A 52161-nucleotide genomic window follows, 5' to 3' on the forward strand; every position below is an offset into this window, starting at 1 on the left:
AACGTCAATAGTGTCAGCGAACTGGTAGCTATCAGACCTATTATTGAGCAAGCGGTCGGGTTGCTAGTGCCTATTGCCGACCATCAGCAGATTGAGTTAAGCGTTGAGCTACAGACAGAAGGTCAAGTGCATGCCGATGCGACCTCGTTATTGTTATTAATTAAAAACCTGCTGCAAAATGCAATCGTCTATACTCCGGCAGGCGGGCAGGTGGCGGTGAAGCTTTGGCGATTAGCAGAAGGTCAGCGTGTGCATGACGCCGCGTTTGGTACTCAGGTTATTGCTACCCATCAAAGCCGTCAGCAAAGCCATCAGCAACGGCTAGCCGCTCCGAGCCGTTTGGTTTTACAAGTGATGGATTCCGGTCCAGGGATTGACCCTGCAGATTATGAGCGGGTCTTTGAGCCGTTTGTGCGGCTTAGTCAACGGTCGCAAGCCACGGATACACCTATGACTGGCACGACCATCACCGCACGTTCTGACAGTGCGGCCAAAACCATAGCTATAGACGGCACCGGATTGGGGTTATCTATAGTTAAGTCTATTTGTGAGCAGGCGGGTATCGCGGTGTTTTTATCGCGGTCGCCGTTGGTTAACGAGACTTCTATTATTGAGCCTGCTATTAACGACCCCTCTATTAATCAAACGGGTCACAGCGCTCAGCAAGGTCTATGTGTAACGCTAGTATTTTAGTAATGAAAATAACCCAAAAAAAAGGCCACTTTTATTAATTAGCAGTGGCCTTTTTTATATGAACGATTTTTGGTTAATAAGTTTTTGGTTAATTAATATTTGGGTAATGATTTTTTATTTAAGAAAAGGAAGCTACTTTTTCTCTGCCAGCATCCTATCAACCGAAGACATAGTATATTCCTCACCAAAAGCATCAGCAGGCTCTTGTAGCCAGACATAGCAGACCAACCAAGCGATAAAGGCACCGGCAGCAATGACATAAAAGAACTGGTTGGGCTCGACGAAGGTGAATAGGAACAGATAAAAAACTGCGCCCACGTTGCCATAAGCGCCAGTCATGCCTGAGATTTGCCCCGTTAAGCGGCGTTTAATCGAAGGGATTACCCCAAACGTAGCGCCTTCCGCACCCTGAACAAACACCGAGCAGATAATGGTGATACAAACGGCGAAGAATAGCGGCCACGACTCGTTTAGCATGCCCATCGCTACAAAGCCCAAGCCAATGCCAAACATATACACCAGCATGACTTTACGACGACTGCCGACCCGGTCAGAGATATAGCCGCCGAGCGGGCGTGCCCATAGATTCACAAAGGCAAAGGTAGAGGCAATCAGACCGGCTGAGGTGGCGTCTAACTTCCAGGTTCCTTGGAAGAACATCGGCAGCATGGAAACCACTGCCAACTCTGCGCCAAAGTTGGCAAAGTAGGAGACGTTAAGGGCAGCTACCGAGCTAAAAGAATATTTATCATCCTCGGGAATGCCGGCTTTGATAATAGGAATATTCACGCTAAGGGCTTTATAAATTTGATAAATCACCATCACGGCGATAGCGCCATAACAGCCCCAAGCGCCGGTCTCGCTTAAAAACCCCATACTTTGTGTGCGATACACCAACACCGAGAGGATGCCGTATAACGGAATGATAAACAGGCAATATAACCACAAGTCGCGCCATGTGGAGACTTCTAGCGCACCCGATTTGCGCGATTTTTTATGGGTATCAGCCGTCGGACCATCGGTCACTAAAAACCAATACGCCACCCCGTAAATCGCCATAATTAACCCTGACGCAGCAATAGCCCAACGCCAACCATCATCGCCACCAAAGAATTGTAGCGCCACCGTCGGAATAGTAATGGCAGCTGCGGCGGAACCAAAGTTACCCCAACCGGCATAAAACCCTTCGGCAAAGCCAATATCTTTGGGCTTAAACCACAAGGTCGTCATATGAATCCCGACCACAAAACCCGCGCCGACAATAGACATAAACAGTCGTGAGACAAACAATTGGGTAGCGGAGTTGCCAAAGGCAAAGAACCAAGTGGGGATAGCCATGACAACCATCAATACGGAAAACACGCGGCGGGGACCAAAACGGTCTAGTGCCATGCCGACGACCACCCGCCCCGGAATCGTCAAAGCGACGTTGGCAATCAAAAATAGCTTGATGTGTTCAGGGGTAAGATAGCTCTCCGCCGCCAACATGGACGAGGCGAGCGGCGCCATATTAAACCAAACGTAAAAGGTCAGAAAAAAAGCAATCCACGTATAGTGCAGCGCTCTAATCTCACGACGTTCCATCTCTAGCAGCTCTTTGGCGTGCATAATTTACCTTCTCTTCAAGCGACATTAGCGTCGCAATAACTGGCTAAGATATAAGCGTTAGCCAGAGACAGTTCACCAGATACCACTAGCAATAAATACTGTCTTGATAATGAAAGTAAAATAGCAATTAAGGGGTGGGTCGCCTATTGCGCCAAAGCTGTATAAAAGTGGGTTTTGCTACTCCTAATGAGGCAGAGAGTAATAGTCTGAAGGCGGTGGTTAAGCGTGCTATAGAGGTATTGTTAGACAACTTTTTTAAGGAAGGGTTTTTAGGTAAGTGGTTTTAGGTAGGTTTTTAGGCAGTTATTTAAGTAGATATTTTTTATTCACCCATAAAAAAGCGGCAAGGTAAGTTACCCTGCCGCCGGTTTAGTTTGGACTGTATGCCACTTTAAAAGATTAGCTTAACGGCCTAAATGCAGATACTGCATATGACGCTCATACTGATTGAGGATATCGACCAGCACTTGCTCTTTGGTATAGCCCACTAAATCATACTCTTGTGAGCCATCACGTAAGAATACTTCAGCGCGGTAGTAGTAATCCGAATCTTTGATAGTGGTTTTGAGCGTGAAGTTCGGACGCGGTGCTTTGACCAAATACACATCATAGATAAAGTCATCTTCGCTACCATGCCCCACGTGTAGGCTTAAACCTTCGAGCTGATCAGCACTGGCTTCATGCGCGATAACGGTTGCGGTTAGACCACCAGCGGTCAGTTCAGCCGTGACATCTTGCATAGCCGGCAACACAGAAGCTTGCATAAAGCGGCGCACTTGCTTGCCATCGGGGAAGCTGACGATACGTTGCAAGCGAGCTTTCCAGTTTTTACCACTGTTCAACACGTTGGCGGTATCGACGGTGCTGGCTTTGCGGTATTGCCCTTCTTCTTTGAGCGACTTCCACATAGACACCATGTAGAGTACTAAGATGATGGAGAAAGGCAGACCGGCGATGACCGAGACCGACTGTAGCGAGCTAAAGCCACCGGCAAATAATAGGCCTAAGGTGATAAGACCGGTAGCGGCTGCCCAAAATAAACGCAACCAAACGGGTGCATCGGCATCGTTCGATAGACCACGGCTGCTCAGGTTAGCCAGTACTAAAGCGCCTGAATCCGCAGAGGTGATAAAGAAGACAAGTCCAATTACCACGCCTGCGAGCGATAAAATGTCGCTATACGGGTAGTATTCGAATAAGGCAAACATGCCCATCGCCGCGTCATTGACCGCGACTTCACCTAAAGCCGTCGCACCATTGGCGACTAGGTCAATAGCCGAGTTACCAAAGATAGAGAACCAAGCAAAGATAAAGCCGAGCGGGATAAACATCACGCCGAAGACGAACTCACGGAGGGTACGGCCACGGCTAATCCGGGCAATAAATAGACCCACAAACGGTGCCCAAGCTACCCACCATGCCCAGAAGAATACGGTCCACCAAGATTTCCATTCAGCGCCAGACTCGCCGTCATAAGCGTAAACATCAAAAGTTTTGGCGACTAACGTATCAAAATAAACCCCGATATTCTGGGTAAAAGTATTCAGCAAATAGACAGTATTGCCCATCACTAAAATAGCTACCAGCAATAAAATCGCGGATAGCATGTTGAATTCGGAGAGACGACGGACGCCTTTTTCTACCCCGGTCATTGCCGATATGGCCGCAGCAACGACGACAAACACGATGATTAAGGTTTGTACCATCTTGCTCGATTCGATGCCAAACACATGGGTCAGACCAGCGTTGGCTTGCAGTACGCCAATACCCAGACTGGTGGCAATCCCCATCAGCGTACAGACGACGCCAAAGGTATCGACGCTATCACCCAGCCAGCCTTTAATCAGCCGCTCACCAAAGATAGGCGTCAAGGCGGAGCGTAAAGCTAGAGGCATATTTTTGCGGTAAGCGAAGTAGGCGAGCGCCATACCGATAAGGGCGTAAATACCCCAACCATGTAAGCCCCAATGTAAAAAGGCTTGCGGGACGGCAGCACGCATGGCTTCAGCGCTGGCAGGATCTAGCCCCGAATGTGGGGTCAGGTAGTGCATTAGCGGCTCGGACGCGCCAAAGAACAACAAGTCAATACCGATACCGGCAGAGAACAGCATTGCGGCCCAGGCTAAAAAGGGGAACTGGGCTTTTTCGTGGTCTTGCCCCAGTTTGATATCGCCATAGCGGGAGAAACCCACAAATAAAGAAAAAATGCTGTAGGCGGCGATCACCAGCATGTAATACCAGCCAAAATTATCAGAGACCCAACGCATTGCGGTACCCAATAAGGTCTCGCTATAGGTGGGGAAGGCTATGGTCCAAATAATCAAAAGTATCGAAATTATGGCCGCGCCGGCAAACACTGTTTTATTTAACGTCAGTGGTTGGACAGCGGGGCCAGAGCTCGGGCTTTGCATGTAGTATCCTCGAGATAGCATTCCAGTAATGGAAGAAATAGTTATGGTCAATAATTGCGATAAGAAACTCAAAAGCTAGCTTAGGATTAATTTGACCCGGCTAGCTCCAAGCGTCTAGGTTGAGTGTAGCCATCACGGCTAGGGGTGGATTAAGGGTGAGGGTGAGTGAGGGTTGAGCTTGCTATTAAACTAAGCCGTAGCTATTAAACTAAGCCTTATAAAGTCGCATAGGCTCACCGCGGAGTGGCATACCATTAGCAACAAAATAGTCCGCCGTCGAGCGAGGCAATTGTCTACCGCGCATCTTATCAACGATTTTTTCTGCCAACATAATGGTAGTGGCATTCAAGTTACCGCTGATGATATTTGGCATGATAGAAGCGTCGACTACCCGCAAGCCATCAATACCGTGCACCAAACCTTCGCCGTTGACGACCGCCTCGTTGTGCTCGCCCATCGCACAAGTACACGAAGGGTGGTAAGCGGTCTCGCCATGTTCGCGTACGTATTCATCGAGCTGAGCGTCCGTGACCAAGTCTTCGGTCGGTGACAACGCGCGACCACGATAAGGGTCTAGCGCCGGCTGATGGATAATCTCACGGGTGATGCGTATGGCAGCGCGGAATTCTTGCCAGTCTTGCTCATGCGACATATAGTTAAATAAGATGCTGGGATGGGCGTTCGGATCGCGCGAGGTCAGTTTTACACGACCACGGCTCGGTGAGCGTAATGAGCCCACGTGAGCTTGGAAGCTGTGCGCATCGCTAGCATTACGACCGTCATAACGTACCGCTAATGGCAAGAAGTGATACTGGATATTAGGGTGGGTAAACTTCTCATCGGTACGGATAAAGCCACCAGCTTCAAAATGGTTGGTCGCGCCCAAACCTGTACCTCTAAACAGCCACTCGGCACCGATAGGTGGCTTATTCCACCATTTGTTCGCAGGGGCAATAGAGACCGGCTGGAGACACTCGTACTGCATATATAACTCAAGATGGTCTTGCAGATTATTACCGACCCCTGGCAGGTCCAGCACTTCCGTAATGCCCAAATCTTTGAGCCATTGACCGGGGCCAATCCCTGAGCGCTGCAACAACTGCGGTGAGGCAATCGCACCCGAAGAGACTATGACTTCACGCGAGGCATGGAAGTGTTTGGTCTGACCTTCATGCTCGACTTTCACGCCAACCGCTCGTTTCCCATCAAACAGAATCACGTCCGTCAGCGCACCCGTCAAAATGGTGATATTGCTACGTGGCTTAGCGCGATCAAGATAACCGCGAGCCGTAGAGGCGCGGCGCCCATTCGGCGTAACAAAGCGATCCATTGGACCAAAGCCTTCTTGCTGATAGCCGTTAAGATCGTCAGTACGCGGATAACCGGCTTGCACGCCCGCTTCAATCATGGCTTCAAATAATGGATTGACCCCAGGTTTGGAAGTGGTCATTTCGACCGGACCGCCGACCCCGTGGTAATCGTTTTCACCGGCATCGCAGTTTTCTGACTTTCTAAAGTAGGGCAGGCAATCCAAATAGGTCCAGTCCTGCAAGCCATCAAGCTTTGCCCAATCGTCAAAGTCCAAGGCGTTACCCCGGATATAGCACATGCCATTAATCAGAGAGGAGCCGCCCAAGCCTTTACCACGGCCACAGTCGAGGACGCGATTGTTCATATAAGGTTCGGGATCGGTTTTATACCCCCAATTATAGGTGGTACCTTGCAGTGGCATGGCAAGCGCTGCCGGCATCTGCGTGCGGAAATCGAGACGATGATCGGGGCGCCCGGCCTCGAGCAGTAATACTTTGATACTGGCATCTTCGGTCAGACGGGTAGCGAGCACGTTGCCTGCAGAGCCTGCTCCGACGATGATATAGTCAAACTCTTTGGTCGTCGTTGACATAAAATTCCTTAATTTCTAATTTATTCGTATTCTCTTTATTGCATTCGTTCATTGGGAAGGCTCAGGCTTAAAAAGTTAAGCAACAGCCCACCAAGCCTGTCTAGTTGGCTAACCCATAAGCTGATTTAAAATACTGATTCAAACTTTCCCAATTCCACTTGGATAGATTTAGTTTGGGTATAGTGCTTTAGGGTCTGCATGCCATTTTCGCGGCCTACACCCGAGTGCTTATAGCCACCAACAGGCATTTGCGCTGCCGACTCACCCCAAGTGTTTAACCAGCAGATACCGGCTTCAATTTGGGCGATGACACGATGCGCACGGGTCAAGTCAGCGGTTACTACCCCGGCCGCCAAACCATATTCAGTAGCATTAGCGCGCTCAATCACTTCTTCTTCGCTTTCGTAGGTCAAGATAGACATGACCGGGCCAAAGATTTCTTCGCGGACGATGGTCATCTCATCGCTACAATCGGTAAACACGGTTGGCGCGACATAAGCACCATCGGCCAATTCGCCTGTAGTTACGCGCTCGCCACCGCACAATAAGCGTGCACCGCCGGCCTTACCTTGCTCGATATAATCGAGGACACGTTGCATATGTGGGAAGCTCACTAACGGTCCCATCGTGACGCTCTCATCCATCGGGTCACCTAATTTGATACGAGCTACCCGCGCAACAATGGCTTGTTCAAAGTCTGCTTGCATGGCTTTAGGAATGAACACGCGCGTGCCATTGGTACAGACCTGACCGCTGCTATAAAAGTTTGCCATCATAGCGATATCCGCAGCGGTATCGATATTGGCGTCTTCAAAAATAATCAGCGGAGACTTACCGCCCAACTCCATCGTGACGTCCTTCAGTGAAGAGGTCGCTGCCCCTGACATAACCTTTTTGCCCGTAGGTACGCCGCCCGTAAAGGATACTTTGGCAATATCCGGATGCTGCGTTAGTGCTGAGCCCACTTCATGGTTTCCTTGCACGACGTTAAAGACGCCATCGGGTAGACCGGCTTCGCTAAAGATTTCAGCGAGTTTCAATGCGGTCAACGGTGTGACCTCAGAAGGTTTAAAAATCATAGCGTTACCAGCAGCTAGCGCAGGAGCAGCCTTCCACATGGCAATCTGAATCGGATAATTCCAAGCCCCAATGCCGGCGACCACACCCAAGGGCTCTTCACGCGTATAGACGAAGCTGGTCTCGCGTAGAGGAATCTGGCGACCTTCAATCGTGGTGGCCAGTCCCGCGTAATATTCAATGACGTCAGCACCGGTCACGATATCCACATATTTAGTCTCAGAGACGCCTTTACCGGTATCCTGCGTCTCGAGTAGCGCCAACTCATCGTTGCGCTCGCGCAGTATCTCAACTGCCTTGAGTAGGATACGGCTACGCTCAACGGGCGTCATCGCTGCCCAAATCTTCTGACCTTGTTGTGCCACTTTTACCGTAGTATCAATCTGCTCACTAGTGGTTTGTTGAATCGTAGCGAGTACTTGCCCGGTAGCTGGATTGACGGTCTCAAACGTGGTCAATGCTGGGTCAACAGGTAAATAGCTGCCGTTAATATAAGCGGTCTGGGTCTGCGTGAAATCTGGCATAGTCGTAGGGTTGGTAATAGTAGACGTGGTCATAAAGATTCCTCGTGGCAATTATTGAAGTAGCCGTTATTAAAGTGGCAATTAGCAAAGAGATAGATCATAAAACTATAGGAAATAAAAAAGTAAGTGTGTGTGGCTCTAACGATGCCGCGACTATGATGCGAAGAACCCACTCTGCACTAAAAAACCCAAATTCATAAAAACCGATACGCATCACGCTATAAACCCTCAGGACGCACTTCAGCGTCAAAGGCCTATCCATGGCTTCTGTAGTAGGGCAATTACCCAATATATAAAAAGGTCGAGTTAGTGTGATGCCGTCAGGCAAGAGGGGGTTTAATCGGAGGCGCTAAAAAGGGTCAGAGCCTAAGCGCAAATAGAGGTAGAGCGGCTGGACAAAGCGAGGCGGCTAAGCTACTGGCTGTACTCGACCCTGCACTGATAGCAAGTCGAGAGTATGATGGAGACGCGATAAGGTCTGTCATAAGTAAGCCGTTAATCATAGGATATAAAGTAGATACCAAGTTCGTCATAATCGTTGGTCAACAAACTGTCCAATCGATAGAGAATAAAATCAAGACCTTATACTATCACTTTTGCCTAATTTAGTAAAATTAGCTGATTTTGATGTTACTATTTAAAATTCTCAACCTAGTGTGTTTACGGCCTCTAGCAAGGCTTGAAACTTACACTAATCCCTTCTGGATAAAGAAAAATTAAAGTTTTTGCAAAAAGGTCTTGCATAACGCCAAAAAGTTGATAGAATACTCGACCTCAATAGGCGTATAGCTCAGTTGGTTAGAGCGCCACCTTGACATGGTGGAGGTCGCTAGTTCGAATCTAGTTACGCCTACCAAAATTTGAAAATCCTCATTCATTAGAATGGGGATTTTTTTTGCTTAAAATTCAGTGAGATAACGATAATCTTGCCGTGTAATGCTCGCCATTCAAAGCGCTTAACTGCTATTCTTACTATAAAATACGGGCTGATATTATGCCCGTCTTTGATAATTCCCGATTTATTTTGTCCGCTATTTACGCCGGAATTACGCCAAATTACTTCAGGCCTTCTAGGTCATACAAATACTAACTCTCTTAGAACTCTCGTAAGTTGAGTGAAGTGTATAACTAAAAAAATAAGATATTCAAAATGAGAATATATGAAATTTATGGGACTTTGCTTGATTTAACCAGTTGTAAAGAAGAATTAGAGTTGCTGTGTTCTTTAAAGTTTGAGGAACGTGAGAGCTCTTACCATAGGTTGTATTATATTTGCAGAGAAAAATATAATGGTGACAACTATCAGATTTTTGAAAATATTGATTTGCTCGATAATGAGGCATTAGAAGAAAGTGATTACCCTGTGGTGTCATATATTAATAATATAAAGTCCGATAAGAATAAAATTGTTGCAAAGTCAAAATATTTTTTCTTAATTTCCAGGGAAATGCTATTGTAAATAGGAAAGATAAAATGAACACTTCTATTCTTATAGAAAAGATGACAGAATTACTTCGGGACTTTAGGTGATTGTCTCATCGTAGCTTGCTAATTCTACAAGGAAAGCTACAACCTTTTTGGCAACAACAAATCCAAAAAAATAAAAAGCAGATTAATCTAAAAATTAATTTAACATTTAGAGTGGTACGGTAGAATGGCTTATTATTTCACATTACCAAGATATACTGACCTATCTCCTGAGCAGCAATTTGCTATAGGTCAAATTGAGCCATTAGCTTTGTCTGGTGGTCCAGGAACAGGCAAAAGTGTTGTTTGCATTTGGAGACATCTTAGAAACTATGATACTAATTCGAAAAAAAGCTTATTGCTTACGTATACCAAAACATTAGAGTACTACTTAGAGTACTCTGCTGGGGAAAGTAACCCAGAAGCAAAAAGTAGAGTTGATAGGGTCTATTGGTGGTCATCAGGTAATTCTGAGAAAAATGCTCTACAAGAGTATGATGAAATAATTATCGATGAAGCTCAGGATATTCCGGCGGATACTCTTCGTAAGATACTTGGATATGCAAAAACTTTGTCTTATGGTGCAGATAAAAGACAGAGCTTGTATTTAGATGATGAGGAGCTTAATGAGCTATATACAGAGCTTGAGAGTAATCCTAAAACTGCGAATAATCATGTAGTGAATTTAACAAAGAATTATAGGAACTCGCGAGAATTATTGGAATTTATAAGGTCAGCCTTTCGTGAAGTTTTAATTCCTAGAAATGTATTAGAAGATGCTAAAGTAACAGGTCGTAAACCTATCGTACATACGAAGTTAGCGGCAGAAGCTAGAAGTGTAACCGACAGGACTAAAATGCAAATTGACGATATTGCTAAGATAATAAAATACTTTCATAGTCCTACGCATAATATTGCTATATTTGTACCCTATGCCAATCAAATTGATAAGTATTATTATGGAATAAAGGAAGTGCTAACAGATGATATAGGAGTTTCTAGATACTATAATACCTTAAAAGATATTGAAGGTATGGACGATGTTCATATAACGACCTATAAGTCATCAAAGGGTACGGAGTTTGATACAGTAATTATCCCAGAGTTTGATTATGTATGTACTACAAATACGCCGAGGTCTGACTATTATGTTGCATTTACCCGTGCTAAGTTAAATCTTTTTTTATTATGTAATGGTGACTTCCCACCTTACTTTGATGTTAATACCGTTTTAATAGAAGAGTAATAACCTAATGAATACTCAAAAATTTTATATTCCAATTAGCAGAAACAAGTTAGCTCATTTTTTCGGCAGGGGAGTCATCGTACCAAGTAAATATCTAGAGAACTGTCAGAAAGATATTCAAAATAGGTTCGATGATTATATTCTTTTTTCTAAATCTAAATTCACCACAGAAACAGACTGTTGCATCGAAGTTGTGTTAGATGCAGAAGAGTTAAAAAAAGTAGAATCTATATCTGAAAGTTTTTCAATTTTTGATAGACCGTTAGCAATATCGAGAGTGACCGCTATATATTTCCGCAATGAAGAGGAGCGTGATAATACTATCTATAGTGTTACTAAAAACAATGGAGATGCTTTTATACCAACAAGGCTACAGCATATAGCGAATGAAGAGCGTTTAGATACAGCAGAGCTAGACGGGGGTAAATGTGAACCTAACTCTAAGGATTGGTCTGAGGATTTAAACAGATTTGATCAACTTATGGGTGGGCTCTCTCTATTAAAGCTTTGCTCCAAAGAGGATGGTGTATATCCGTCTGGATACTATGCAACTTTAGCAAACTTGAATAAACTATTTTTGCCAGAGTCAGAAGATTATAAATTTAATGGAATATTTAAAGAAAAGGAAATAGATCCTAATTATTTGAAACTATTTAGAGAGCTTGTATATTCAGAGCTTGACAAGAATAAAGTCAAAGAATTTGCTGAAAAAGAAGTAGGGGTTGAAGTTAAAGAGCAATATGGAGATATAGTTCTAGAAAATATAAATAATAAGTCTTTGCGTATATTAGTAATTATAGCTACTTATGGTGCATTTGGCTCAACTAAAAAAGTTGATGAGTTTATCTATAGCTTTTATCAAAGCACACTGAATGTGAAGTCATTAGAGCAGGAGGTAGCTCTTTGCTTTGGAATTAATAAAGGTTACTCAACTTTCAATAACCAATATAGTATTTCAGATTTACATATAAGGATTAAGTTCAAGCTAGAGAATGAGTCGGATTACCATATTATAGAAAGCATCTATCAAAATGTTTTCTATGATAAAGAAGAGTTTGATTCTTCAAGTATTGTTGAGCATCAGAAAAGTATATTAGATGAATATTATGATCCTGTGACTGGAGATATCATAGGTTATGACTTAATGGTTAAGAAAAAATCCAGAATTGGCTTCTTCGAATTATCAAAGATATCTTCTCAAAAATATTCAATGGATGAGAGTAATACTAAACTCAATAAAAATATTGTTAAGGTAGCTTCATTTGTAACTAATCTGTTAAAAGTGAGTGTAAATAGTATTAACTATAAAATTATTGAGCTTAAGGAGAATTACGAACAACTAGGTAGCCAGTTCTCTAAATTGAAAGAAAAAATAGAGTCAAATTACTTATCTAAGTCGGAAATTCAAAATGAATATGTTTCTAAAGCTGAAACGGCTAACTTAGAGCAGTTCATAAACCAGAAGGTTGTCAGTTTAGAGGGTCGATTCAATCAAGATATCGAACGTACTGATAAAGAGTTGGCTAAGTCTGAAGAAAGTTTAGCAGAACTACGGTCAGATCTACAAAGTGAATATGCTTCTAAAACTGAAACGGCTAACCTGGAAAAATTTATAAACCAAAAGGTGGTCAGTTTAGAGGGGCAATTAAATCAAAATATCGAACGTGCTGATAAAGAATTAGCTAGGTCTGAGGAAGTTTTAACAGGACTACAGTTAGAGCTACAAAGTAAATATGCTTCTAAAGCTGAAACGGCTGACTTGGAAAAGTTTATAAACCAAAAAGTGGTCAGTTTAGAGGGTCAATTAAATCAAAATATCGAACGTACTGATAAAGAATTAGCTAAGTCTGAAGAAAGTTTAGCTAGCTTAAAATCAGAAGTTCAAAATAACTACGTATCTAAAGAAGATCTGAAGCAAATCATAGAATCTAGCTATCTACATAGAGATGAGGTGGATAACTTGATAAAGCTGAGGACAGAAGAGATTTCAAAATCAGTAGGTGATTTAAAAGCGCAGTTAGAGGTGTCAATAGAGCTTAATGATAAGCAAGAAAAAACTAATAATGCTCTAAATACTAAAATCGATGATTTAGAGGAAAGACTTAATAGCTTAGAGCAAAAGTTAGTTCAGCCTATAATGTCTAAAACATCTAATGTTCAGTTAAAGAACAAGATTAGCGGGAGGTCCGAAAGCGAGACAGGCGATCTTTTTGATGATGATGCTGAGCCATTAAATGAAGAAAGAGTTACAGAACTGACTAAGCTAAAACGAGATGAACTGAATGAAATAGCTGAAACTTATGGGTTGTTACATACTACTTATCGGACCAAGTCTGATATAGCTGCTGCTATTGCTTATTGGGAAGCCAGCAACGACCATGATAATTAATAGATTAAATAATAACTCAGGTAATGAGTATGAGCTTCAGGCATTTATTGAACAGAACTCGATCGAAATCTATGACAGTCTCATCGTTGAGTCTCACGAAAGGTTGGTTAACGAACGTCAAGCATTTGAAAGATTTATATTATCAAAATATAGAGTCTTTCAGCTGCTTGACTATACTAACCAAAAAAATAAGAGCTTTTTATATGCCCTTTTGAGTGTTTCTGAAAGACTAGGTATGCACTCTCAGTTTGAACAGCTGTATTTTTTGGCAAAAAGAAAGAATGTTGAGCTAACAGATAGGTTAGAGGCAGCATCAGTATTTTTGATGAATGTTATTGAGGTCAATGACTATTCAAATCGTATAGACAGGGTTTTATCATTACTAGTTAGTAGTTATGAAGAGCAAGACGACAGTCTAAATGAAGTATTAGCCACACTGCTACATTTTTATCTAGAGGTTTATAGGAATTTTGCTGATTATAACTATCAGGCTGTGCATAACTTCTCAAATCTATTACTGAGCAGATTAAATCAAGAAAATTACAAAGTTCTTGACACTTCTGAAATTCAGAGTTTATTAGGCGCTAGCTTTCTAGATTATAATTCAGGCTATAGTCGAATAGTAAGTGCTTTAGACACTTATCTAGACGTAACATTCTCTTCCGAAGATTTTAATCATTCTAACTTCTTAATTGAAACTGGAACAAATTATGCTAAAGCGTTAGAAAATACTGATACAAATTTTTCAAGCTTATACGACTTAGTTTATGAGCTTTATAGTGCTATAAAAGACGACGATATATTTAGGTCATTAGAAAGAGGGGTTAAGGTTCTTACATACGAAGAACAGCTTTTAGCCTATATCTATAGTTACGGAAGAATGCATTTTGCTAAATTACAGGCGGCTTTACAGTGCATTGATAAGTTCGATTCTAGTAATATCGAGGTGATAGATTGGGGGTGTGGCCAAGCGCTTGCAACAATTAGTCTGCTTGAAGATATTAGAGACAGAACTCAGTATCTAATTGTAAATTCAGTGATCCTTATAGAGCCTTCAGAAATAGCTCTTAAAAGAGCGGCGTTGCATACTAGAAAGTTTGATGCAAGGACAAGAATTAGAACGGTTAATAAGGATTTAGACTCTGTTAGAGGAGAAGATTTATTTAATGAAACGAAGAGCTTAAAGGTTCACCTTTTCTCTAATATTTTAGATGTAGACTTATTTTCGATGTCAAAACTTATAGATAATATTAAATCAGTGTTCAAAGGGGATAGCATTTTTATATGTGTCAGCCCATATATAAATGAATACAAAACTCAGAGACTTGATGATTTTGTTGAGGCTTTCAAAGAATATCCCTCATTCCAGCTTATTGAAAAACAAAATCAAAAAGCTGGTGAATGGGAGAGTAAATGGACTAGAGTGGTTCGAGTGTTTAGTGTAACGATTAATTAATTAATTAAGTAATTGTAAGGTGAGTAAAGTTTTTAATGGGATTTATACATTAATTTTATAACTTATGTATAGTTAAATAATAGAGCTGTATATGCAATAAATATAGTGATTAAAATCATATCAGATCTATAGCTGCTTATCTTCTTGTTTATTATGTCAAATCTGCTTTCCGAATCTGTAAAGTTATTGCTTGTACTAGATGTTAGGTCCTCTTTATTCGCTATAAGTCTAAAACGTCTAAAATTAATAAAAATTAGCCAGACTAAGAAAACACCCATCAAATAGCCTCTGTAAGCTGTTAGCTCTTCTATAAAGTTAGGTTTCATTTTTATTATGAACGCTAGTACTAAAGGAATAAGTAGGCCTGAGTAGATTAAGCCAAATGCTATATCTATAAATAAGTTTTTTATATCAGGTCTATCTTGAAGGGAATGTCCTAACATATGCAGTATTAATGGGCCTAAAAGCAGGGTTGATACAATTAATGCCATGACCGTAATGGTTATTAAAAAAACATGGTTTAGATAAAAATCTATCATAGGTATGCATCTTATAATATTCGACTATATTAGCAATGTTTAATCAATATTAAACTGGAATGAGAAAAGGATAAATATTTTTAGCTAAAGACTCTAGTATTTAAGTTAAAAAGAAGCCCGTTACTTATTTAACGAGCTTCAAGGCTAGAGCTTTATAATAAGTTGAAGTTTACTACCAATCACCATCGTTAACTTGATTTTCTTTTATCTTGATGGTTTTTGTTGTTGAAAGGGATTGGTTGTCGTTCATTTCCTCTCCATTTTTATCTAACCATTTTGAAGCTACCCCTTTAAGTGATGATAAAATATTACCCGCTTTTAGCGTTGGTGATTCACTATAGTAGTTAAACCAAGGTAATCCTGCTTCTTCGTAGTCTTGGGCAGTAAAGGGTTCTGTAGGTGGCTTGTTATTAGTGATGTTTTGCCACTGTTCAGAGTTAACCAATTGAACGAAGCAGCGGCTAAAAGCCTCTGTGTCATAATCCCTTATATTGTGTGAGTCGTTATATATTTCCTGTTCAATACGACCTCCGGGAGATATGCCCATACTTAATGTGTCATGATAAAAATCATACATCAAGCTAGGTGCTTGTGAGAATGATATGCTTGATAGTGGATTGTTTTTCTCTTCTAAAATCTTTTCATAGCTATCAATTTTCATCGGATAGACAATAATTTGTATTCCACCAAATTCAGCCTGACCTGTTATTTGTTCTTCAGCACTAAATCCTTGTCCCAGAGGCATTGCAACAAACTGTCTAACTATATTGTCAGATGTATGAAATCCATCTAACCAAGGTTGCTTAGGTATGGCCAAGTAATCCTGAGGGTTTGTCCCTAATGAGTTATTCCACTGTTTACCAGTAACAGCATTGATCTTACCTGCTGCTACTTTAATAGCAAAAGGATATTTTTTAGGACTTTCAAAATATAGCCACATAGCCTCTGATTGATACATCGGCATCATAACCCCACCGTATTTTTGCCATGCTTGTGGTGTGTTATGTAAATAATCTTCAGTGTGAACGAGAGGGAACTTACCTAACCCAGGGGGAAGAGGGTACACCTTATTGTCATCGGGAAGACGTAATGTTCGTCTAAAGTCGATTTCGCAAATAGCATCTGGGTGGACTTCTGGGAATGAAAAAATAAGCTTATTACCATCAAGAGTTAACATATTCCTCTCCTGTTTTATTTATTAATAAATTACCAATCGCCATCTTTTACTTCACGAACAATTTTTAAAATTGCGTGATCTGGCTGTTCAGCCAATTCTCTTAATAAGGCAGCAAAAAGCTCTGGTCGTTTTTGAATAATCGCTTGTAAATCACTTGAGAGCTTGCCTGCCATTGCTAGCAAAACATCAGGATTTTGATTGAGTTCTTGAGCCAGCTTTATAATTACCTTTTCTGAAGGTGGGGCAAAGTCACCTCTTTCTATTTTTGAAAGGTAAGCGGGCTCAACTCCAATACGCTGTGCAACTTTGCGCAGAGAGTAGTTTTTATTAGTTTGCTGTAAAGCCAAACGTTTTTGTCTGATGTATGTGCCAAATTTCATATGTGTAGTATATACTACACACTACATAATTCAAGTATTTTTATCAGCGTGGACAGACATTTAGAAAATTTGCCAGAAGTAAATATTAGATGTGCTTAAGTAATACAGGTATTGAACTAGGGACAGATAGCGCCAGTTACATTGATAAGTTATTTGGCCATATTTTAGGGGGTTAAAAGTGCTATGATCTTGAGAATATGAAGCTTCAAATGCTGATGTTATCTATTATAAACTCTGTAAAAAGTACTTTAATTAAGAGAACGTGTTGAATTCAGTACTTAACATACTCGATATGAGTGAATCGTATTTCAAAGTATATTGATTCATTTATGGATAAAATTTGATATTACACTATTAGAAATCAAACAGAGCTTGTTTGTTTATGCTTAGGAAGCTACTGTCAGTAAATGGTTATATATGCGATGCATAAATATAGTTTATAGGCTTTTAAAGCTAGGGGAATTCCAATGGACTTATTTGATGGTTTAGCACAAGAGCAGGCAGGTTTGTCTGAAGGAGAGTCTGCTAGCAGAAATGCAGTGAGATCTTTAATTACTAATGGGCGTTTTATGGGAACTGAGTATGAAGCCCATGAGCATGACGATGGAAAAGGAGTAGTTATTAATGTTCCAGACGGCCGACTATATTATGCTCCCCATTATTTCAGTACTGCTACTAGTAATGACTATCTAGATTATTTGCTAGCATGTAATGATGTAGATTACAAAACGCATGACTGGCGTGCTGATGAGGACGTTAACAAGAGAGCATTTAAGAACATTCTTTGGCAGCAAGACACTGTTCAGATGTTTGGTAAAGTTCATCAATTGCCTCGTTTATCTGCTTGGTATGGCGATAGCGACAGTCCTTATACTTATTCGGGCATCACTTTATACCCAAAAGGGTGGACGGATAAGTTAAATAGCATCAGAGACGCTCTTGAAGATGTGTGTAAACGTCGTTTCAATAGTGTGCTGCTAAATTGGTATAGAGATGGTAATGATCATATCAGTTGGCATACCGATGCTGAGCCTGAGTTAGGCGTTAACCCAATGATTGCCTCAGTGAACTTTGGTGAAAGTCGCCGTTTTTTGTTACGCCGAAAAGAGGATCATAAATGTAAGCTAGAAATCCCGCTTCATCATGGTAGTGTTTTGGTTATGGCAGGAGCTCTACAACATCATTGGCAGCACAGTGTCCCTAAGCAAAAACGCGTTAAAAAAAATCGAGTGAATCTAACTTTTAGGACTATCTACAAATAAAAAACTTCAGTGGTAGGCGTGATTTTGGAAAATAATATCGAGTCTGGTCTGAGATAGTAAACGAATTATCGCTATTATTATTTTTTAATTGTTCTAAGTTTAACTTTTCATTACTTTTCTTTGAATGGAATGCTAAAAGAAACTCTGATAGATATTCGATAGGTGTTTGATCAGCTAGAAAACGTCGGCCATAGACCTTAATAGCTATATTAGATTTATTGCTTTCTTTAAAATTTACTTTTGGGAATTGGATAGCATCAATGTCGGTCATTTTTAGCCTTCTGTCTTTAGTATCTTTTTATTGTCGACTACGTCGAAATATATTTCTGATTTAATCAAATCGCCATTTGATTGCATTCTAATTAATGTAATTTCTTCATTATCAATTTCTTGATAGTAATCTATAAGTCTGAGCTTAAAACGCTCAAGCTGAGTCTTGTAAATAGGATTTAATGATTCAGTTACGTCGCCGACCACAATATTTTCTATATAATCGAGTAAAGGCAGACTCAAATCTAATCGAATTGTATTGGCATCTTTTAAATATAAGAAGGGTAGTTTTTTCTGCTGATCGTAGTCTATGCGGAAATAACTCTTAGGGATACTACAAATCATTAACTGTGCAATCTGTAAAACTGCAGAGTCTGAGCGCTTTAAGGTAATGTTTATGTTATTTTTATCATCAGAACCTGAATAAAATAGGTTTAACGCCTTTTCACAGGATTTTTTAATTTTTCGTGCTTCATCTTTAAAGCTTGATGGATTTAATTGCCAAGTATTGAACTTGTAAACATTAGAAGATCCTAAGAACAAAGATTTAGCATTTTCATAGCCATTACCACTAATACCGTACATAAATAATATTCTACGTAATACTGACCTGCCTTTATAAAGCTTGCTTTCATCATTCAGAGCAATGTATTTTTTTGCAATTGATTTTAAAGGCTCTAGAGTAAGGTCAAAACTATCTTTTTTCGTGATTAAGTTCTCAATTTCTAAGCTAGTATAACCGCCCGCATTCATTCGCGAGACTAAGTCCATTCCTCTAGTATCCTTTGCCTTATGCCAAACTTCAGAACCAATATAACTAAAAAAAGTATCACTAAATAATAGGGGTACTCTTGTATCAGAATTATTAAATACGTCATTTTTTTGAGATTCTTCTAGGCTGTCTGATAAGTGCATACCTGCTGTTATAGCAGCACTAAGATGAGCTAGCATTTGCCGCAAAGTCATTCTTTTTTCATAATTAAGCAGGTATAAGTAGGTCAATCTAATGCCTTCTTCTACTTCTATATAATTATTTTTAATGGTTAAGTAATTGATAACTATAGGATGTTCTGGATAATGTTGAATAATTTCCTGCCATTCTGGATGGTCAATAATTTTTTCAAAAATCTTGATGGCAATATCAATATTATTTAATTTAGCAATATTAACGATATATAGATTTTTCCCTTCTATATTAGGCAGCATTAAGTTATCTAAACCATAATCATATGTAATGTCTTCATCTAAAAGTCTTAAAATTTCCGACTCTATTTCGTAGTCCTTAAGAGCTGCCCCCCAATCAGTAGCTTTTAAAGACTTAGCAATCGATGTCAATAATGGTCCAGTGTTACTAACAATTAGCCAGTTTCCAGGTAAGCTAAATGCATTGTTTAGCCATCTTTTTCTATCCTCTAATCCTTGCTCACTCATGTCTTTTAGAACATGTAAATTATACTTTTCAAGATACTCATATTCTTTAAATTGATAGCCTTGAGAGTATTTTTCAGATCCTAATTCACGTAGCAAGTCAAAAGCTATGGTCGACTTTCCATCGCCTGCATGTCCAGTCAAAATAATAATTGTATTTTCTTGAGTGGTAATAATATTTTTTAAAGTATTTACAATAGGAAAGGGATAGTAGATATCTTTGAAATATGGAGAGTTTATCTGTGACTCTGCTAGGGTATTAGTACCTGAAGCATTAATATTATGTAGTGAGTTGATATAATTAATAAGTTCCATGTCAATCGCTTTATCAGTGTTTTAAATTAAAATAATTTTTACAACTATTATTAGTTTGTATGAAAAAATACTGAGTCTTAGTATTTCTTATTTCTTAAAAGATTTTTAAATCAATAGGTTGTGAGTTTAGCTTTGTACCCCAGCTAATAGAGATCAAAATTTTTTTGATAGGACTTTATAGAGCTTAGTTATCTGAAAAACCTGATACTAAATCAAAGCCGTTTTTAGACTTTTAGATGTAGATTAGTATCACTCCAAGTATAAAAATCGACCCAACAATATGCATATTGAAGTATTATTTTGGTATTTATCGAAGAGCTTGATTTTTCTAAAATATTTGACAGCTACCATAAAAATCAATACTAACATTAGGGGTTATTTCTTAGCAACTTAAAAAAATTTAAATTATCAATCAATCAATCAGTTACTATCAAAAATGCACTTCAGTTATGAATTTTACAAGGGGGCTATTTCCGTAATGGTATAGACACTTTAATTACACATAGGTTACAATCCGATTTAATCTATTGATTTTTAAGCATTATTTATAAAATTATAGACAATGAAGCTAGCAGCTTTTTAAGCTTAGCCCTAAACCTAGCCCTGAAAATAGGCATCCTGCATTTAACGCCCCCTTCTTTTATAAGGATCTTTGATGAAGTCAGTAAATACAATAAAAACCGCTATTTTGGCTGCCACTATGACAACTTTAGTGGGCTGTAGCACTATGGCCGATGTCGCAGGATATAACACCGCTACGTTAAATAGTAATGCGGCTAAAAGCTACAGTGATGTGGTCAGCAAGGCCAGTAGACAAGGGACGGTAGAGAAGGGGTCGGCTACAGCTAACCGTGTTAATAGAGTATTTAATCGCCTCAAGCCTTATGCTGACCGCGCCAATACCACAGGCGTGCCTTTCAATTGGCAAATGACAGTCATCCGCTCTCCTGACTTAAATGCTTGGGCAATGCCCGGTGGCAAAATGGCCGTTTATACTGGTATTGTAGAAAAGTTGAATTTAACGGAAGCAGAAATCGCGGCCATCGTTGGGCATGAAATGACTCATGCTTTAGAGGAACACAGTAAAAAAGATGCGGGTCAAAAGATTCTGACGGGTTTGGCAGTACAATTTGGCGGGGCAGCGTTACAGGCTAAGACCGGACTAGATTCGCAGACTTTAGGTTTGATTAGCGATTTGGGTATCGACAAGCCTTTTTCTCGCAGTCAAGAGTCCGAAGCGGATGCTGGCGGCTTACGTCTAATGGCGCAAGCGGGCTATAACCCAGAAGCGGCTATTTCTGTTTGGCAAAAAATGGAAGCGGCAAACGGTCGTAGCAACACAGTAGTGACCCTGATGTCTACTCACCCAAACTCGCAACAACGCATTGCTAAAATTCGCGCCTTGCTGCCTGAGATGATGCCAATTTACCAAGCGGCGGCTAAAGCCCCTAATGGTAAATAGTCCATAGCAAAAAATATGCTGATTAATAAACAGCCTTATAATAAAAAATCTCAATGCCAATTAACTCTAGTACTCAATAAAGGGTTATGAAGCATTGAGATTTCAACTATATCGACTGGCTTAGCGGCTATCAATTACTTGTCACTTTTGCCTCGTTACATACCGTCTTTATATTAGCCTAAGTCTGTTAAGTCATTTGAACTATGACAAGAATTATCCGCCAAAGTATTTAAAATGCCACAAGATTTAGCGGTGGCCTCCTGACTACATTTCTGACGTAGGGCTATAAGATGTAACTTCAATTGCTCTAATTCTTCCATACGTATGGCCACAGCGCGAATATGCTCATCCAATAAATTATTCACATTGCCGCATGCCTTATCCGGCCCATCCCAATACTCCAATAACGTTCTAACCTCATCTAAAGTCATATCCAATGTCCGGCAATGTAAGATAAATTGTAGCCGTTCTAGATGCTCCTCGCGATATAGACGATAGTTGCCGGCACTACGCGAAGGCTCTGGTAATAGCCCCTCCTTTTCATAATAGCGAATGGTCTCTACTGTGGCGCCTGTACGTTGAGCAAGCGCACCAATTTTGATGAGCATCATGACCTCTTTTTTTTAAATATGAACAAATTAAAAGCTGGAGACGGTAAGAATAAATATCCTGGTAGCCTCTATATAGTGTTGACTCTAAAGCCACTAGAGGGTTGATAATAGCACTATTCAAAGGAGATACGCCTATGCAATATCGTATAGAAGGGATGGATTGTGCCAGTTGTGTGGGCAAGATTGAGACGGCGCTTGCCCGTATGCCTGGGGTTTCTGATATTCAGCTAAACTTCGCTACAGAAAAATTAGAGTTAACCTTAGCGGATGATGCAGCGACTCAGCCCAGTGATATCGAAAAGACTATCAAGAGCTTAGGGTTTGGGATAGCCAGTAGCGACCCTATAAAAGACACGACAGTTGTGGCAGCGACTAGCGATAAGGTAGCACCTGCCCAACACTGGTGGCAAACTCGCAAGGGCAAGCAGATCGTAGGGCTTGGCCTATTAATGAGTGTGGCGTATATCATCGCGTTACTGGTACCTGAATACGGTACATGGGTATTTGCGGTGGCCGTCTTAGTGGGTGTGTTCCCCTTTGTACGGCAAGCTTGGGCGCTGGCTAGGTCGGGCTCAATTTTTTCTATTGAAATGCTCATGTCGGTAGCGGCGATAGGCGCACTAATCATTGGTGAGGCTGAAGAAGCTGCAGCGGTAGTGTTCTTATTCTCAGTCGGTGAGCTGTTTGAAAGTGTCGCTGCGGATCGGGCGCGTGCCGGAATTAGAGCTTTGGCCGCTTTGGTGCCCAAGACCGCTATCTTATTAGATGCTCAAGGTAAGCAGATCATAGTGGCGGCGAGTGCGCTGCAAGTCGATGATTTGGTGTTAGTCCGTCCCGGCGATAGCGTGTCTGCTGACGGGGTCATTATAGATGGTGCCTCTAGCCTTGACGATTCGCCTGTGACTGGAGAATCAGTGCCCGTGGCTAAAGCGCTTGGCGATCAGGTGTTTGCAGGATCGATCAATATCGATGGGGCGCTACAAGTACGCGTGGAGAAAACTGCCGCTGACAACACCATTGCCCGTATTATCGAGCTGGTAGAGCAAGCGCAAGCTTCCAAAGCACCTACTGCCAGGTTTATTGAAAAGTTTAGTCGCTACTATACCCCTGCTGTGATGGCCATTGCTGCCTTGATTATTATCGTGCCGCCATTGTTGCTGGGGGGCGAGTGGGCGACTTGGTTGTATCGGGGTCTGGCGTTGTTATTGATTGCCTGTCCTTGCGCCTTAGTATTATCAACCCCTGCGGCTATTGCCTCTGGTCTGGCAGTGGGTGCGCGCCGTGGACTATTGATTAAAGGGGGCAGCGCTCTAGAAACCATCGGGCGAGTAGAAACGGTAGCTTTTGATAAGACCGGTACTCTAACGCAAGGTGAGCCGCGCGTGACTGACATAGTTGCTTTTGCGCAAACCGATTTAAGCATGCAAGATGATGGTTTACAGGGAAAAAGTGGGCAAGGTGAAAGTGAGCAGCATCAGGACACGAGTTCTCAGAATGCTCTATTAGCGCTGTTTGCCAGTGTGGAAGCCAGCTCTAGTCATCCTTTGGCTAAAGCAATCCTCCAGCATGCTGAAGCAGCCAATGTAACTGTGCCGACTGCCACTAATGCCTCTGCGACGGCAGGTAAGGCGGTGCAAGCGACGGTAGCAGGGCGTTCGCTAGTTATCGGCTCACCGGTCTATGCCGCACAACAGGCGAATATTTCATCAGCACAACAGGCAAAAATTCAAGCGCTACAGAATGAAGGTAAGACGGTCTCTATCTTGTTTGATGAGCAAACCCGTGAGGCTTTAGGGTTAGTAGCTCTGCGTGATGAGTTACGCGATGATGCGCAAGCGGGGGTCGCCAAGCTAAAAGCTATGGGGGTACGCTCCGTTATGCTGACCGGGGACAACCGCCTGACGGCACAAGCACTGGCTAATAACTTAGACGTGGACTGGGAAGCGGAGCTATTACCGGAAGATAAGCTGCGCCTACTCAATGAGATGAAAGCCAACGGTAAAGTGGCGATGGTGGGTGACGGGATTAATGATGCCCCAGCGCTGGCCACGGCTGATGTCGGAATAGCTATGGGCGGTGGTACCGATGTGGCGATAGAAACTGCAGATATTGCCTTACTAAAAAGCCAAGTGACCGATGTGGCGCATCTTATTGCCTTGTCGCGTGCCACTATGAGCAATATCCATCAAAACGTTATTTTTGCATTAGGGCTAAAAGGGATATTTTTAATCACTACGATATTTGGGGTGACTGGCTTATGGATTGCGGTCATGGCGGATGCTGGCGCGACCGTGTTGGTGACTTTGAATGCTTTACGGTTGTTGCGTTTTAAATAGGGTTACTTAGCTTAAGCTTAAGGCACATCAGCTTTGTTAAAAGATTAATGATGCTAAAAGATGAGCAGAGTCAAAACTTTGCTACGAGATAAATATTAATTTTACTTAACTTCAATTTAAAATAGATTCGCAAAATCCAAACCAACCCCAATCATCTGACTGGGGTTTTTTTTATCTAAATTTAGTGGGTTATATTCGAATTATTCATATTCAAGCTATTTAGAGAGAGGATAGCAATATCGAAATTCGCCAGCTAGCAATAGTCTGCTTGCCACCTCAATAGTACTCCATAACCTTACTAGGTTTATGAGTTCATATGTTTATGAATTTATAGTGCTTCCTAAGCTTGCCTTAAGGTTCATCTGTTGTAATACGCTCAGAAGACAGTCGCAGTTGCTGTCCCGCAATACAGCAGTCAGAGCATTAACGCTACTTTATAAAAGCCGCTTTATACAACAGTAAGCTAAAGGAGAGTACTATTATGAGTCAGAAAGCCACCAAGACAGAATTAGAGAATATTTCCGTCCCTAAATTGTCTAACTCTACTGTCCGTCAGGTCAAAGTATGGGATATTCTAGTTAGAGTTACCCATTGGACAGTAGCTGCCGGTGTTATTGCTAATCTAGCCTTTACAGAAGATGGCAGCGAGCTACATGAGTATGTCGGTTATACCGTAGTGGCCTTAGTCGTCATCCGTTTGCTTTGGGGATTGGTAGGGAGTAAATACGCTCGTTTTAGCGATTTTTTCCCCACATCCAAACGCATAAAACGTCATTTGAGTGACATGACCGCGCGGCGTATGGACAGTCAGCATTTAGGTCATAACCCGTTAGGCGCACTGATGATGCTTGCCCTGTGGGGTGCTATTATTGGCCTAGGTCTGACAGGTTATCTAATGGAGTCACAACTATTAGGTAACGAAGACTTATTTGAGGAGACTCATGAGCTGCTAGCCAATAGTCTATATTTCTTGGTGCCGCTGCATATCCTATCAGCCATTGCTATGAGCTATCTACAAAAGCAGAACCTTATCAAATCAATGGTTACTGGCAATAAGACGGTTAATGATACGCGCAATAACTAAGTTAATAAGCCTAAGTTAATAAGCCTGAGCCCATATCTATCGTGAAAGATAATGACGATAACTGAAACAACCGCTAAAACAATCGCTAAAATAACTAAGAACACCATCAGCAGGGATTGAGGACGACTATGTCTCGAGTATTATTAATAGAGGATGACCGCACTATTGCGGAAGGCTTAATCCTAGGTCTCAAAAGCCACGGCATGATGGTGGATTGGTTCAGTGATGCCAAACTTGGTGAATTGGCCCTGCAAGACGCTATGTTCGATGCTGTATTGTTGGATTTGACCCTGCCAAACGGTGATGGCATGTCGGTGCTAAAGAGCTGGCGGGATAAGAAGATTGATACGCCTGTATTGATTATTACTGCCCGCGATGCTATTGCCAATAGAGTCGCTGGCCTCAACGCGGGAGCAGACGATTATCTGGTCAAGCCCTTTGCATTAGATGAAGTTATCGCTCGGCTACAAGCGTTAATGCGGCGCAGCCAAGGTCGAAGCTATCCTGAAATCCGCTTTGGTGAGCTGGTCTACCATCCTCACAGTCAGCTAGTGACTTATCAAGGCAAGTCGGTCGAATTAACCACAAAAGAGGTAGCGATATTAGAGCAAATGATGACTCAGCCACAAAAAATCCATAACCGAGCCAGCTTAGAGGACAAACTCTATGGCTGGCAACAAGATATCGAGAGTAACGCCATTGAGGTGCATATCCATCATTTGCGTAAAAAGTTGGCCAATGATTTTATATTAACCAAACGCGGTATCGGCTATTATTTAAACCCTGCCTATCAACACCTTAAGGAGCAGTGATTTAGCCACTAGTCCTTTACGGATAGTCTTTTATTAATAATCCTGTACTGATAGCCCTTTACTAATAACCCCTTACTAATAGTTGACGGCGGATGCCCCAATCGCTAGCCCTGAACTTATAATATGAAAAGTATTCAACAAAGACTTTTAACCTCGTTATTAATTGGTTTGCCGCTCCTGTGGTTATTGACCTCGAGCTTTATTGCTTGGCGATTTTGGCACGAAATCAATGAGATGAACGACACGCAAATTATTCAGGTAGCCAAGTATTTGGTGAGCGTATCAAGCGATGAAGACCTTGAGGGCGACTATGAGAAAAAAAGGATAGAGAATAAAAAATACCCGTCAAAAAGTCACGACGATGATAGAGAAGACAAAGAAGGTAGAGAGGGGAAAAAGCACAGAGACGATAAAGATGATAAGGATGATCACCATCACAATGCCAAGATTTATAGCCTAAAGAGTAGCGAGCTTTTAGGCGATTTAGGTAGCCTGGGCGACGCAAAAGATGACTATATGGGGTTTGCGATTTGGGATAAAAAAGGTCGCTTACTCATGGCTGATGAGAATGGTCAGTCCTTTGCTTTCTTAGCCAATCCGCAGGGGTTTTTGGAAGAAGAGAATCAGGCCTATCAGCGCTTAAACCCTTTTAGTCGGCAGTGGCGATTATTTTATATTCATGATGATAAGACTTATCAAAATGACGATGACCGTAAACATGATGGCCGCGTGATTGCAGTGGGACAAAATCTTAAGGTCCGTCGCGAGATGATTGCTAGTACCTTAATGGTGCAGATTTTACCGATGTTGCTCGGTCTGCTCGCCTTTATAGCCTTAGTCATTTGGTCAGTGCGGCGAGGCTTTGCGCCTTTAACCCAGCTTAGTGAGACCCTTAGCGCTCGACTACCGCAAGATGACAGTGCCATCATGGCCGAAGTGCCTAGTGAGATTCAGCCGTTAGTGACCGCTTTGAATGCACTGTTTATCAAAGTCGCGGATACCTTGGAGCGCGAGCAACGCTTTACGGCAGACGCCTCACATGAGCTGCGAAGTCCATTAACTGCGCTAAAGCTACAGGTGGATTTATTGCAACAAAAGCTCATGCAGCAGCAGATATCATCAGTGAATACGGATGCTGTAGATGATGACCTTCTGTATCATACTGAGCGTATCAGCGAAGGCATTGATAGGGCCAGTCACCTAGTAGAGCAGCTGCTAATATTAGCCAAGCTTGCCCCGCAACAGCAATTGCCTCAATCAGAGCTACAACCCATCGACTGGTTAAGCTTGACCGATGAGGTCTTGGCCAATAGCAACCGCCAAGCGCGCGAGAAGAGCATTCAACTCAAGCGGTCGATTCAGGGCGACAATGCAGCTGATGTCCTACCTATCGACGGCAATCCTACCTTGTTCAAATTGCTGCTCCGCAATCTAATAGACAATGCGATTCGCTATAGTCCTACAGGGAGCATCATTGAGCTGCAGTTAAGTTCAGACGCTATTACCGTCTTAGATAATGGGCCTGGTGCGCCTGCCGATCAGCTGCCTAGATTGAGCGAACGTTTCTATCGTCCTGCGGGACAAAATCAGCTTGGTAGCGGCTTAGGGCTGTCTATTGTGCATCAGGTTGCAGAGCTGCACGGCCTAGAGCTGGCCTTTAGCAATCGTGCGCTACCAGAGACAGGGTTAATCGTTAGTGTCAGGCTACCTAATACAAAAGCCGCCTAGTCAAACATAGCAGCAAGCGCTCAGCTTGGTTGTTGATTAATCTTATCCCCTCTTAAGTTTCAGTTAATGTTCATAGAATAAGATATCTCCAGTCAACAACGATTCGGAGTATCGGCCATGAGCACCCCCATATTAAAACCTCTACTAAAGCCCCTATTAATCTTGCTGGGCACTACCTCGATGATATTCTTTGGCGGGGTCATTGCGCTAACCATGCCGACCTCTGACTTGGATGGCAAAAACACGCCAGACAATCTTACTACTACCGCTGATACGCCTTCATCCTCGTCTTCGCCCCTTGTCGTTGAGACCCTTTTTACGCCTCAATCTATGACCTCTGAGACAGAGGCTATGGCAGTACCCAACGCTACTATCAGTGCAGAGCAGGCGATGTCGGTAGCAACCCAATACCTGCCCAATGCTAGCTTGCAAGCGCCGGTTGAACTGGTTAATTACAACGGCTCGGTAGCTTACGAGGTATCGCTAACTAGCGGACTTGTCTATGTCGATGCGACTTCTGCTGAGCTACTAAATCCGCCCCCCTCTGCCATAAATACGACTGAAGACTATAAAACCAATCAGCATGATGACGAAGAAGATTATGAAGACAAGCACCATGAAGATAAGCACCATAATCGCAAAAAGTATCGGGATAAAGATGAGGCAAGCGCACGCTTGATAGTGGCGGATTATCGTCATCATCAAAAGTCAGATCGTGATAGTAAGCACCATGATGAGGAGGCCTATGATGACTAATTTACCTCGGCATCCCAAAACTATCGCTAAGCCATCCGCAAAAAGACCGACAAAGAAAGCTGAATCTTACCTTGAGTTAAAGTCAGCCGTTTTGATGTTATCTATCATCGGTACGATGGCAGGCTGGCTAGTATTACTTAATCATAATGTCAGAGCTTCTGAAACGGCGGCGCAAGTTTCTGCTCAGCAGCCGACTTTACCACTGACTCAATCGCCAGATTTTCAGCCAATGGTAGCGAATGCTGATTTGGCAGAATGGGAAGCGCAAAACCCTCAACCAGTAAGAGTAAACGCAGCTGCAGGCCTCAATGCCAGTGAGGGTGAGGGTAGTGACGTCACCAAGCAAAGTGTTGATATAAGTCAGTTACGTCAAGTCAATGAGCTGCCCTCTGTGGACTCTATGCTTACTGAGCCGGTGCGCGTAGTGGCAAGGACTCAATCCTCTCGTTAATTGCCCCTACTGAACAATGGCTATGTGCTATGGCGTATGTGCTATGAGCTATGAACACACAATAGGCTCACTGATTAAAAATCGCTTATTAACAAACAATCCGCCTCTATTAAGGCAGCAGGTCTAACCAATGACTCAGCCCCCATTATTGATTGAGACCATGGCTTTAAAAGCCATGGGGTGTCATATCCAAGTGCATGTAGATATGACCGCTGCCCAGCAGGGTTACTCAGAATTGCAGATTGGCCAGGAGTTACTACAACTCAGGCAAGATGTTGAGCAAGCGTTAGCAGGTTGGGAGAAAATATTTAGTCGCTTTGAGGACACTAGTGAGCTGATGCGATTGAATCGACGCAGTAGTGCTATTAGCAATCTGAATTCAAAATCTTATGCGACCGATTTGCTATCCAAGCCGCTAGCTGGGCCCGGGCTACTATCCGATAATCAATGGTTTACTGTGAGCGCTGACTTATATGAGGTGTTGCAACTAGCGGTAATTTTTGCCTCTAAAACTCAAGGGTTGGTCACGCCAACTTTATTAGAGACGTTGGGTAATTTGGGATATAACCGGTCATTTGAAACTTTGGTGACCGCCTTACCGTTCAAAGGTATAGCCGTTGATGAAGTCGTCGATACAATAATCAATGGAGATGCTCAGCAGGGTATTGAGACCACTAAAATGGGTCAGCAAGCCGCTGAAAATATTCAATTTCGCACCTTAGCCAATGGGGCATATCAAGTAAGGCTACCTGCTGGTATGACCTTAGATTTAAATGGTTATGTCAAAGGCTGGTGTGCCGACCAATTAGCTCAGAAGATTAGCCATCAACATCCTTGGCGATTGCCTTGTTTGGTAGATTTGGGAGGGGATATCGCAGTGGGTGTACCCAGTAGCGACGACACTATAAGCCCTGCCGGCATGCCGCCCAATTGGGGAGTCGCAATCGCTAAGCCAACTGCCTTAGAGCCTGTAGACAAAGCGCTCACGCACCATCATAAATCAGATGATGTGGCTATTGTGCAAATAAGTAGTGGGGGCATCGCTACCTCTGGTCAGGACTACCGGCGTTGGTGGCACCAAGGTAAGTGGCACCATCACCTGATTGATCCTCGTACTCACAGCTCAGCCCGTAGTGAGGTGCTAAGCGCCACCATCATCGCTGATACGACCCTCGAGGCAGAAATCTGGGCTAAATATTGTGTGCTAATCAGCAAGGCGGCAGCACTATCGTGGTTAAACCATAATAATGTGGCGGGCTTAATTGTAGATACCCATGATCAGGTGGCTGTCTCTCATAAGATGACAGCCTTTATAAAATTGCCTCTCTCATAAAATCATATCTTTCATAAAATAGCCTCTCATAAAATAGTCTCTTATAAAATGAGATTGGGTTGAGGCACTGAGCAATAAGATTTGCACTTTTATTATTAATTGGAGGGTCAGAATGATGAATGAATCGAAGCTACTGTCTCATCGCCATCTCAGCCTACAAGACAAGCTAGCCAATCGGTTGCTGGCTGTTGGCAGTACCTGTTTCAAAGCTATTGGCTGGCTATTAATGCTAATCCTGATAGTGACAGTAGGGGTCGGCCTTGGCACTTGGGCATTAACAAGTTGGGGGGCGATGGTGGCAGACTTGCTAACGCAAACCGATAAAAATTTTTGGTATCTCTCCCGTGCCAGTGGCATCGTAGCCTACGCGCTATTTTGGTTGGCGATGGTATTTGGATTACTACTAGGCACGCGACTAAGCGCTCAATTGGGCCGCTTTCTGCCGGCAGGTCGACTCTTTGCCTTGCATCAATTTATTAGTCTGCTAGCGATTGGTTTTGCAGGTTTCCATGCGCTGATCCTCTTAGGAGATAGCTATCTAAACTTAAGCGTTTGGCAGATAATACTGCCGTTCGGGTTGCCAACAGATAGGGTAGGGGTCGCCTTAGGTCAGGTGGGTTTTTGGTTATTGTTCGTCTGTGGTATGAGTTATTACATTAAATCCTACATTGGTCAAACTATCTGGCGATGGCTGCATTTTTTGACTTTCATGGCCTATATGTTAGTCAGTGTCCATTTATTTGTCGTGGGCTCAGACAATCAGGCGTTGCCCCTGTTATTGTTCTATGGTTTAAGTCAGACTTTAGTATTCGTATTGATTGGTTATCGACTTTGGCGACTTAATGTTAGAGAATTAGCCTAGCCGACCCCACCTTACTGATTGATAAATTTACTTATTTATCAGATATTTATTCACTTATTTTTTTAGAGCGTGTTTTATGCCCCATTCTATCCACCATGAGCCGCATTTGAGCAATCGTACTAGTTGGCTACGAGCCGCCGTCTTAGGCGCGAATGACGGTCTTATTTCGACCGCAAGTTTATTGGTTGGGATGGCCGCCGCCAACACCAGCAGTCAGGCTTTGCTATTAACAGGTTTTGCCGCACTTACTGCTGGGGCATTGTCTATGGCAGCCGGAGAGTATATTTCGGTCTCATCACAGGCAGATACTGAAAAAGCGGACCTAATCAAAGAGCAGTATGAGCTCACTCACAATGCGGATAAAGAACTGATAGAGCTGACGAGAATCTATGAAAATAGAGGGCTTGAGCATGAGTTAGCTCATGAAGTAGCGGTGGCTTTAACTGAGCATAACGCATTAGAAGCGCACGCCCGAGACGAGATTGGGCTGACCGAAATGAGCCAAGCCAAACCTTTACAAGCGGCTGTTGCCTCCGCTATAGCCTTTACGGTAGGAGCTATCTTACCTATCATTGGCATTTTGGTATTTCCAGCGCACGCCATGGTATGGTCGTTGGCTGCATTGACCTTGTTGGGCTTGGCTATTCTTGGGGTAGTATCAGCGAGACTAGGCGGCGCTCCTGTCATCCCTGCCACTTCTCGAGTAGTGATTTGGGGCGTCTTAGCGATGATAGCGACTGCTATGATTGGGCGGTTGTTTAGGGTGAGTGTTTAATACTGAGCTGAAAGGCGTAATTCACTTTGCAACTGGGCCTGTACTAATCGGGCCTTTCACGTTCGTCACTGTTATTAAATATTGTCAAAGTCGCTATTTTCTATTTGTTTCTATTTTCAAAGTCACTATTTTCAAAGGTCTATAATTATCAGGCTAGCATAGCCTTGTTGCCTAAATAGGTTCGTTGCTTAAATAGCCTCGTCAACTAAACCCTCCTTAAGGATTAACTCAACCTCTTTATTTTTATATAAAACCTAACCTATATAAACTAATAGCTTGGTATATATTGCTTGACTATTGCGGTTTAATTTCATTATAGTCATTAGTGTAAGTCTATGTTTCTTAAAAGTTAATTAAAGCTCAGTTGCGATGCTGTGCTCGCTATAAAGTCGATGTCTAAAGGATGGATATCATCACTTAGAGCTTAGTACTGTTAAGGCTAGTAATGAAACTCTTCAACGGAAGGGTTTTACGCGTAATAGTTTGGGGAGCCACTGACTACAGGTAGGGGTTATCACAAGCTAAAAAAGGCCTATCTCTAGCCAGAGCGTCAACCAAGAGGTATGGCTATGGTGGAATAGTATTAATGATTAAAACTAAGCTGCCAAAATTATGTTTCTTCTATTTATATTTCACAGATCTATGTTTCGCAGATTTATGTTTCTTAGATAAAGGTAAAAAGGAATTTACACTTTTAATTCAAGGAGAGATAAGATGAAATATTCTAAAATGGCCTTACTAGCCGTCACCACCGCCTTCCTTTTGCAAGGATGTAACGAAGACTCAAACTCCAATAAAACCACCATTCCACCGCCCGATCCCAAAGCCGAAGTCGTAGGGGTCTGGACCAGCGATGACACGGACAGTGATCTATTAGGTCTCGTCTTTTTGGATGATGGGACTTATGTCCATGTACAGGTCGATGAAGCACCAACCGTCCTCGCAAGGCAAACCTACGCCGTATCAGCCTTTAATAACCAAGCAGCCGTCGTCGATAAGCAAACGTATGCCGTACAGTCTGCAGCCAGTGCAGGCGATGGTATGGAATGGGGTGACTATAGTATTGATGCCAAAACTGGGTTATTAACCACCACGCAAAAATTTGATAATAATGGGGGTAATGGTCTGTCTGACACGCTGACTCGCTATATTAAAGTCGCTGATGACAAGCTGACGATGGAGATTGATCTCAATAAAGATGGCGCCATAGGGAGCGATGAGACCTTTAGTTTCTCGAAAACCAAGTCTGAAAATCATTTAGGATTTTGGAGAAGTGGCGACGCCGGCGAAGGTCTGTCGGGAGTGGCTTTCTTGGATGATGGTAGATATATCCAAGTAGAAGTCGATGCTGAGCGCTCGATAGATAACCCTGAAAATGGTATGGAGTGGGGAGATTACAGCATAGATGAGGCTACCGGACAGTTAACCACCAGTCAGATTTTCGATGACAATGGAACGGCTGGGCTATCAGAGCCGCTGACTCGCTACGTCAAAACCTCTACTGGCGCGCTTACGCTTGAGGTGGACGCCAATAAAAACGGTATTATAGACGATGATGAATCTTTTGATTTCTCTAGAACTAAGCCTGTCACGCCTCCTAAAGAAGATCCTGAAGAAGAGCCTGACTCTAAAAGTCTGGTAGGGCTTTGGGAAAATAAAGATACTGCTAATGACTTGTTGGCGCTAGCTTTCTTCGATGACGGGACTTATGTGCATGTCGAAGTGGATGAAATGGCACCTATCGCTAATGAGGATGAAGAATCTGGGATGGAGTGGGGTAAATACACTCTTAATAATAAAACAGATAAGTTAACCGTCAGCCAAATTTTTGATAATAATGGGGACACGGGATTATCAGACGATCTTCTTCGCTATGCGCGCGTCTCTGGTGACACTCTGACGCTTGAAGTAGATGAGAATGACAATGGTGTGATAGATAAAGATGAGTCTTTCACTTTCACCAGAGCTAAGTCGGAGAATATACTAGGGCTTTGGAGAAATACTCAGACCAGCAATGAGTTGTTAGCCTTTATGTTCTTCGACGATGGCACTTATGTGCACTTAGAAGTGGATGAAGCGCCGCCTAAGACAGACTCTACCAGCGATGAAATATCGGGTATGGAATGGGGTAACTACTCTGTCAATGCTATGACTAACTTATTAATAGTGGATCAGATATTTGATAATAATGGTGGTACTGGCTTATCAGACCCTGCTACTCGCTATGCAAAAGTCTCTGGTAATGTGCTCACGCTTGAAATAGATGGTGACTCCATCGACTTCCAACGTCAGTAATCGTCTAAACTGATAGTCTAAAAACAGCAGTTTAAAAAATAATAGTCGAAAACAGCAGTTTAAAAATAGCAGTTTAGCAACAGAATCAGCCGGCAAATCTTTTGCCGGCTGACTTATTTTTAGCTTACTAAAACACGCTTATCAAGTCGCCAGTCAATTAGCGCAGCTCATCCACAACTGCCAGCATCGCCACTAATGAAGCTTCCCCTAACTTAATAGAGCGCTCTGGCGACCAGCCTGTATCAGCATCGGGGAGATTGTAGTTGTCTATAAAAGGCATCTCTAAAGTATTGGCGAGGCAATCAAAACGCTCGGCAACCCAATGCGTGGCCAGGGTCATATTAGCAGTGCCCGGCGCATCGATAGGATAGCCTTCTTCCGTCTGAAAGTCGGCACTGGCCAGCTTTAACACTTCTGCAAATTTATCACGTAGGTGGGCAAGGCGGTCATTGTAGCTTGGCGTGCCTTGTGAGCCAGCTAAGAACACATAAGGGATTTCTTCATCACCATGCACATCATAAAATAGGTCGACTCCGGTAGCCTCCATTTTTTTAATGACGTAATAGACTTCCGGGCTGGTTTCTAAGCTAGGCTCAGCCCAGGCACGGTTAAGGTTAGTACCGACCGCATTGGTACGCAAGTGCCCGCGCACGCTACCATCTGGGTTCATATTTGGCACAATATAGAAGTTCGCTTTATTCAATAATGCTCGACCCGTGGCATTGTCGCTGTCTAATAAGCTGTGCAGCAAGCCTTCGACCAACCACTCCGCCATCGTTTCACCAGGATGCTGGCGTGCCGTGATCCAAATGTTGGGTTTATTCGCCTGCGCGTTGTTCTCAGGATGGTCGCTAGCATCGCTGCTGATTTTAACCAAAGTTAAATCGCGCTTATCCAAAGTCTCGCCTAAATGCTCTAGGGTCACTAGCGGATGCGTCTGTACTGAAGCCAATAAGTCTTGATGACGCTCATAGCTGTAAGGGGCAAAAAAAGCGATTTGCAGCGTTTGGCACTCCATTTCGGCTACTTTTATAGTGAGTTTACCGTCTGCATAAGCAGTGGGTAAGCGGAACCAATAGTCGCGATCATAAGAAGCTGCCGCTTGGTAATTATGCCACCCTGCTGGGAAGGCCGCGTCTCCGGCATTGAGAATATTGAGCACATACTGCTCGCCAATCTCACCGGTGATACGAAAGTTAAACCACTGAAAAAACTCACCACCGACGTCCGGACGGATCGCCAATTGAACGTTGTTATTATCTTCTAAACTAATGACTTCGATATTACCGGCATCAAAATTTGCACTGATATGCATGCGCTTTCCTTAATTCATGGCTATCAAGCTTAAGTGAGGGCTAAAGCTAAGGTTAAAAAAATAAAGTCCCCAACTGGAGAAAGGGGACGTATGCTATTAAATTACCTTAAATATCAATAAAAAACCACCTTAATGAGCGGCTTATTCAGCTATTTTTTAGATGATTGAGGACACGCCTTAATCCTGAAAACAAAAAATCCAAGGTTAGAAGTAGTATTTTACTTCCGACCTCGGATTCATAGGCTGTCGAGCTAGCTTTAGTGGCTAAATCACAGACTACTTTTTAGACTTTTTCTTACTTTGCTTTTTGTCGTCTTTCTTATCTTGCTTCTTTTGTTTCTTATCCTCTTTTTTGTCCTGTTTCTTTTGCTTCTTGTCATCTTTCTTGACTTGCTTTTTCTGTTTCTTATCGTCTTTCTTATCCTGCTTCTTCTGTTTTTTGTCGTCTTTTTTATCTTGCTTTTTGTCGTCTTTGGACTTTTTCTTGTCCTCGTCCTTTTTAGACTCTACGCTATCGTTGGTATAGAAACTGGCGATATCGCTCTGCAACTCACTGTCATGGGCTTGCTTAAACATAATATTAGTCCTTTTTTTAATTGTGTTTAGCCTATCTTGATACTCAATAGTAATCTGAGCTAATCCCTTAGTCAAGATAGGGATACAAATACATACTCTAAGATTTTGTTTATTATAAAAAATATGTTCAGCGATACTGGCAGAAAAAGCAACTGGATTAGATAATAAGAGAGATAATAATAACGTCATTTTTGTAGAAGTTTTTACAAATGAGCGGGTGGGAGAGACTAAGTTTTGATGAGAGCAGAATTTAAGACTAAATACAGCCGCACATTTATTCTCAAAGCTGTTAGTGGTATATTGTCAGCCCGCAAAAAGCTAATACAAAAGAGAGCTTTACGTCCTATTTATTGGTCTCATTTCTTTTTATTGTTTCGCTTTACTCCTCGCATACCACGCTTATATCCCCTCATTAGGAGGCTGACATGATCGTCCGGCAACGCCCCAATGCCCTAAAGCTCATTTTTACCCTGCGTGGCTCAGTCATTCCCAAGATTTTTCCGCAAATCCTGCTGATTACTTTACTCAGCACACTGATATCAACCATCCAGCATGCGCAGCCTGGTTCCTTCACCTCATATGGTACGGCGCCTTTTACCTTATTAGGGATTGCGCTGTCGTTATTTCTAGGCTTTCGTAATAATGCCAGTTATCAACGTTGGTGGGAGGCGAGGCAATTGTGGGGGCAGCTGGTGGTGGATACACGTGGTCTGGCGCGGCAAGTGGTCTCGTTTATGGATGACAGCACGGCCAGTGGGCGGGAGAGTCAGCGGCGTATCATCGAGCTGAGTATCGCTTTTGCCCATGCCACCCGGCATCGACTGCGGGACACTGTGCCTTGGGAAGATATAGAGCGTTTTGTACCGGTAGAGTATCACCAAGATCTGCATCAGGCGACCAATGTCCCCGAGTATATATTGCGACTGTTAGGCAAAGAATTGGGCCACAGCCGCCGTCAGAATTTGATGTCGGAGCAGATGCTACAGAATATGGATGAGCGCGTTACTTCGATGACTTTAGTGCTATCGGCCTGCGAGCGTATTCAATATACGCCTCTGCCATTTGCCTATACGCTATTGGTGCATCGCACGACTTATCTGTATTGCTTTATGTTGCCCTTTGGCTTGGCCTCTTCTTTGGGCTGGGTGACACCTTTAATTAGTGCGGTAATCGCTTATACTTTCTTTGGTCTCGATGCCTTGAGTGAAGAGTTGGAAGACCCGTTTGGCGTGGCACCGAATCATTTACCGTTAACCACGATATCGCGAACTATTGAGATTAACCTGTTAGAAGCTTTGGGCGAGACTGACTTACCTCCGCCAATTACTCCTGATGGCAACTGCCTACAGTAGATTGTTTGCGCTCAGATTTAGCTATTTATTCACTATAAATAAGCCTTAAACGGCAAAAAGCCACCCTATAAAAGGATGGCTTTTTTTATTAACAAGCTATTATTTTTATTAATAAGCTACTAAGTGACTATCACTTAACTATAAAGCGACATGATACTTCACTATTAAAAATAGCATTAAAAGTGGATGACGCTACGAATACTTTCGCCTTTATGCATCAAATCAAACGCTTCGTTAATATCTTCTAAAGGCATGGTATGGGTGATAAAGTCTTGTAGTGGGATTTCACCCGCTAAGTAACGCTCTACGTAGCCTGGTAACTCTGAACGACCTTTGACGCCACCAAAGGCAGACCCGCGCCAGACACGACCGGTGACTAATTGGAAGGGACGGGTAGAAATCTCTTGCCCAGCTCCCGCAACGCCGATGATGACCGACTCGCCCCAACCTTTATGGCAGCACTCAAGCGCTGAACGCATAACGTCGACATTACCGATACACTCAAAAGAGAAATCCACACCGCCATCGGTCAACTCAACGATGACTTCTTGAATCGGCTTATCATAATCTTTTGGATTGATGCAATCAGTCGCGCCTAGCTTCTTCGCCAATTCAAACTTACTTTCGTTGATATCGATAGCAATGATACGGCTGGCTTTGGCCATGGCAGAGCCAATCACGGCAGACAGGCCAATGCCGCCTAGACCGAAGATAGCTACCGTGTCGCCTTCCTGCACTTTGGCAGTGTTCATAACCGCACCCATACCGGTAGTCACGCCGCAGCCCAATAGGCAAACTTCTTCTAATGGTGCCGCTTTATTGACCTTGGCCAAAGAAATTTCTGGCAGTACGGTATATTCAGAGAAGGTTGAGCAGCCCATGTAATGATAGATTGGCTCACCGTCTTTGTAGAACCGGGTGGTACCGTCTGGCATCAAGCCTTTACCTTGGGTCTCACGCACGGCAGAGCACAGGTTAGTTTTGCCTGAGGTACAGAATTTACATTTGCCACATTCTGCGGTGTAGAGGGGAATCACGTGGTCACCGACTTGCACGCTGGTTACGCCTTCGCCGATTTGCTCTACGATACCGCCGCCTTCATGGCCTAAGATAGCTGGGAATACACCTTCTGGGTCTTCACCCGATAAGGTAAAGGCATCGGTATGGCAAACGCCGCTGGCCACAATCTTGACCAAAACTTCGCCTTTGCGCGGCAGCATAACATCGACTTCTTCGATAGAGAGTGGCTCATTCGGGCCCCAAGCAATAGCGGCTTTAGATTTAATAAATTTATCAGACATTATTTTTTCCTTTTTAGAGTTAGCGTGTTAGGTCGTCTTTTGCATAATAAGACATTATAGGCAGATTGGGATGTGATAATTTAACAGTCAGTATAGAGTATTCCAATACCTATGATAATACACGCTATTAGCAAATATCTTTTACGAGACAGTAATAATCGTAGCTATAATGTTAGGTAGCGTAGGTATAAAACCATTAGATGAGGCGGTGAGTATGAAGTGGGAGGGTATTAGCGAGTTTGTCGCCGTGGCAGAGAGCGAGAGCTTTACGCAGGCAGGCAAGCAGTTGGGCATATCGACCGCCCAAGTGAGCCGGCAAGTCAGTGCGTTAGAACAGCGCCTGAATGTCAAATTACTCTACCGCACCACACGCAAAGTCTCTCTGACGGGAGAGGGGCAAATATTTTATCAGCACTGCCGAGGGGTACTCGATGGTTTGGCCGCCGCAGAGCAGTCCGTCAGCACGCTTCAGTCTAAGCCACAAGGTAGGATCAAACTCACAGCACCGGTCACCTATGGCGAGCAGCAATTATTACCCTTGGTGAATGATTTTATGCAGCTTTATAGCGATATTGAAGTCACCGCCTTTTTGAGCAACCAAAAAATAGACTTGGTCGAGGGCGGTTATGATTTAGCCGTACGTGTGGGCAGATTAAGCGACTCAACTTTGATGGCTAGAAAACTGAGCCATCGCACCAATTATGTTTGTGCCGCCCCCGGCTACCTGGATAAATACAGTATGCCCAGTACCTTGCACGAGCTTAAAAATCACAATTGCTTACTCGGCACCTTGGACTATTGGCACTTTAAAGAGGCCGGCAAAGAGCGCAATATTCGCGTGTCGGGCAGGGTGCGCTATAACAGTGGCTATAGTTTGGTGGATGCCGCGCTTAAAGGCTTGGGTATTGTGCAATTACCGGATTACTATGTGCAAAAATATTTGGCATCGGGCGAGTTAGTGAGCCTATTGGACGACTTTAGAGAGCCTGAAGAAGCGATTTGGGCGGTCTATCCGCATAATAGACAGCTGGCGCCCAAAATTCGTGTGCTGGTGGATTATTTAGTGGAGCGTTTGGGATAGGCTGCAATTCTGCCAAGCCGTAAAAGATAGGTTTACCTAAGCAAACTCACTCAACATCTGAGTAATACGAGCATCTTTCTGCTGCCAAATGTCCTCTAACCAATCAAACATCATCGCTTTAGTGGCTTCATCGCGGTCATAACCGCCATCCATAATGGCAGCGTATAACTCATCGGGTACTTTTATCCGTGTTACATCTACGCCCAAACGGCGAATATTGCCTTTCCATAAATCATCATAGTCAGGCGTACCGTCGGGATAGACGATAGTGATGTCTAAAATAGAGTCTAACTGCTCACCTAATGCATTAATGGCTAATGATAAGCCGCCTGCACGAGGCTTTAATAAATGCTGATAGGGCGACTTCTGTTGGTCATGCTTCTCTTGGGTAAAGCGCGTGCCTTCTAAATAGTTGAGTAGGGCAAAGGGCTTGTCTTTTAATTGGCGACAGGCGCGTTTGGCCTCGATTAGGTTTTGTTTTTTTAGCTCCGGATTCTTTTCCATAGCTTTAGCAGAGAAGCGTTTCATCATCGGAAAGTCTAAAAAGTAGAAAGCTTGGCCGACTACCGGGATATAAATCAAATCAAACTTAGTAAAAAACCGCGTTAATGGCAAGGTGCCTTGGCTAATATACTGCACGATACTGGTATCGACCCAAGACTGATGGTTGCTCACCAGCAAGTACTGTTTATCTTCGCTCAAGTCATCGGGCATAGTGATGCGCCAGTCTTTGTGCGGTAGCGCATGGTCGATGACGGCGTTATTACTATTAATCCAGTATTTGGTAATCTCAATAAGACCCTTGTCCGCACGTTTTGATCCGGTCAGTACTTTGGCAGCGCCTAAAGTCCAGATAGGCAGTCCCACCCCAATACTATTGGCCGTGAGCACGCCAGCACCGGTCATAAAGGAGGCAGCTTTGCCCACAGACGGTAGCTTGTCATGGAGCTTTTCATAAAGTGAGTCGATCTTTTTCAAAGAGGGCATAGCAGATATCCATATTGATGAGTACAGCCCCACCGTTACTAATGTTGTAGGGTAGGAGACGCACGAGTGCCAGCAATGAGCGGCCACTTCGTCCATGATTTAGGGTTATGGGCAGGCAATAGTGCGCAGCAGCAATAATAATAGCTACGCAGCAGCTAATCGCCAGTTATAGCATAACCCAATGTTATGCTATAAAAAATTAACAAAACGTTAAAGCGTTGCGCAAAAAAGGCCAACTGAGCAATGAAGGGTCTGATAATGCCTGATAACTTAACAAAAGACGACAAAAAAATGGGACTAGAGGGTAGTGACTGTTAAAAAGTAAACTCTACGGCATCATCGGTCGCACGGCGGCGCGCCTCATCTTTGAGCTCAATCAACTCACCGTCTTTCATCATGAGTAAACGGTCGGCATGCTCAAAGTAAGCATCGTCATGGCTGATAATAAAGAGAGTCTTGCCCAAGGCTTTCAGCGCAGGAATCAGCTGCTGATAAAAAGTGCGGCGGAATACAGGGTCTTGATCGGCGGCCCATTCATCGAGCAATAAGATGTCTTTTTGCTCAGCCACAGCCAGCAGCATGGCCACGCGTTTGCGCTGACCTTGCGACAGTTTAACCGTAGAGAGGCGCCCCTCGTTGAGCTCTATTTTTTCGTGTAAGGCCAGTCTCTGTAGCCAAGCGCTCACTAAGTCAGCATCCGGCGTTTGACCTTGCGCGCCAATCAATTGGCTAAACAAGTGGTTATCGCTGTATATCGCCGAAAATAACTGATTAAACGCCAAGCGATTTTGCTCATCAATCAGCTGATTATCTAAGGTCATGCTGCCTTGGGTAGGCGCTACTAGTCCAGTGAGTACTTTGGCTAAGGTGGATTTACCACTGCCATTCGCGCCAATCAAAAAGACCACTTCACCGCGCGTTAATTCAAAATTGATATTTTTTAAAATATTGGCTGGCGTGTTTTCTAGCGCAGCAGTAGTAATATTATTATTAGTCTGGCTAAGGGCAGTCTCTCCATCTTGGCCCTGTGGCTGACTATGGCCATAATGATAGCTGACATTATGCAGCCGTAAGCTTTGCCACGGAGCAGCGTTGCTCTGTAGGGCAGTAGCCTCGATTAAAAAACCCTTTTTGTAGGATGCCAGTTGTAAGGATTGAATCTTACTGAGTGCGACTTGCGCTGTCTGGAGATTAGGGTAGGCGCCCACCGCTTTGAGCAGGGGAGACTGCATAAATAATACCGTCAACGAAAAAGTCGTTGCCACGGCCATCGAAATATTGAACTGCTGCGCGACCGCAAATATCACCCCAATTAACGCAAACATCATAATATTCGACCAGCTTAACGCCGAAAGATGGTAGGTGTCTGCTTTGATAATCTTGCCCTTATAAGCCTGAGCATGGGGGATAAATTCTTGTGAGAATAGCTGCTCGGCGCGATGACGGTTGAGCGTGAGCTCTTTGCGGCCCTCAATAATTGCTTGATAGTCTTCGTATAATAGGTCATTAATTTCTCGAATTTCAGTCAGGTTGACATAGACATGACGCACTAAAACCAGACTGATCCAGATGTTCAGTCCAATCCCTACCAGCACGATTAATAGTAAGGGCAACGATAGCCAACCTAGGTATAAGGCGACTGCTACCGATAGAATCACTCCTTGTACCAGCTCTGGCATGCGCACAAAGGCGACAGTGATAGACTGAATGTCGGCGGAGAGGCTGGCGAGCAGGCGTGAGCTACCCACTTGGTCAATCTGCGTGAGCGGGGTATCCATGATTTGCTTGACCAATTGCGTGCGCAGCTCATAGACAAACTGATGGCCTAGCTTGGTGAGGGCATACTGCGAGATAAAGGTAAAAAACAGCAAGACGATGACGATAATAAAAAAATAGCCTAAGCTAAGCCAAGAGACGCTGCTAAAGGCCGCTTGATTAATAAAGGCATGATTAATATAAGCAATAATACCGACGCCGACCAAGGCATTGACTAAGTTAAGGGCCACTACCTTCAAAAAAGCCCAGCGATGGCGTGACCAGATAAGCTGGTAGAGAGAGTCTGCACTAGAGTAAGACATAAAGCATTCGCACTTTTAAAAGGAAGAATAAATAAAAGGGAGTGAGCTTGGCCCAATCCCTTTTTAAAGACAGTTTGCTCAGCCCTCTAATTTTCCGAGGATCAATGGGCAAGCGGTGACAGTCTGGCGTTATTAAAAGTCAAAGGTAGCGGAGACTTTCACAGCGGTGGGCTCACCAGCATTGAGGTAGCCATAACCCGCTAAGCCGCCAACTGACTGCCAGTAGTCCTCGCCGGTGACGTTCGTGACCACGCCTTTTAAGGTGACATCTTGGTCAGCAAACTTAGTCTTGTAGCGCGCCCCAAGGTCTAAAGTGGTGTAGCCATCGACCTTCAAAGTGTTGGCCATGTCAGCATAACGCGCGCCCGTATGGATAACATCGCCCGTTAAGGTCAGCCCCGATACTGCGGCCACATCGTATTCAAGATTGACGTTGCTTTGTAGGGTAGGCGTACCGATCACGCGATTGCCATTTAGGCTCGCCTCTTCTGTATCGGTCTGTTTCGCATTGAGGTAGGTCACCCCGGCTATTAAGCGCATATTTTCGCTGGGACTACCAAACACGCTAAGCTCTGCGCCTTGATGTAGGTTTTCTCCACCATCGCTAAAGGTATTGCTGTCATCGACATAGGCTCGTGGGGCCTCAGTGCGAAACAGCGCTAAGCTACTGCCGATAGTACCATTGTCATATTTCACCCCAACCTCAGCTTGTTTACTGACATAAGGCTTTAGGTTTTGACCAGCGTTGGTCACTGCATCGCCAGTAGGCGTAGTCAGCGGCGCTTTCTCACCTTTGGCCAAGCTTTCGATATAGTTGCCATAGAGCGACCAATCTGCGCTAGGCTGATAAACCAGGCCTAAACTCGGGGTCCAAGCGCTTTCATCATAGTCTGAGGTCTGCGCTTGAGTGTTATAGTCATAGCTGGCGTTTTGTATGTTTTGATGGCGGACGCCTAAAGTCGCGTGTATCTTATCGTCCATAAACGATAAAGTATCGGCTAGAGCAAAGCTTTGTAATTGCGTATCGGCGGAGCGTTTCGGATCGTCTAAATTACCCCCAAAAATAGCGCTGTCTGACCAAGCCTTGTCATGGTCGATAGGGCGATATAGGCTGGTGGGTAATTGATTAGCAAAGTCAAAGGCATATGCGCCTTTTTCTTCTTGATCATATCTATTCGCTGAGAGTACCCAGTCGTGGGCGATGGCCGCGGTATTAAAGGTACCTCGCAAGCCCAGCTCAGCGCTTTGTACTAAGTCTTCGCGGCTATTGTCAAAACGATAGGCCGAGCCGGTACCGTCAACATCGGTGACCGAAAGATTGGCTAAAGAGTTATCCTCTTTGCCCTGTCTGATACCATAAGCCCCATATGCGGTCATGGCGTCATTAATATCGTATTCTCCGCGCACAGTAGCGAAGAGGTCTTCTTCGTTAGAGTAAGTCCACGGTTGCGCCCAGTTACTCTTTGCATCCGGCGCTTTAGGGACTCGGCTAGCCCCGTCTAAAGAGACGTTAGTACGGGTCTGCTCGAGCTTATTATCCTGCCAGCCCAAGTCTGCGGATAGCCGATAATCATCCCCTCTATAGTCCATACCCAGTGCTGCCAGTCCAAGCTTAGCGGACTCATCGTCGATTGCGGTATCCCCATCGTGGTAGGCGGCATTAAAGCGCATCCCGATAGCGTCATCGGCACCAAAGCGGTCGCTGACATCTACGGCGACCTTACCTTGGTTGCCTTCGCCATAACCGACGGTGAGCTGGCGCATAGGCTCATTGCCTGCTCGTTTGGGCAGTAAGTTGATGGTACCGCCGGCATTGCCACCACTCGGCGCTGCACCATTGAGCATCGCTGAAGCACCGCGCTGTACTTCGACCCGCTCAAACAATTCCGTGGCTATATATTGGCGCGGTAGGATACCGTAGAGGCCGTTATACATAGTGTCGTCTGAAGTGGTGACGAAACCGCGCATAAAGTAAGCTTCTTGGAAGTTGCCAAAGCCTCTAGCAACGCGGACAGTAGGGTCTTTTTTAAGCAAATCACCGACACTTTGCGCCTGTTGATTTTCAATAAACTCATTTGTATAGGCTGTGGTAGAGAACGGCGTGCGCATAATATCTTGATTGCCAAGTAAGCCTACACGGCTGCCTGTGGCAACCTGACCGCCTTCATAAGTAGGTGCTAGCCCTTGTGCAGAGGCATCAGCGCTACTGATGATAGTAATGATATCAAAAACGGCTGAAGGCGCACTAGTCTCAGTGTTGGCGGGCATGGCCTGTACTGCGTCTGTATCTGTAGTAGGTGCGTCTGTATTAGCCGCAACAGCAGTCTGCGCCATCGCAAACGGTGTCATACTCAATAACAACATCGAAGCATACAGCCTCGTATAAGGCAGAGATTTGCCGGGGCTAACTGCGGAGGCAAGTGTTGATGAAAGCGTTGAAGAAAGGGTGCGTAAGGCAGAAGGGCGGTGGGCAGAGCTCATGATAATATCTCAATGAATCAAACTAGGCGGGATAGGGAATGGTTATTATAATGCGAATTATTATTATTAACAATAAATAAAGGTAGGGTAAGTATTATGAATCAAAACCCTAGGTAATTTTAACCACAGCTAGCAGTTCTCTTAATGGTTCCCCCAGTCTTGGTCATTAAAATTTGTTAATAAAAAACCCTTACCAGTTGCTAGCCCGGTAAGGGGTGGAGAAGAACCGCATGAAAGTATAATTCGCTAAATTTTTAACTTATAGGTTAATGATTAAAAGTCAAAGCTAACATCAAAGATATAGGCACGGCCAGGCTCATTAAAGGTGCGAGCACCCGCATTGGTACCGGTACCTTCACGTTTGATTTGCTTATCAAAAACGTTTTTGACCCCAGCTCCAACGGTAATTTTATCTGTTAAATCATAACGAGTGCTGACATTGGCTAGGGCATAAGGCTGGCGGCTCAATTTCAGCGTGCTAAGCGCATCGCCGGTAGTGACCGAAAGCTCAGGCGCATCAATGCGGCCATAGTAGCTGACACCTAAGTCGGCATTCCAGCGTGGGGTGATGTCCCAGTTGACGTTGGAGTTGACCGTAAATTTAGGTATCAACGATAACGCTTCGCCAGTATCTTTACGCTCTGAGCGCAGATTGCCCGTGACGTTGGTGTACCAAGACAGCGCATCAGTGACCGGCACTTTGACAAAGCCTTCAAGGCCTTCGATGGTGGCTTTCCCTTGGTTTTCCCATTGGAAGATAGAGCGGTTGGTGGCATTATCTACCGCCACACGGTCGACCCCTGCGCCAATGCGGTTGTCATAAGCGTTATGGTAGTAAGTCAGACCAGCATTGAGGCCGGTGCCATCATCGTAAGTAAAGGTCAGCTCTTTGTTCCATGAAGTCTCATGCTCAAGCTCGGAGTTGCCCAATACTTGGCAGCCTCTTTGGTCTGCAGGCACCCAGGAAGGGCAGCCATTGCCTTTGGTGTAGTAGATGTAGTTGGGGTCTAATAGGTATAGGTCGGGGGCTTTAAAGGCGCGACTGACCCCAGTCTTCACTGACCAGTTTGGGCTAAAGTCCCAAGTGGTATTGATACTCGGTGACCAATTGCTGCCGGCTTCGCTATGATAGTCATAACGTAGGCCAGGAGTGATATGCCAATCCGGCGTAATTTGATAGTTGTCTTCTAAGTATACCCCGACCAGATAGGCATCAGATTTCGGATCTCGTTTGGCAGGATCTGTTTCCACATCACCAAAATCAAAACCATCATCAAAGGTGAGATCTGCCACTACAGGGTTGGTGAGTTTTTCACCACGCAGCTCAGTGCCTGCCGTCAGCGTGTGGCGGTCATAGAAGATATCCCATTCTGACTTAGCGTTTAAGGTATCGTAGGTCGCTTCGTTCCATTTATAGTCCTCGCCTGCGGCTGGTGGTTTAATCTGACCTTCACCACCACCCGCGGTACCTTCCGCCAAACGCTCATTATTGGTACGGCTATATTCTAAGTAGCTATTGCTGCGAGTGTTGTCATAGTCACCGCGGTGGGTGATAGCAGCACCATAGCGGCGCATCTTATTGGTAGTGTCGCCCGCGAGCGTTGCGACCAAGTCATCGTTGACGTTTTGAAACTGGGAGTCACCCGCCCAGCGGTTGTCCTGGGTACTATAGTTAATCTCAACGCCTACGGTATTCATAGCGTCCATAGCGTATTCAAAGAGCTGGCGCACATCTATATTTTCGACCCCTTCCACACCAGCTGCAATAGAAGCGGCTGGTCCATCACGCCCATCAACAATTTGAGCATCTTCGGCATTGATATAAGGGTCATCGCCTTCACTGTCGTGGTAGCCCAGGGTAGTACGGAAAGACAGCTTGTCGCTTAAAGAGCCTGCCATATTGATGTTGGTGCGCCAGTCTTTGCCTTCCAAGTCACTCTCTGGCGACTGGTAATGACCGGTGACTGAAAATTCTTTTTTGCTAGGGGCTTTAGTGATGATGTTGACCACACCGCCCATACTGCCTGAACCATAGCGCGCAGCGGCTGGACCACGCAATACTTCGATGCGTTCGATAGCGCTCGGCGGTACCCACTGCGAGTCACCACGGGTGTCTTGTTCGCTGGCACGACCAGGCCGTACGGCATTGCGTGAGGTGACAGGACGACCGTCGATGAGGATTAAGGTGTTATTCGGTCCCATGCCGCGCAGATCGATTTGACGTTGATTGCCACGCTGCCCTGAGGTAGATGATCCTGATAAGTTGACCCCTGGCATTTTACGCACAATCTCAGCAATATCATTAGAGATAGACGCTTTTTCAATAGCCTCTTCGCTAATCACTGATAGCCCTGCCGCTTGCTCAAGCTCATCCCGCGCTGCACGAATCACGATAGTGTCTAGTACCGCATTAGGCATCGCCTGTTGCTCAGCTACGGCATCATTAAGCTCGTCAGTCTCAGCTGCCACCGCGCTCGTATTTAGTATAGTACTGCTAAAAAGAGCAGCGATAGTTAGGCTTAATAAGGTTTTTTTATTCACTGCACGGGTAGCAGAGGATAACGACGATAGAGGGATAGAGGCAGAGGCTAAATTTGACATAGGGGAAAATCCTTGGAGCACTCGATTTTATAAAAAGGTTAGGTAGCGCGTGTCTACCTAAAAAAATGCCTAGGGCTACCATAGTAATAATGGGTATAGACCACAGGGCAAAGTAAGGGGGTACAGCGTCTAGAGTCGTAGACTTAACGCTTCTGTAATAAAGCAGACGCATTCTAACAAACTTGTATTAATAACACAAATAATAATCATTATCATTCAATGGTTTATGGAGGTTGTTCTAGTGGGTTATGGGAGGGGTCGTAGGTAGTGAGGTTAGTAGCTATAAATATTGAGTCTTTTATAAAAAACGAGTAGCCAAAATACTTGGAATGACTGATCAATTCTAAATTTATATAGGGAGAAAGCGGGTCTGTTCTTTTATTAAAATTCTGCTTTGCTTTGACTAGGGCACTTAAGATTTGCCAGCAAATTGGGTGGTTTATAGATGACTTTTTTATAAAAGGTATTCGCTAGGTTGATGAGGGTAATTTTTTGTTGAAATAATTGAAATAAATGTAACTTTAAATTAGCTATAGGCTCATTTTTTTGGCCTATATATAACTATATTTTTCCTAAAAAACAGGTGTTTACCGCCTATCTGATATCTTTATTAATATGTATGCAACCTCTCTGTTTAGTTGTTTAATAGTGTTAGTTATGTAAAAACAACAGGGAGAATAAAAATGAATAAAATCTTCAAAAAAATATGGAGCAAGTCCCTAGGTTGTCTAGTCGTCGTAGCAGAAAATGCTAAGAGTGCCGGCAAAACTAATAATGTCACTGGTGCGGTAGCGCAAACCAATCATCAAACTAATTATAAGAAATTTGCCTTACAAGGCTTAATTATCAGTATTGCTGCTGTTAGTGGCTCTAATGTTTGGGCAGATGATTGTTGGACTGACCACTCTCCTGGTGGAATGAACCCGTCTTTTGATACTTTAGCTTGCGGATTTGAAAATAATGCATCGGGCTCTGCTAGTACAGCAGTGGGCTATAAAAATACAGCATCACAACCTGCTAGTAGTGCAGTGGGCTATAACAACACGGCATCAGGCAACTCTAGCACTGCAATAGGTAATTATAATACAGCCTCCACTAACTCGAGCAATGCAGTGGGTTATAACAATATTGCATCGGGTAGCAATAGCAGTGCTATGGGTGCTAGTAATATAGCATCGGGTAATTATAGTATTGCGGCCGGAACCGCAAACTATGCTAGGGGACAAGGCAGTACCGCAATAGGTAGTAGGGGTGTATATAATTACAACTCTATTAATGATGGTACAAAGCTTACCTCTATTAGTGGCATCACTGTAACAGCAACTGGTTTGAATCCAAGCTCGATTACGCACATTAATGGAGTGGCTGTGACTGCGCAAGAGAGTGGTGCTTTTATAGCTGCTCTAGGTAATGGTGCTAGTGTGGCCTTTGCAGTAAATAGCACCACTTTAGGCAGTCAAAATCTTGCTATGGGTGATTATAGCAGTACGATAGGTTATGGCAATACAGCATCGGGCTTTGCTAGCAATGCAGTAGGTTATGGCAATACAGCATCGGGCTTTGCTAGCAATGCAGTAGGCTATAACAATTGGGCAGGGTCTGAAAATAGTAGCGTATTCGGTAGTAGTAGCCAAGCCATAGAAGTAGGCGCAACGGCTATTGGTAATAATTCGCTAGCTAACGAAGCCAATACCATATCAGTGGGTAGAGTTGGCGCAGAAAAACGCATTACTAATGTGGCCACAGCTATTAAAACTACGGATGCTGTTAATAAAGGCTATGTCGACGCAGCTATCCTAAATATCTCAGGCAATGTCGATACTGATAACTTCGCTTATGGCGATACGAGCACTGCTTTGGGAACTGCTAGCGGCCAGGAATATGGCAGCACCTTAACCGATGGCAAGATTACAAAGGTGGCAGGTATCACTGTTACGACTACTGGCGCAGGTGAAAGTATTGATGATATCGATTCTTTTACTCTAAAAGATGGCACAGTAATCATTGATGCTACGCAAGTGGCTGCCTTTAAGAAAGCGGCTGAAAATGGTGGGAATATTGCGTTAGCAAATGGCAGTAGTGCATTAGGATATGCCAATATAGCTACAGGTATCAACAGCAATGCAGTAGGAGCACAGAACCAAGCCACAGGCAATCAAAGTAGTGCGGTGGGCATAAATAATAAAGCTTTGCAGACTGCTAGTAGTACAGTGGGATATAGCAATACTGCGTCCGGTTACTCGAGTAATGCGTTAGGTAGTAATAATAACGTTTCAGGAGCTTACAGTAATGCTATTGGTAGTAATAATACAGCTTCATACGAAGCTAGCAGTGCTATAGGTAGTAATAATACAGCGTCCTTTGACTATAGTAGTGCTATAGGTCGTGACAACACGGCATCGGGTTACTCAAGTAGCGCTATGGGTAAGAGTAATAGGGCATTGGGTGATTTCAGTAATGCATTAGGTATTAATAACATAGCAAATGCTAACGGTAGTGCAGTGGGGTATAACAATACAGCATCGGGTAGCAATAGCAGTGCTATGGGTGCTAGTAATAGAGCCTCGGGTAATCATAGTATTGCGGCCGGGAGCGTAAACTTTGCCAAAGGACAAGGCAGCACAGCCGTTGGTGGAGCCAGTGGTTTTGATAGTTTTTCTTTAGACGATGATGGAACGAAAATTACTGCTATTAACGGAATAGTAGTAACAGCCACAGATATGAATCTCGAGTCCGTAACTGCTATTAATGGGGTTGCGGTAACAGAAGAAGAGGTGATGGCTTTTGTCATAGCTTCACAGAACGGCAGTAGTATAGCCTTTGGAAAAAGCAGTACTACTTTAGGCAGTCAAAACCTTGCGATGGGTAACCAAAGTAGTGCAGTGGGCTTTAACAATAAAGCCTTAGCCGAGAATAGCAGCGTCTTTGGTAGCAATAGCCAAGCTACTGCAATTGATAGTACAGCTATAGGGTCTAATAACCATGCTAATGGAGAAAATAGTAGTGCATTAGGTGCTGGCAATTACGCATTTGGTCAGAATAGTAGTGCGATAGGGTCGAATAACCATGCTTATATCGAAAACAGTAGTGCAGTAGGTGCTAACAATTACGCATTTGGTCAGAATAGTAGTGCGATAGGGTCGAATAACCATGCTAATAGCGAAAACAGTAGTGCAGTAGGTGCTAACAATTACGCATTTGGTCAGAATAGTAGTGCGATAGGTTCGAATAACCATGCTAATAGCGAAAACAGTAGTGCATTAGGTGCTGGCAATTACGCATTTGGTCAGAATAGTAGTGCAGTAGGCTATAACAATTGGGCAGGTTTTGAAAATAGTAGCGTGTTCGGTAGCAATAGCCAAGCCATGGCAGAGGGCGCAACAGCTATCGGTAACGACTCGATTGCTGATGAAGCTAATACCATCTCAGTGGGTAGAGTTGGCGCAGAAAAACGCATTACTAATGTGGCGACAGCAACTAAAGAAACCGATGCTGCCAATAAAGGCTATGTTGACACTACATTCAGTAGCGTAGCAAACGCTGTGCTTTACGATGGTGAGATAAAAGACAGCATTACACTAGCTGGCGCTAACGGTACTAAGATTAGTAATCTGCAAGACGCTACCTTAAGTGATACTTCAACGGATGCGGTCACGGGTAAGCAGCTCAATGCTACTAATCTAAATGTAACTGCTCTAGATGGTCGAGTGACGACAGGGTTGAATGCTGCTACTACTGA

38 protein-coding genes and 1 tRNA gene (1 of these 39 running past the window's edge) are annotated in these 52161 nt (G+C 43.6%); 22 read left to right on the top strand and 17 right to left on the bottom strand.

The window, feature by feature from the left end:
• Nucleotides 1-693 carry the final stretch of a sensor histidine kinase gene (locus ACZ2XM_RS10080; RefSeq protein ID WP_490588668.1) on the top strand. Its footprint begins 981 nt before the window's first position, so 693 of the gene's 1674 nt are visible here — the last part of the coding sequence; its start codon lies beyond the left edge, outside the window; its stop codon occupies nt 691-693.
• A gap of 132 nt (nt 694-825) precedes the next feature.
• On the opposite strand, the gene ACZ2XM_RS10085 is transcribed toward ACZ2XM_RS10080, so the two are convergent.
• The 4 genes from ACZ2XM_RS10085 to betB form a co-directional block, all read right to left on the bottom strand.
• Nucleotides 826-2301: an MFS transporter gene (locus ACZ2XM_RS10085; protein WP_490588669.1), complete on the bottom strand. Its 1476-nt coding sequence runs from the start codon at nt 2299-2301 to the stop codon at nt 826-828.
• 404 nt (nt 2302-2705) lie between these two features.
• Nucleotides 2706-4712: a choline BCCT transporter BetT gene (gene betT, locus ACZ2XM_RS10090; RefSeq protein ID WP_490588670.1), complete on the bottom strand. Its 2007-nt coding sequence runs from the start codon at nt 4710-4712 to the stop codon at nt 2706-2708.
• A gap of 208 nt (nt 4713-4920) precedes the next feature.
• Complete coding sequence (gene betA / locus ACZ2XM_RS10095) at nt 4921-6615, bottom strand: choline dehydrogenase (protein ID WP_490588671.1); 1695 nt, start codon at nt 6613-6615, stop codon at nt 4921-4923.
• A gap of 125 nt (nt 6616-6740) precedes the next feature.
• A complete protein-coding gene (gene betB, locus ACZ2XM_RS10100; protein WP_490588807.1) occupies nt 6741-8216 on the bottom strand; it encodes a betaine-aldehyde dehydrogenase in 1476 nt (491 codons plus the stop codon).
• A 44-nt stretch (nt 8217-8260) separates the two neighbouring features.
• Between betB and ACZ2XM_RS10105 the strand changes: the two genes are divergently transcribed.
• The 6 genes from ACZ2XM_RS10105 (at nt 8261) to ACZ2XM_RS10130 (ending at nt 14774) form a co-directional block, all read left to right on the top strand.
• A complete protein-coding gene (locus ACZ2XM_RS10105) occupies nt 8261-8416 on the top strand; it encodes a hypothetical protein (protein WP_490588672.1) in 156 nt (51 codons plus the stop codon).
• Between the two features lie 579 nt (nt 8417-8995).
• Nucleotides 8996-9072, top strand: a tRNA-Val gene (locus ACZ2XM_RS10110).
• Between the two features lie 294 nt (nt 9073-9366).
• Nucleotides 9367-9675: a hypothetical protein gene (locus tag ACZ2XM_RS10115; RefSeq protein WP_490588673.1), complete on the top strand. Its 309-nt coding sequence runs from the start codon at nt 9367-9369 to the stop codon at nt 9673-9675.
• Nucleotides 9676-9870: 195 nt separating this feature from the next.
• Nucleotides 9871-10929: a DNA/RNA helicase domain-containing protein gene (locus ACZ2XM_RS10120; RefSeq protein WP_490588674.1), complete on the top strand. Its 1059-nt coding sequence runs from the start codon at nt 9871-9873 to the stop codon at nt 10927-10929.
• Nucleotides 10930-10936: 7 nt separating this feature from the next.
• Entirely contained in the window at nt 10937-13318 is a 2382-nt protein-coding gene (locus tag ACZ2XM_RS10125) for a hypothetical protein (protein ID WP_490588675.1), read from the top strand.
• The gene (locus ACZ2XM_RS10130; protein ID WP_490588676.1) at nt 13308-14774 is read left to right on the top strand and encodes a hypothetical protein; all 1467 of its coding nucleotides are present in this window, start codon (nt 13308-13310) and stop codon (nt 14772-14774) included. Before ACZ2XM_RS10125 ends, ACZ2XM_RS10130 begins: the two co-directional genes overlap by 11 nt.
• 62 nt (nt 14775-14836) lie before the next feature.
• Here ACZ2XM_RS10130 and ACZ2XM_RS10135 read toward each other — a convergent pair whose 3' ends face one another.
• The 3 genes from ACZ2XM_RS10135 to ACZ2XM_RS10145 form a co-directional block, all read right to left on the bottom strand.
• Nucleotides 14837-15313: a hypothetical protein gene (locus ACZ2XM_RS10135; RefSeq protein WP_490588677.1), complete on the bottom strand. Its 477-nt coding sequence runs from the start codon at nt 15311-15313 to the stop codon at nt 14837-14839.
• A gap of 172 nt (nt 15314-15485) precedes the next feature.
• The gene (locus ACZ2XM_RS10140) at nt 15486-16490 is read right to left on the bottom strand and encodes a hypothetical protein (protein ID WP_490588678.1); all 1005 of its coding nucleotides are present in this window, start codon (nt 16488-16490) and stop codon (nt 15486-15488) included.
• A gap of 29 nt (nt 16491-16519) precedes the next feature.
• Entirely contained in the window at nt 16520-16870 is a 351-nt protein-coding gene (locus ACZ2XM_RS10145; protein ID WP_490588679.1) for a helix-turn-helix domain-containing protein, read from the bottom strand.
• A 467-nt stretch (nt 16871-17337) separates the two neighbouring features.
• Here ACZ2XM_RS10145 and ACZ2XM_RS10150 point away from each other — a divergent pair, with 467 nt between their 5' ends.
• On the top strand, nt 17338-18132 hold the full coding sequence (locus tag ACZ2XM_RS10150; protein WP_490588680.1) for an alpha-ketoglutarate-dependent dioxygenase AlkB family protein: 795 nt from the start codon (nt 17338-17340) through the stop codon (nt 18130-18132).
• Here ACZ2XM_RS10150 and ACZ2XM_RS10155 read toward each other — a convergent pair.
• Both ACZ2XM_RS10155 and ACZ2XM_RS10160 read right to left on the bottom strand, forming a co-directional pair.
• Nucleotides 18119-18403 (bottom strand): hypothetical protein, encoded by a 285-nt coding sequence (locus ACZ2XM_RS10155; protein WP_490588681.1) that lies wholly within the window; start codon nt 18401-18403, stop codon nt 18119-18121. The genes ACZ2XM_RS10150 and ACZ2XM_RS10155 overlap by 14 nt on opposite strands.
• A 2-nt stretch (nt 18404-18405) precedes the next feature.
• A complete protein-coding gene (locus tag ACZ2XM_RS10160; RefSeq protein WP_490588682.1) occupies nt 18406-20145 on the bottom strand; it encodes a hypothetical protein in 1740 nt (579 codons plus the stop codon).
• 655 nt (nt 20146-20800) lie between these two features.
• Here ACZ2XM_RS10160 and ACZ2XM_RS10165 point away from each other — a divergent pair.
• A complete protein-coding gene (locus ACZ2XM_RS10165; protein WP_490588683.1) occupies nt 20801-21607 on the top strand; it encodes a M48 family metallopeptidase in 807 nt (268 codons plus the stop codon).
• Between the two features lie 173 nt (nt 21608-21780).
• On the opposite strand, the gene cadR is transcribed toward ACZ2XM_RS10165, so the two are convergent.
• Entirely contained in the window at nt 21781-22218 is a 438-nt protein-coding gene (gene cadR, locus ACZ2XM_RS10170; protein ID WP_490588684.1) for a Cd(II)/Pb(II)-responsive transcriptional regulator, read from the bottom strand.
• Between the two features lie 134 nt (nt 22219-22352).
• Between cadR and ACZ2XM_RS10175 the strand changes: the two genes are divergently transcribed.
• The 10 genes from ACZ2XM_RS10175 to ACZ2XM_RS10220 all read left to right on the top strand — a co-directional run bounded on the left by ACZ2XM_RS10175 (nt 22353) and on the right by ACZ2XM_RS10220 (nt 34650).
• Nucleotides 22353-24554 (top strand): heavy metal translocating P-type ATPase, encoded by a 2202-nt coding sequence (locus tag ACZ2XM_RS10175; protein ID WP_490588685.1) that lies wholly within the window; start codon nt 22353-22355, stop codon nt 24552-24554.
• 481 nt (nt 24555-25035) lie between these two features.
• Nucleotides 25036-25638, top strand: a complete 603-nt coding sequence (locus ACZ2XM_RS10180) for a cytochrome b/b6 domain-containing protein (protein WP_490588686.1) — start codon at nt 25036-25038, stop codon at nt 25636-25638.
• 128 nt (nt 25639-25766) lie between these two features.
• A complete protein-coding gene (locus tag ACZ2XM_RS10185) occupies nt 25767-26450 on the top strand; it encodes a response regulator (protein WP_490588687.1) in 684 nt (227 codons plus the stop codon).
• 123 nt (nt 26451-26573) lie between these two features.
• A complete protein-coding gene (locus tag ACZ2XM_RS10190; protein WP_490588688.1) occupies nt 26574-28178 on the top strand; it encodes an ATP-binding protein in 1605 nt (534 codons plus the stop codon).
• A gap of 117 nt (nt 28179-28295) precedes the next feature.
• Complete coding sequence (locus ACZ2XM_RS10195; RefSeq protein WP_490588689.1) at nt 28296-28934, top strand: PepSY domain-containing protein; 639 nt, start codon at nt 28296-28298, stop codon at nt 28932-28934.
• Complete coding sequence (locus tag ACZ2XM_RS10200) at nt 28927-29385, top strand: hypothetical protein (RefSeq protein WP_490588690.1); 459 nt, start codon at nt 28927-28929, stop codon at nt 29383-29385. The genes ACZ2XM_RS10195 and ACZ2XM_RS10200 overlap by 8 nt, the downstream gene beginning before the upstream one ends.
• 130 nt (nt 29386-29515) lie before the next feature.
• Nucleotides 29516-30718, top strand: a complete 1203-nt coding sequence (locus ACZ2XM_RS10205; protein ID WP_490588691.1) for an FAD:protein FMN transferase — start codon at nt 29516-29518, stop codon at nt 30716-30718.
• 112 nt (nt 30719-30830) lie between these two features.
• On the top strand, nt 30831-31580 hold the full coding sequence (locus tag ACZ2XM_RS10210) for a ferric reductase-like transmembrane domain-containing protein (RefSeq protein ID WP_490588692.1): 750 nt from the start codon (nt 30831-30833) through the stop codon (nt 31578-31580).
• Nucleotides 31581-31656: 76 nt separating this feature from the next.
• Nucleotides 31657-32355 (top strand): VIT1/CCC1 transporter family protein, encoded by a 699-nt coding sequence (locus ACZ2XM_RS10215; RefSeq protein ID WP_490588693.1) that lies wholly within the window; start codon nt 31657-31659, stop codon nt 32353-32355.
• A 714-nt stretch (nt 32356-33069) separates the two neighbouring features.
• The gene (locus ACZ2XM_RS10220) at nt 33070-34650 is read left to right on the top strand and encodes a hypothetical protein (protein WP_490588694.1); all 1581 of its coding nucleotides are present in this window, start codon (nt 33070-33072) and stop codon (nt 34648-34650) included.
• A gap of 157 nt (nt 34651-34807) precedes the next feature.
• On the opposite strand, the gene ACZ2XM_RS10225 is transcribed toward ACZ2XM_RS10220, so the two are convergent.
• Both ACZ2XM_RS10225 and ACZ2XM_RS10230 read right to left on the bottom strand, forming a co-directional pair.
• Nucleotides 34808-35965: a M14 family metallopeptidase gene (locus ACZ2XM_RS10225; RefSeq protein ID WP_490588695.1), complete on the bottom strand. Its 1158-nt coding sequence runs from the start codon at nt 35963-35965 to the stop codon at nt 34808-34810.
• Between the two features lie 276 nt (nt 35966-36241).
• Nucleotides 36242-36541 carry a hypothetical protein gene (locus ACZ2XM_RS10230; protein WP_490588696.1) on the bottom strand — a complete coding sequence of 100 codons (300 nt, stop codon included), beginning with the start codon at nt 36539-36541 and terminating at the stop codon, nt 36242-36244.
• A gap of 425 nt (nt 36542-36966) precedes the next feature.
• On the opposite strand from ACZ2XM_RS10230, the gene ACZ2XM_RS10235 reads away from it, so the two are divergent.
• Complete coding sequence (locus ACZ2XM_RS10235; RefSeq protein WP_490588697.1) at nt 36967-37893, top strand: bestrophin family protein; 927 nt, start codon at nt 36967-36969, stop codon at nt 37891-37893.
• A gap of 176 nt (nt 37894-38069) precedes the next feature.
• Here ACZ2XM_RS10235 and ACZ2XM_RS10240 read toward each other — a convergent pair whose 3' ends face one another.
• A complete protein-coding gene (locus ACZ2XM_RS10240) occupies nt 38070-39194 on the bottom strand; it encodes an S-(hydroxymethyl)glutathione dehydrogenase/class III alcohol dehydrogenase (protein ID WP_490588698.1) in 1125 nt (374 codons plus the stop codon).
• 214 nt (nt 39195-39408) lie between these two features.
• Here ACZ2XM_RS10240 and ACZ2XM_RS10245 point away from each other — a divergent pair, with 214 nt between their 5' ends.
• Nucleotides 39409-40275 (top strand): LysR family transcriptional regulator, encoded by an 867-nt coding sequence (locus ACZ2XM_RS10245; RefSeq protein WP_490588808.1) that lies wholly within the window; start codon nt 39409-39411, stop codon nt 40273-40275.
• A 36-nt stretch (nt 40276-40311) separates the two neighbouring features.
• Here the strand turns inward: ACZ2XM_RS10245 and yihG are convergent, their stop codons facing one another.
• The 4 genes from yihG to ACZ2XM_RS10265 form a co-directional block, all read right to left on the bottom strand.
• Nucleotides 40312-41262, bottom strand: coding sequence for a 1-acylglycerol-3-phosphate O-acyltransferase, YihG family (gene yihG / locus ACZ2XM_RS10250; RefSeq protein WP_490588699.1), 951 nt, complete (start codon nt 41260-41262; stop codon nt 40312-40314).
• Between the two features lie 314 nt (nt 41263-41576).
• Entirely contained in the window at nt 41577-43340 is a 1764-nt protein-coding gene (locus tag ACZ2XM_RS10255; RefSeq protein ID WP_490588700.1) for a multidrug ABC transporter permease/ATP-binding protein, read from the bottom strand.
• A gap of 132 nt (nt 43341-43472) precedes the next feature.
• Nucleotides 43473-45821, bottom strand: coding sequence for a TonB-dependent receptor (locus tag ACZ2XM_RS10260; protein WP_490588701.1), 2349 nt, complete (start codon nt 45819-45821; stop codon nt 43473-43475).
• 273 nt (nt 45822-46094) lie between these two features.
• On the bottom strand, nt 46095-48422 hold the full coding sequence (locus ACZ2XM_RS10265; RefSeq protein WP_490588702.1) for a FepA family TonB-dependent siderophore receptor: 2328 nt from the start codon (nt 48420-48422) through the stop codon (nt 46095-46097).
• A 683-nt stretch (nt 48423-49105) separates the two neighbouring features.
• On the opposite strand from ACZ2XM_RS10265, the gene ACZ2XM_RS10270 reads away from it, so the two are divergent.
• Nucleotides 49106-52161: ESPR-type extended signal peptide-containing protein (locus ACZ2XM_RS10270; RefSeq protein WP_490588703.1), on the top strand; the 3056-nt coding region annotated here is incomplete at its 3' end.

It is taken from the genome of Psychrobacter sp. CoH-33_TS_01 (genome assembly GCF_058189395.1).

Coding starts and splice junctions, on each gene's coding strand:
- ACZ2XM_RS10185 (WP_490588687.1), top strand. CDS start 25,767: ATGTCTCGAGTATTATTAATAGAGGATGACCGCACTATTGCGGAAGGC.
- ACZ2XM_RS10145 (WP_490588679.1), bottom strand. CDS start 16,870: ATGAAATTTGGCACATACATCAGACAAAAACGTTTGGCTTTACAGCAA.
- ACZ2XM_RS10260 (WP_490588701.1), bottom strand. CDS start 45,821: ATGAGCTCTGCCCACCGCCCTTCTGCCTTACGCACCCTTTCTTCAACG.
- ACZ2XM_RS10255 (WP_490588700.1), bottom strand. CDS start 43,340: ATGTCTTACTCTAGTGCAGACTCTCTCTACCAGCTTATCTGGTCACGC.
- ACZ2XM_RS10195 (WP_490588689.1), top strand. CDS start 28,296: ATGAGCACCCCCATATTAAAACCTCTACTAAAGCCCCTATTAATCTTG.
- ACZ2XM_RS10200 (WP_490588690.1), top strand. CDS start 28,927: ATGACTAATTTACCTCGGCATCCCAAAACTATCGCTAAGCCATCCGCA.
- ACZ2XM_RS10235 (WP_490588697.1), top strand. CDS start 36,967: ATGATCGTCCGGCAACGCCCCAATGCCCTAAAGCTCATTTTTACCCTG.
- ACZ2XM_RS10245 (WP_490588808.1), top strand. CDS start 39,409: ATGAAGTGGGAGGGTATTAGCGAGTTTGTCGCCGTGGCAGAGAGCGAG.
- ACZ2XM_RS10155 (WP_490588681.1), bottom strand. CDS start 18,403: ATGACCGACATTGATGCTATCCAATTCCCAAAAGTAAATTTTAAAGAA.
- ACZ2XM_RS10130 (WP_490588676.1), top strand. CDS start 13,308: ATGATAATTAATAGATTAAATAATAACTCAGGTAATGAGTATGAGCTT.
- ACZ2XM_RS10180 (WP_490588686.1), top strand. CDS start 25,036: ATGAGTCAGAAAGCCACCAAGACAGAATTAGAGAATATTTCCGTCCCT.
- ACZ2XM_RS10215 (WP_490588693.1), top strand. CDS start 31,657: ATGCCCCATTCTATCCACCATGAGCCGCATTTGAGCAATCGTACTAGT.
- ACZ2XM_RS10135 (WP_490588677.1), bottom strand. CDS start 15,313: ATGATAGATTTTTATCTAAACCATGTTTTTTTAATAACCATTACGGTC.
- ACZ2XM_RS10205 (WP_490588691.1), top strand. CDS start 29,516: ATGACTCAGCCCCCATTATTGATTGAGACCATGGCTTTAAAAGCCATG.
- ACZ2XM_RS10125 (WP_490588675.1), top strand. CDS start 10,937: ATGAATACTCAAAAATTTTATATTCCAATTAGCAGAAACAAGTTAGCT.
- ACZ2XM_RS10115 (WP_490588673.1), top strand. CDS start 9,367: ATGAGAATATATGAAATTTATGGGACTTTGCTTGATTTAACCAGTTGT.
- ACZ2XM_RS10190 (WP_490588688.1), top strand. CDS start 26,574: ATGAAAAGTATTCAACAAAGACTTTTAACCTCGTTATTAATTGGTTTG.
- betB (WP_490588807.1), bottom strand. CDS start 8,216: ATGCCAGATTTCACGCAGACCCAGACCGCTTATATTAACGGCAGCTAT.
- ACZ2XM_RS10220 (WP_490588694.1), top strand. CDS start 33,070: ATGAAATATTCTAAAATGGCCTTACTAGCCGTCACCACCGCCTTCCTT.
- ACZ2XM_RS10085 (WP_490588669.1), bottom strand. CDS start 2,301: ATGCACGCCAAAGAGCTGCTAGAGATGGAACGTCGTGAGATTAGAGCG.
- ACZ2XM_RS10160 (WP_490588682.1), bottom strand. CDS start 20,145: ATGGAACTTATTAATTATATCAACTCACTACATAATATTAATGCTTCA.
- ACZ2XM_RS10165 (WP_490588683.1), top strand. CDS start 20,801: ATGAAGTCAGTAAATACAATAAAAACCGCTATTTTGGCTGCCACTATG.
- ACZ2XM_RS10175 (WP_490588685.1), top strand. CDS start 22,353: ATGCAATATCGTATAGAAGGGATGGATTGTGCCAGTTGTGTGGGCAAG.
- yihG (WP_490588699.1), bottom strand. CDS start 41,262: ATGCCCTCTTTGAAAAAGATCGACTCACTTTATGAAAAGCTCCATGAC.
- betT (WP_490588670.1), bottom strand. CDS start 4,712: ATGCAAAGCCCGAGCTCTGGCCCCGCTGTCCAACCACTGACGTTAAAT.
- ACZ2XM_RS10265 (WP_490588702.1), bottom strand. CDS start 48,422: ATGTCAAATTTAGCCTCTGCCTCTATCCCTCTATCGTCGTTATCCTCT.
- cadR (WP_490588684.1), bottom strand. CDS start 22,218: ATGATGCTCATCAAAATTGGTGCGCTTGCTCAACGTACAGGCGCCACA.
- ACZ2XM_RS10210 (WP_490588692.1), top strand. CDS start 30,831: ATGATGAATGAATCGAAGCTACTGTCTCATCGCCATCTCAGCCTACAA.
- ACZ2XM_RS10150 (WP_490588680.1), top strand. CDS start 17,338: ATGGACTTATTTGATGGTTTAGCACAAGAGCAGGCAGGTTTGTCTGAA.
- ACZ2XM_RS10225 (WP_490588695.1), bottom strand. CDS start 35,965: ATGCATATCAGTGCAAATTTTGATGCCGGTAATATCGAAGTCATTAGT.
- ACZ2XM_RS10230 (WP_490588696.1), bottom strand. CDS start 36,541: ATGTTTAAGCAAGCCCATGACAGTGAGTTGCAGAGCGATATCGCCAGT.
- betA (WP_490588671.1), bottom strand. CDS start 6,615: ATGTCAACGACGACCAAAGAGTTTGACTATATCATCGTCGGAGCAGGC.
- ACZ2XM_RS10240 (WP_490588698.1), bottom strand. CDS start 39,194: ATGTCTGATAAATTTATTAAATCTAAAGCCGCTATTGCTTGGGGCCCG.
- ACZ2XM_RS10140 (WP_490588678.1), bottom strand. CDS start 16,490: ATGTTAACTCTTGATGGTAATAAGCTTATTTTTTCATTCCCAGAAGTC.
- ACZ2XM_RS10120 (WP_490588674.1), top strand. CDS start 9,871: ATGGCTTATTATTTCACATTACCAAGATATACTGACCTATCTCCTGAG.